Origin of the sequence: Borrelia puertoricensis, from assembly GCF_023035875.1 — a bacterium.
Lineage (GTDB): Bacteria > Spirochaetota > Spirochaetia > Borreliales > Borreliaceae > Borrelia > Borrelia puertoricensis.
The window spans coordinates 57,672-109,607 of the sequence record NZ_CP075391.1; the positions used below are offsets into that span (position 1 = coordinate 57,672).

General features: G+C 29.0%; 57 protein-coding genes and 1 pseudogene (1 of these 58 cut by a window edge). 11 read left to right on the forward strand and 47 right to left on the reverse strand.

The window, feature by feature from the left end; translation table 11 throughout:
• The 3 genes in view from nrdE to thyX are tightly spaced (at most 57 nt apart) and all read right to left on the reverse strand, a layout consistent with a single transcriptional unit that may run on beyond the window.
• On the reverse strand, positions 1 to 155 hold the 5' portion of the coding sequence (gene nrdE, locus bpuSUM_RS07575) for a class 1b ribonucleoside-diphosphate reductase subunit alpha (RefSeq protein ID WP_247067518.1). It extends 1,921 nt beyond the left edge of the window; 155 of the gene's 2,076 nt are visible here — the first part of the coding sequence; it begins with the start codon at positions 153 to 155; its stop codon lies beyond the left edge, outside the window.
• Positions 133 to 471, reverse strand: coding sequence for a class Ib ribonucleoside-diphosphate reductase assembly flavoprotein NrdI (gene nrdI, locus bpuSUM_RS07580; protein ID WP_247067530.1), 339 nt, complete (start codon positions 469 to 471; stop codon positions 133 to 135). Before nrdI ends, nrdE begins: the two co-directional genes overlap by 23 nt.
• Before the next feature lie 57 nt (positions 472 to 528).
• Positions 529 to 1,347, reverse strand: a complete 819-nt coding sequence (thyX, locus tag bpuSUM_RS07585) for an FAD-dependent thymidylate synthase (protein WP_247067532.1) — start codon at positions 1,345 to 1,347, stop codon at positions 529 to 531.
• 422 nt (positions 1,348 to 1,769) lie between these two features.
• Between thyX and bpuSUM_RS07590 the strand changes: the two genes are divergently transcribed.
• The 3 genes from bpuSUM_RS07590 to bpuSUM_RS10130 all read left to right on the forward strand — a co-directional run bounded on the left by bpuSUM_RS07590 (position 1,770) and on the right by bpuSUM_RS10130 (position 4,293).
• Complete coding sequence (locus bpuSUM_RS07590) at positions 1,770 to 2,591, forward strand: S2/P23 family protein (RefSeq protein WP_247067534.1); 822 nt, start codon at positions 1,770 to 1,772, stop codon at positions 2,589 to 2,591.
• A 249-nt stretch (positions 2,592 to 2,840) separates the two neighbouring features.
• Positions 2,841 to 3,644 carry a BB0158 famile outer surface lipoprotein gene (locus tag bpuSUM_RS07595; RefSeq protein ID WP_247067536.1) on the forward strand — a complete coding sequence of 268 codons (804 nt, stop codon included), beginning with the start codon at positions 2,841 to 2,843 and terminating at the stop codon, positions 3,642 to 3,644.
• 538 nt (positions 3,645 to 4,182) lie between these two features.
• Positions 4,183 to 4,293 (forward strand): BB0158 famile outer surface lipoprotein, encoded by a 111-nt coding sequence (locus bpuSUM_RS10130; protein ID WP_434757076.1) that lies wholly within the window; start codon positions 4,183 to 4,185, stop codon positions 4,291 to 4,293.
• A gap of 372 nt (positions 4,294 to 4,665) precedes the next feature.
• Here bpuSUM_RS10130 and bpuSUM_RS07600 read toward each other — a convergent pair whose 3' ends face one another.
• From bpuSUM_RS07600 to bpuSUM_RS07725, 26 genes are all read right to left on the reverse strand, one after another.
• On the reverse strand, positions 4,666 to 5,256 hold the full coding sequence (locus bpuSUM_RS07600; protein ID WP_247067538.1) for a BTA121 domain-containing protein surface lipoprotein: 591 nt from the start codon (positions 5,254 to 5,256) through the stop codon (positions 4,666 to 4,668).
• Positions 5,257 to 5,460: 204 nt separating this feature from the next.
• Positions 5,461 to 6,078, reverse strand: a complete 618-nt coding sequence (locus tag bpuSUM_RS07605; protein ID WP_247067539.1) for a DUF777 family protein — start codon at positions 6,076 to 6,078, stop codon at positions 5,461 to 5,463.
• A 13-nt stretch (positions 6,079 to 6,091) separates the two neighbouring features.
• Positions 6,092 to 7,003: a DUF693 family protein gene (locus bpuSUM_RS07610; protein WP_247067542.1), complete on the reverse strand. Its 912-nt coding sequence runs from the start codon at positions 7,001 to 7,003 to the stop codon at positions 6,092 to 6,094.
• 72 nt (positions 7,004 to 7,075) lie between these two features.
• Entirely contained in the window at positions 7,076 to 8,251 is a 1,176-nt protein-coding gene (locus tag bpuSUM_RS07615) for a hypothetical protein (RefSeq protein ID WP_247067544.1), read from the reverse strand.
• Between the two features lie 39 nt (positions 8,252 to 8,290).
• Positions 8,291 to 8,851, reverse strand: coding sequence for a DUF792 family protein (locus tag bpuSUM_RS07620; protein ID WP_247067546.1), 561 nt, complete (start codon positions 8,849 to 8,851; stop codon positions 8,291 to 8,293).
• A 32-nt stretch (positions 8,852 to 8,883) separates the two neighbouring features.
• The gene (locus tag bpuSUM_RS07625) at positions 8,884 to 10,200 is read right to left on the reverse strand and encodes a hypothetical protein (RefSeq protein ID WP_247067553.1); all 1,317 of its coding nucleotides are present in this window, start codon (positions 10,198 to 10,200) and stop codon (positions 8,884 to 8,886) included.
• Between the two features lie 12 nt (positions 10,201 to 10,212).
• On the reverse strand, positions 10,213 to 10,425 hold the full coding sequence (locus bpuSUM_RS07630) for a DUF1322 family protein (protein ID WP_247067555.1): 213 nt from the start codon (positions 10,423 to 10,425) through the stop codon (positions 10,213 to 10,215).
• Positions 10,426 to 10,476: 51 nt separating this feature from the next.
• A complete protein-coding gene (locus bpuSUM_RS07635; protein WP_247067563.1) occupies positions 10,477 to 10,896 on the reverse strand; it encodes a DUF1473 family protein in 420 nt (139 codons plus the stop codon).
• 3 nt (positions 10,897 to 10,899) lie between these two features.
• Positions 10,900 to 11,319, reverse strand: a complete 420-nt coding sequence (locus bpuSUM_RS07640; RefSeq protein ID WP_247067565.1) for a DUF1463 family protein — start codon at positions 11,317 to 11,319, stop codon at positions 10,900 to 10,902.
• Positions 11,319 to 12,395 carry a DUF787 family protein gene (locus bpuSUM_RS07645; RefSeq protein ID WP_247067567.1) on the reverse strand — a complete coding sequence of 359 codons (1,077 nt, stop codon included), beginning with the start codon at positions 12,393 to 12,395 and terminating at the stop codon, positions 11,319 to 11,321. Before bpuSUM_RS07645 ends, bpuSUM_RS07640 begins: the two co-directional genes overlap by 1 nt.
• 70 nt (positions 12,396 to 12,465) lie before the next feature.
• Positions 12,466 to 13,005 carry a DUF764 family protein gene (locus tag bpuSUM_RS07650; RefSeq protein ID WP_247067569.1) on the reverse strand — a complete coding sequence of 180 codons (540 nt, stop codon included), beginning with the start codon at positions 13,003 to 13,005 and terminating at the stop codon, positions 12,466 to 12,468.
• A 22-nt stretch (positions 13,006 to 13,027) separates the two neighbouring features.
• The gene (locus tag bpuSUM_RS07655; protein WP_247067571.1) at positions 13,028 to 13,390 is read right to left on the reverse strand and encodes a hypothetical protein; all 363 of its coding nucleotides are present in this window, start codon (positions 13,388 to 13,390) and stop codon (positions 13,028 to 13,030) included.
• A complete protein-coding gene (locus bpuSUM_RS07660) occupies positions 13,390 to 13,779 on the reverse strand; it encodes a DUF3890 domain-containing protein (RefSeq protein WP_247067573.1) in 390 nt (129 codons plus the stop codon). The genes bpuSUM_RS07655 and bpuSUM_RS07660 overlap by 1 nt, the downstream gene beginning before the upstream one ends.
• A 2-nt stretch (positions 13,780 to 13,781) precedes the next feature.
• Entirely contained in the window at positions 13,782 to 14,711 is a 930-nt protein-coding gene (locus bpuSUM_RS07665; RefSeq protein WP_247067575.1) for a hypothetical protein, read from the reverse strand.
• A 74-nt stretch (positions 14,712 to 14,785) separates the two neighbouring features.
• Positions 14,786 to 15,376: a DUF228 domain-containing protein gene (locus bpuSUM_RS07670; protein ID WP_247067577.1), complete on the reverse strand. Its 591-nt coding sequence runs from the start codon at positions 15,374 to 15,376 to the stop codon at positions 14,786 to 14,788.
• 72 nt (positions 15,377 to 15,448) lie between these two features.
• The gene (locus tag bpuSUM_RS07675; protein WP_247067578.1) at positions 15,449 to 16,060 is read right to left on the reverse strand and encodes a DUF1357 family protein; all 612 of its coding nucleotides are present in this window, start codon (positions 16,058 to 16,060) and stop codon (positions 15,449 to 15,451) included.
• A gap of 23 nt (positions 16,061 to 16,083) precedes the next feature.
• Complete coding sequence (locus bpuSUM_RS07680) at positions 16,084 to 17,289, reverse strand: anti-CBASS protein Acb1 family protein (protein WP_247067580.1); 1,206 nt, start codon at positions 17,287 to 17,289, stop codon at positions 16,084 to 16,086.
• Between the two features lie 75 nt (positions 17,290 to 17,364).
• Positions 17,365 to 18,000 (reverse strand): hypothetical protein, encoded by a 636-nt coding sequence (locus bpuSUM_RS07685; RefSeq protein ID WP_247067582.1) that lies wholly within the window; start codon positions 17,998 to 18,000, stop codon positions 17,365 to 17,367.
• A 68-nt stretch (positions 18,001 to 18,068) separates the two neighbouring features.
• Positions 18,069 to 19,235, reverse strand: coding sequence for a hypothetical protein (locus tag bpuSUM_RS07690; RefSeq protein ID WP_247067584.1), 1,167 nt, complete (start codon positions 19,233 to 19,235; stop codon positions 18,069 to 18,071).
• A gap of 57 nt (positions 19,236 to 19,292) precedes the next feature.
• A complete protein-coding gene (locus tag bpuSUM_RS07695) occupies positions 19,293 to 19,856 on the reverse strand; it encodes a hypothetical protein (protein ID WP_247067586.1) in 564 nt (187 codons plus the stop codon).
• Positions 19,857 to 20,122: 266 nt separating this feature from the next.
• On the reverse strand, positions 20,123 to 21,319 hold the full coding sequence (locus tag bpuSUM_RS07700; protein WP_247067588.1) for a hypothetical protein: 1,197 nt from the start codon (positions 21,317 to 21,319) through the stop codon (positions 20,123 to 20,125).
• A 233-nt stretch (positions 21,320 to 21,552) separates the two neighbouring features.
• Positions 21,553 to 23,151 (reverse strand): hypothetical protein, encoded by a 1,599-nt coding sequence (locus bpuSUM_RS07705; RefSeq protein WP_247067590.1) that lies wholly within the window; start codon positions 23,149 to 23,151, stop codon positions 21,553 to 21,555.
• Between the two features lie 202 nt (positions 23,152 to 23,353).
• Positions 23,354 to 24,295 (reverse strand): hypothetical protein, encoded by a 942-nt coding sequence (locus bpuSUM_RS07710; protein ID WP_247067592.1) that lies wholly within the window; start codon positions 24,293 to 24,295, stop codon positions 23,354 to 23,356.
• 337 nt (positions 24,296 to 24,632) lie between these two features.
• Positions 24,633 to 25,343, reverse strand: a complete 711-nt coding sequence (locus bpuSUM_RS07715) for a hypothetical protein (protein ID WP_247067594.1) — start codon at positions 25,341 to 25,343, stop codon at positions 24,633 to 24,635.
• A gap of 164 nt (positions 25,344 to 25,507) precedes the next feature.
• A complete protein-coding gene (locus bpuSUM_RS07720) occupies positions 25,508 to 26,167 on the reverse strand; it encodes a hypothetical protein (RefSeq protein ID WP_247067596.1) in 660 nt (219 codons plus the stop codon).
• A 48-nt stretch (positions 26,168 to 26,215) separates the two neighbouring features.
• A complete protein-coding gene (locus bpuSUM_RS07725; RefSeq protein WP_247067598.1) occupies positions 26,216 to 26,761 on the reverse strand; it encodes a hypothetical protein in 546 nt (181 codons plus the stop codon).
• 453 nt (positions 26,762 to 27,214) lie between these two features.
• On the opposite strand from bpuSUM_RS07725, the gene bpuSUM_RS07730 reads away from it, so the two are divergent.
• Together bpuSUM_RS07730 and bpuSUM_RS07735 are read left to right on the forward strand one after the other, a co-directional pair.
• On the forward strand, positions 27,215 to 27,883 hold the full coding sequence (locus tag bpuSUM_RS07730; RefSeq protein ID WP_247067600.1) for a BB0158 famile outer surface lipoprotein: 669 nt from the start codon (positions 27,215 to 27,217) through the stop codon (positions 27,881 to 27,883).
• A gap of 963 nt (positions 27,884 to 28,846) precedes the next feature.
• Positions 28,847 to 29,299 (forward strand): hypothetical protein, encoded by a 453-nt coding sequence (locus bpuSUM_RS07735; protein ID WP_247067602.1) that lies wholly within the window; start codon positions 28,847 to 28,849, stop codon positions 29,297 to 29,299.
• A 374-nt stretch (positions 29,300 to 29,673) separates the two neighbouring features.
• On the opposite strand, the gene bpuSUM_RS07740 is transcribed toward bpuSUM_RS07735, so the two are convergent.
• The 17 genes from bpuSUM_RS07740 to bpuSUM_RS07820 all read right to left on the reverse strand — a co-directional run bounded on the left by bpuSUM_RS07740 (position 29,674) and on the right by bpuSUM_RS07820 (position 43,520).
• Positions 29,674 to 30,597 carry a hypothetical protein gene (locus tag bpuSUM_RS07740; protein ID WP_247067605.1) on the reverse strand — a complete coding sequence of 308 codons (924 nt, stop codon included), beginning with the start codon at positions 30,595 to 30,597 and terminating at the stop codon, positions 29,674 to 29,676.
• A gap of 460 nt (positions 30,598 to 31,057) precedes the next feature.
• Entirely contained in the window at positions 31,058 to 32,410 is a 1,353-nt protein-coding gene (locus tag bpuSUM_RS07745; protein ID WP_247067612.1) for a PBSX family phage terminase large subunit, read from the reverse strand.
• A gap of 2 nt (positions 32,411 to 32,412) precedes the next feature.
• Positions 32,413 to 32,970 carry a hypothetical protein gene (locus bpuSUM_RS07750; RefSeq protein WP_247067614.1) on the reverse strand — a complete coding sequence of 186 codons (558 nt, stop codon included), beginning with the start codon at positions 32,968 to 32,970 and terminating at the stop codon, positions 32,413 to 32,415.
• An 889-nt stretch (positions 32,971 to 33,859) separates the two neighbouring features.
• Complete coding sequence (locus bpuSUM_RS07755) at positions 33,860 to 34,405, reverse strand: chromosome replication/partitioning protein (RefSeq protein WP_247067616.1); 546 nt, start codon at positions 34,403 to 34,405, stop codon at positions 33,860 to 33,862.
• A 57-nt stretch (positions 34,406 to 34,462) separates the two neighbouring features.
• Positions 34,463 to 35,215 (reverse strand): ParA family protein, encoded by a 753-nt coding sequence (locus bpuSUM_RS07760; RefSeq protein WP_247067618.1) that lies wholly within the window; start codon positions 35,213 to 35,215, stop codon positions 34,463 to 34,465.
• Positions 35,191 to 35,757, reverse strand: coding sequence for a DUF226 domain-containing protein (locus tag bpuSUM_RS07765; protein WP_247067620.1), 567 nt, complete (start codon positions 35,755 to 35,757; stop codon positions 35,191 to 35,193). Before bpuSUM_RS07765 ends, bpuSUM_RS07760 begins: the two co-directional genes overlap by 25 nt.
• A gap of 29 nt (positions 35,758 to 35,786) precedes the next feature.
• The gene (locus tag bpuSUM_RS07770) at positions 35,787 to 36,896 is read right to left on the reverse strand and encodes a plasmid maintenance protein (protein WP_247067622.1); all 1,110 of its coding nucleotides are present in this window, start codon (positions 36,894 to 36,896) and stop codon (positions 35,787 to 35,789) included.
• A gap of 472 nt (positions 36,897 to 37,368) precedes the next feature.
• Positions 37,369 to 37,746 (reverse strand): BBA14 family lipoprotein, encoded by a 378-nt coding sequence (locus tag bpuSUM_RS07775; protein ID WP_247067624.1) that lies wholly within the window; start codon positions 37,744 to 37,746, stop codon positions 37,369 to 37,371.
• Complete coding sequence (locus tag bpuSUM_RS07780) at positions 37,743 to 38,138, reverse strand: BlyB family putative holin accessory protein (RefSeq protein WP_247067626.1); 396 nt, start codon at positions 38,136 to 38,138, stop codon at positions 37,743 to 37,745. The genes bpuSUM_RS07775 and bpuSUM_RS07780 overlap by 4 nt, the downstream gene beginning before the upstream one ends.
• A gap of 24 nt (positions 38,139 to 38,162) precedes the next feature.
• A complete protein-coding gene (locus bpuSUM_RS07785; RefSeq protein WP_247067628.1) occupies positions 38,163 to 38,324 on the reverse strand; it encodes a BlyA family holin in 162 nt (53 codons plus the stop codon).
• A gap of 117 nt (positions 38,325 to 38,441) precedes the next feature.
• A complete protein-coding gene (locus tag bpuSUM_RS07790) occupies positions 38,442 to 39,548 on the reverse strand; it encodes a DUF685 domain-containing protein (protein WP_247067630.1) in 1,107 nt (368 codons plus the stop codon).
• 40 nt (positions 39,549 to 39,588) lie between these two features.
• Entirely contained in the window at positions 39,589 to 40,170 is a 582-nt protein-coding gene (locus tag bpuSUM_RS07795; RefSeq protein ID WP_247067632.1) for a DUF735 family protein, read from the reverse strand.
• A gap of 4 nt (positions 40,171 to 40,174) precedes the next feature.
• A complete protein-coding gene (locus bpuSUM_RS07800; RefSeq protein ID WP_247067634.1) occupies positions 40,175 to 41,035 on the reverse strand; it encodes a DUF276 domain-containing protein in 861 nt (286 codons plus the stop codon).
• On the reverse strand, positions 41,032 to 41,361 hold the full coding sequence (locus bpuSUM_RS07805; protein WP_247067636.1) for a contractile injection system sheath initiator: 330 nt from the start codon (positions 41,359 to 41,361) through the stop codon (positions 41,032 to 41,034). The genes bpuSUM_RS07800 and bpuSUM_RS07805 overlap by 4 nt, the downstream gene beginning before the upstream one ends.
• 915 nt (positions 41,362 to 42,276) lie before the next feature.
• A complete protein-coding gene (locus bpuSUM_RS07810) occupies positions 42,277 to 42,414 on the reverse strand; it encodes a hypothetical protein (RefSeq protein ID WP_247067638.1) in 138 nt (45 codons plus the stop codon).
• A 255-nt stretch (positions 42,415 to 42,669) separates the two neighbouring features.
• On the reverse strand, positions 42,670 to 42,972 hold the full coding sequence (locus tag bpuSUM_RS07815) for a hypothetical protein (RefSeq protein WP_247067640.1): 303 nt from the start codon (positions 42,970 to 42,972) through the stop codon (positions 42,670 to 42,672).
• A gap of 83 nt (positions 42,973 to 43,055) precedes the next feature.
• Positions 43,056 to 43,520, reverse strand: a complete 465-nt coding sequence (locus bpuSUM_RS07820; protein WP_247067642.1) for a hypothetical protein — start codon at positions 43,518 to 43,520, stop codon at positions 43,056 to 43,058.
• Between the two features lie 243 nt (positions 43,521 to 43,763).
• Between bpuSUM_RS07820 and bpuSUM_RS07825 the strand changes: the two genes are divergently transcribed.
• The 6 genes and pseudogenes from bpuSUM_RS07825 to bpuSUM_RS07855 all read left to right on the forward strand — a co-directional run bounded on the left by bpuSUM_RS07825 (position 43,764) and on the right by bpuSUM_RS07855 (position 51,221).
• The gene (locus bpuSUM_RS07825; RefSeq protein WP_430644667.1) at positions 43,764 to 44,066 is read left to right on the forward strand and encodes a BTA121 domain-containing protein surface lipoprotein; all 303 of its coding nucleotides are present in this window, start codon (positions 43,764 to 43,766) and stop codon (positions 44,064 to 44,066) included.
• A gap of 238 nt (positions 44,067 to 44,304) precedes the next feature.
• On the forward strand, positions 44,305 to 45,864 hold the full coding sequence (locus bpuSUM_RS07830) for a BTA121 domain-containing protein surface lipoprotein (protein ID WP_247067652.1): 1,560 nt from the start codon (positions 44,305 to 44,307) through the stop codon (positions 45,862 to 45,864).
• 148 nt (positions 45,865 to 46,012) lie between these two features.
• A complete protein-coding gene (locus bpuSUM_RS07835) occupies positions 46,013 to 47,080 on the forward strand; it encodes a BTA121 domain-containing protein surface lipoprotein (protein WP_247067654.1) in 1,068 nt (355 codons plus the stop codon).
• 418 nt (positions 47,081 to 47,498) lie between these two features.
• Positions 47,499 to 48,509 (forward strand): BTA121 domain-containing protein surface lipoprotein, encoded by a 1,011-nt coding sequence (locus tag bpuSUM_RS07840; protein ID WP_247067656.1) that lies wholly within the window; start codon positions 47,499 to 47,501, stop codon positions 48,507 to 48,509.
• Positions 48,510 to 48,737: 228 nt separating this feature from the next.
• Positions 48,738 to 50,191 (forward strand): annotated as a pseudogene (locus bpuSUM_RS10095) (UTP--glucose-1-phosphate uridylyltransferase).
• Positions 50,154 to 51,221: a glycoside hydrolase family 3 N-terminal domain-containing protein gene (locus bpuSUM_RS07855; RefSeq protein WP_430644666.1), complete on the forward strand. Its 1,068-nt coding sequence runs from the start codon at positions 50,154 to 50,156 to the stop codon at positions 51,219 to 51,221. Before bpuSUM_RS10095 ends, bpuSUM_RS07855 begins: the two are co-directional and overlap by 38 nt.
• A 57-nt stretch (positions 51,222 to 51,278) precedes the next feature.
• Here bpuSUM_RS07855 and bpuSUM_RS07860 read toward each other — a convergent pair whose 3' ends face one another.
• Positions 51,279 to 51,812, reverse strand: coding sequence for a hypothetical protein (locus bpuSUM_RS07860; RefSeq protein ID WP_247067671.1), 534 nt, complete (start codon positions 51,810 to 51,812; stop codon positions 51,279 to 51,281).
• Between the last annotated feature and the right edge of the window lie 124 nt (positions 51,813 to 51,936).

The following is a 51,936-nucleotide window of genomic DNA, read 5'->3' on the forward strand; positions in this document are numbered from 1 at the left end:
ATTAAATAATGCATTCTCTCATTTGGATTTTTAAATTTTAAAGACTTAGAATTGACTTCACTTAAAAAAACACTCAAAGCCTCAAGATCTTTTTCTAATCTGTAAAATCCATCCTTTAAAACCATAATCTCATTATTTAACTCTAAGTGCCTCATTTTTAATCCTCTTTACAAAATTCTCAACATCATGTGATGTTCCTGAAAGCTCAAATTTTAATATTTCGCAAACATTATATTTATTTTTTATTAAATTAACAGCATTGCAAAATGAACCACCCCAATTTCTATTTCCAGAACCAGCAACCCCAACCATAAGCTTGAAATTATGCTTTAAAAATTTCTCTACCTCAGGTGGAACTTTACCAAAAGCAAATGTATATGTAAGTAACACATAAGGCCTACTTACAATCTCATCACCTGTAACTACATGAAAAATATCTTCAAGTCCTGTTTTTGCAATAAAACGCGACACATTTCCTGTCTTTGAAGCATAAACTACTAAAATACACTTAACTCCTTTAATTACAAATCACAAATTAAGTTTTTCTCTTAACCTAGTTAAACTCTTATCTTGTAAATTAAGCTTGGTTAAATCTAATACTCTGCGAATCTCATCTACCTCTTCACTTGAGAACATAACTCCTCCCAAAATATGTTTTTTAAAGCTATCAGTTGCTAAGGGCACTACTAACTTAACAATATCTAATAGGACATTAGCATAAGCCCTTATCTCTTTTTGTGCATGACTTGATGATCTAAGCTTAATAAAATGAAATAAATTATTAAGATCGATTTGCCAGTACCACTCGGTATACAAACTTAAAGGCAGAGTTATTCTTGCAAGCTCCCTAGATACATCATTATTAATCATATCATTATAAATCTTGTAAGAAGTCTTATAACTCTCATCTAGACCACCTAAAGAGGATAAAACAATAGATTCATCAACAGACTCATCTGAGCGTCCCTGCTTATTAGTAATACTTTGTTTCTTAACATCTTCCCTGCAAGGAACATAAAACTCTTCTCTCATCAAACTATAACGGCCTGAGACTTCATTAATTCTTGATGTTCTATGTCTCATCCACTGTCTTGCTACAAAGATTGGCGCTTTAACATGAAAAGTAAAAACCACTTGCTCAAGTGGACTTGTATGCTCATTTCTGACTAAATAGTCAATAAGACCAGCATTATCCCTTTTTGCCTTAGAATCTCTATAAGAAACTCTAGCAGAATTTACTATTCGATCATCACTACCCATATAGTCAACAAGTCTTAAAAAACCTTTATCTAAAACTTTGTATTCCTTATCCAAAATCTCTTCAGCAGCCTCTACATGATCATGCATATACCCACCCTAATTAAAATTTCTATTTTTTTATAAGTTGTCACCAGAAATTACGGGTGACTAGATTTTATACAAAACTTAAAAATAACATTACAATTACTTTGCAATAATTCATGTTATTCTATAAATATCTTAACTACTAAACAACTCATCTCATTATACAAAATTAACTTCCCCTTAATCCCCTTAATAAAAATTAAAACAACAACTAAAACCAAAGTTAGTAAAACAAATGTTAACATAAAACTATCTAATATTAAATAAGCATTTTTTACGATATAAAGGTACTTAACCACAAATACATCCTATAATAAGCTAAATAATAAATAAATATGCTAAATATTAAATATTAAATATTGAATATTGAATTTAAATGAAAAATGAAATTTTAGCTATATACTCCTATGTTTGAGGGGGCAAAATTGCAAAAAACAGTTTTTTTACTACCGTTATTTATAATATCTTGTTTCTTAAGTGATAGCATTATAAAAAATATTAAACCTAAGCTTGAGCAAGAAATAATGCATAATGACAAATCAAAAAAACACTTAAGAGAAAATGAGGATGAATATGCAAAATTAACAAAAGAAGATGCCACTTTTGAAATACTTGAAGGTACTACTGAAAAATGCATGTGTCCAATCTGCTGGTTGTGGTGTGGATGCCGTCCACGAAAATGTCAAATCACTTGGATGAAAATTAAAGCCAAAGAAATCATCGGGAATAATCAAAAAGCACTGGAAGCTTTAAAAGGTAGACTTAAATATTCATACTCAGTATCACCTATCAAATATAATGATCAGTACAGTACCTACGTCATGCCTTTAATATTATTTGAAAGCATGGACGAGAACATTGAAGTAACCTCATTTAAGTTAATAAATCACACCAACCTAGACTTCAACAACAAAAACGTTTTGGGTGGAATTATTCAAGGTATACCTAAGGTAGAGAAATCATCTGAAGAGGGATACAAAAACGTATATCCTTATGGAATATTAAATGCAACAAATCCAACTGGTGGGGATGAGTTAATATCTGCTTTTGCTGCTCTTTACCAAAATGGAAAATGGAACCTTATGGAAGGAGAGATAAAAGTTAAAGACACAAAAACAAACAACGAGACAACCTACAAAATACTCTTAAGTGGTAAATTATTTAATGAATTTCTAAAATCAGTTGTATCTAAACATCAAGGTACCACAACTGCAAATACCAAATTTAGAGTTCCAATTAACAATTAGATTAAAAAAATAAAGGTTAATTAAATTAAAGAGACATTACTTAAAGATAACTTTAAGTAATGTCTCTTTAATATCCCTGTAATAACTTTTAATGACCTTTAAGCATTTTTTAATACCTTTTTAGAAATTAATTTAATTAAAAAAAGTTAAATAAATTTGTTTTATGAATCAAAATAATTTATTATATAAGTCGATAAAATAAAAAACATATTTAAAATAATGTACTCTAAAAAATAAAAGGGGGTAAATATGAAGAGAATAATTATTTTCTTACCAATCTTCATAACATGTCATGTATCGCAAGATCAATATGACAAACCAAATTTTAAATACGCCATTAAATCGGGCTCTACACGCTCTATCAGGTCAAACACTGACACAGAAGAAGTATATGAGTACCAAAGAGAACCACTTCAAATATCTGAAGGGCTCTTAGATGTATGTCTCTCTGGTCATATAATAACACCTACTAATCACACCTGCCATCTCACTTGGATGAAAAGCAATGTACAAGATATAATTGGACCAGACGGGAAACCATCACCTGTATTTCAAGGTAAATTTAAATACTCATATGCAGTAGCTCCTATTAAGAATAATGAAAACTACAGTAAGTACGTAATGCCTTTAATACTATTTGAAAGCTTAGTTGACTATGTTAAAATAGTGTCATTTAAACTCACAAACCACAAAGAACTAAATCTAGATTTTCGCAATGGACATCAGCAAGCCACAAGAGATAAAATAGCTAATGAACTTGAGGTCTCAACTAAAAAATTAGGATATAAAGGTATAAGTATTTATGGAGAACTATATGCATACTTTCCAAATGGAGGCGATGGTCTTATAACTGCTTTTTCAAAGCTCTACCAAAATGGTGATTGGTACTTCATGTCAGGTGAGATAACTATTGAAGACACATTAAGTAGAGAAACAACCACCCACACAATCTTGCTAGATGCTCAATTATTCAATGAATTCCTAAAAATAGTTATAGCAAAGCATCCAGAAACCAAAACTGCAAATAACAGATTCAGAGTGCCTGTCAGTTAGCGGTACTCATCCACAATAATTAATATTTAAGTCTAATTAATTTTAATTTTTATTAATCATGGTAAGCACAAAAATTAAAAATTACTTGTGTTTAAAATTATTTAAATAATATTATTTACATGTGTTAATTATGACTTAATAACTATGTGTATTTACTAAAAGAGTAGGCTTAAGCACTTAGATAAAAAATTAATGTAAAAATACTTAAAGATAATAATTAAGGGAAATAATAAATACTAATAAGTTATAAAAATTTAATTTGAAAAGATGTATAAATGAAAAAGATGATTATATTATTAACCCTACTTATAAACTGTTAAAGTATACCAAGCTAATAAACCATCCATTGCAGAAGACAACAACACGGATGAGTATGAGACCAATCTAGACCATGATTACAAAGAATTTATTCATCCCAAAAGAGCACATATCTACAACATATACCGAGCATTCAAGATATTTGAAGACTACCCTAACTAATATTTGTCTAAACACCTCACATGACATCAAAATGTAGAGTACGAGTCTGCGGTTTTAGTTGGATAAAAATAAAAGCAAACATGTCGTAGGCACAGATAAAAACATAATACCAGAATTAAAGAATAAAATTAAATACTCACATGCAGTAGCACCTATGGTGATAGATTAATATCCATTTTTGAAAATCTTTTTAAAAATTCAACGATGATAAAATTTGCAAGCAGAAATTACTATTAAAAACAAAACAAACAATCAAGAACAAACCTAACAAATACTTATAAATAGTAAAATATTTAATGAATTTATAAAAATAATTTTATAAAGACACAAAAGTATAAGAAATGTAAAGCCCAAATTCAAAGTTCTTAGTGAAGATAAATAATAAAACTTTAAGTAGTAATACTACTTAAGAAATATTACTGAAGATAAAATTTTATCTTCAGTAATGAAATAATGAAATTTATAGATTTCAAGATTTATTTTAAAGAGAAAGAGTACAAATAAAACTCAAGTTACAATGCAACAATTTAATTAAACAAATCTAATATTCATGCAAAACATCATATATTTGCCTTTTTAATGATGTAAACACTTTTGAACAATTAGCCATCTTAAGTGATAGATATGCACCTCTGTAACCATTATCACCACCACAAAAAACTTTCAAAATTTTTAAATATTCCCTCTGCTTAGTAGCAAGTTGAACTTCAAAACCATCCCTTTTAGGATGTCCATCTGCAAGCTCATATATAGCATCCAGTATGTCATCTCGTACTCTTAATGTTACAACTATATCAGCAACTGCCTCTTTAATCTTAGCAGAACTTAGAACAACTAAAAACTCATAAAATTCATCATCACTGTAAGTACGTACATTTGGAATACCTTCTGCAATTGTAGGATCTGTTAATGCACTTCTTAAAAATCTAACTGCTATTTTTTCTTCCCCTGAGAGATTAAAACCTGTCATTAAGTTTTCTAATGAAGGATGATCAAAGGCAAGACCAATGTCAAGCTCACTGCTGGCAATATCATCAAAATTGTAACCTAGCCCCAAATTATTGACATATTCTTCATCCTCACAGCAACAAAATAAAACCATCAATAAAATTAAAATGTTGAAAGCTTTCATATTTCAATATCTCCCTTCTATATGAAAACATATCTCATTAATGATTGATTAAAAATTAAAATAATACTTTATTTTTAAAATCAAATAAAATAAATGTCTAATTTATAAAATAAAGAGACACCTACATGATATCAAAAATCCAGATGAGACTTGGAATAAAGATCGAAATAAATATTTAAAAATCAAATTTTAAATATTTTAAATTTATACAACACCTGAGGTATTACCAGTTGCAAGAGTGGGAGCTCCACTGGCATTAACATAAGTTATGCTACCAACCCCATGTGTATGACTTTCAAACAATTTACCATTAATATACACATTGCCTTTAAACTCAATACTAGTAGCCTCAATAACTAAAGAGTTAAGAGAAATCCTAGTATGTTCACCATCATATATCACATTTTTAGAATTAAAAGAAGCATCCTCACATAACACATCCAATTTTTTTGCACTGATGCTCAATTTCTCTACATCAATACCTGCATACTCAAGACTTACTGCATTTAAGATATAAAAATAATGTTTATCGAAATAATTATTATCTCTCTCATTAAAGATATTTATGCCACTTTGAAGCAAGATTACCCTATCATCTTCCCTAAGTTCAAGTTTTAAATTTGAGATATTGCGACTCTTAATCCTTAAGTCCTCATATTCTTCAATTACAACAATTCCTTCCTGGGAATTAAAATCAAATTCCTTAATAATTCCAATGCGACAAATAAATACATTATCACGTAAATATTTCTTAGCAGCCTCAAGTGCCAAATCATTACTTAAACTTCCTAGTCTTCTAGAAATTTCATAAGTTTTGTTCATAAATTTATCCTACCTATAAAATATTAGATTCATCATAAAGCTTCAATTTTAATGTGCAATCACCCACATTGCTTAAATGAGCACTAGTCTCTTGAACAAAAGCCCTAACAACGCTCCCATATCTATCTATAAATTCAACCCCATCTCCAACTTTAATCTTATCTGTAAAGAGAAGTTTAGTATTCCAAAAATTAATGGCAGATTGGCCTACAAATCTCACTTCCCTTTGAGGAATGAATAAAAGTGCAAAATCTTCAAGCTTCTTATAAACTATTTGGCCACCTAGTTTATCAAAATTAATAAAAACAAATTTAGTATCAACCTTAAAGTCCAACTCACCAACATCAACAAAAATCAAATGCACATAGTTTTCAATAAGTTTTTCTATAAATTCCTTCAAAGTAAGGGCATAAAAACTCTCACTTATTATGCGACTTCGAGCATCAGGCCCCATGCTAATAATGGCTTGACCTGGAAATACCAAATTTATTGCCTCTTCTAAAGATTTACCCTTATAATTTTTAGTATCAAGCTTTTTATTAAAAAACGTATCTTGAGACAGGAGATAAACTTCATATTGACAAATAAAATCACCATTTTCAAAATCAAAATCAATAGGAGCACCCAGATATCCAGCCATAACAAATCTGTAAGCAAACTCATCCTCATGCGCAAATTTTTTATAGTATATTTTAACAATATCTCCATGCCTTAAAGACTTATTAAAATTTAAAGGCATATTAAACAATTGCAATTGTGCTTTTTTACATTGCAAAGCACTCATAAGGGAATATTCATTACTAATTACAATATTAATAATAGGTGCCCCATGTTTTGTCTCTATAACAAACTTTGGTTTCCGATTTTTAATCTCACCCCCAGAACTATAAAACTCTAGTTTAAAATCATATTGAAATAATAACATAACTCCCTTAATCAACTCCTAAAGGTCAATATTAGTAAACCTAACTACTAACCTTACACATAAATAGTAATATTAATTCTCATCTTCCATGTACTCAGATCTAAAACTAACTGGCTTCTCACCAAGTGGCCTAACAATAGGTCTTACAAAATTTGGTCTTATATCACTTCCTGGTCTCTTAAGATCTGGTCTGGTACTACTTGGTCTAATATTACTTTTCTTAACACCACTAGGTCTTACATTTCTTGCTCTCTGGCTGTCTGGGCTTGAACCTGTCTGCCTTGGGTTTACAGATCTTGCACTTGGACCTCTTGTACTTGACTGTCTTTGACTTGGCTCTCTTGTACTTGACCCTCTTGCACCTGGCTGTCTTTGATTTGACTGTCTTTGATTTGACTGTCTTTGATTTGACTGTCTTTGATTTGACTGTCTTTGACGTCCTAAACTCTCATCATTACTCCTAGGAATGGATCTTCTCTCTGCACTCTCACTACTATCTCTAATAACTAGTTCTTCATCATCATAAGCCTCTTTAACCATATCACTTGGTCTGGGTTGTCTTAAACCTACTTGTCTCTCATACTCACTTCTAGTAATGGACCTTTGAGAACCATACCTTTGACCTGTTTGACTTGGCTGTCTTGCACTTGACTGTCTTTGATTTGACCCTCTTGCACCTGGCTGTCTTTGACCATTCAAACTACCATTTGCAACACCGAATTTTATACCAAGTTTTTGCGTAACATAATTTTCCACAAAATCAATCTCTCTAAGCTGCAGTTTAATGAATAACTTGGTATAATCTGGATTTTTAATCCAAGTCTTATTACTAAAACTCAAAACTCTATGCCTATATTTGTCAAACGCATTTTCCATAGGGATTTCTATTGCCCGTTTAAACCTATTATCAGTCTCAGTAAAAACATCATCATCAAAATACTGACCATACTCTCTTAAAAATTCATCTTCTACCTGCAGGAAAATATCATCCCTTATCATATTTACAAGACATCTGTAATATCCCTCAAGCTCTGATATTCTTTGTAAAATTTTTTTAGATTTCACATTTTTATTAACGTCATCAACATTCACTAAAATACCATCTACAACCTCATAACTTGCCTCATAAGCTTCCTCAATTTCCCTATCAAAATTCCAATTCGTAAAATCAAAAGGCCTTAAAGGTGCCCCATAAAGGTTAAAAAATAAAAATAATAAAAATAATACAATATATCTGAATTTAACCATAAACATTCTCCTAAATATAAATTACTATATAATTATATTTTAACCTTTATATGTTAAAAAATTAAAAGTTTTCACTATTTTAATTTGTAAACTAACATTAAGCTCATCTACAAATGGTGTACCTTTAATGCTTAAAGAATTAATAATAGTAGTCTCATGAAATCCTATTGATGCACCATAAATGCTATAATAAATACCTGCTTTAAATCTTTCCCTAAACTGTATCTTTATAAAATTAGAATCAAACTCTAAAGCACTATTTGCAAAAGGCGTTCTCTCTAGACTATCAACTAAAACTTTATCATAAACAGAAGACAAAACCGCATTGGAAATAGTAATTACCCCCGGGTTTGACGTAACATTATAACTTACAAATTCACTACGCCTGGTATTCAGATTAATAATGGGATGCTGGCTACTAACACTACTTAAACTTTCCTCAATAGCTCCTGATTTTGGAAATATAAAAAATAATTGCGGAACATATTCAAATCCCTTAAAATCAGGCCTAGGAAAGAGTGCTATAAAATTAGATGAACTTGCACGACTTAAAATATGATTTACAACTTCCCAAATAAGTAATTTTACATCCGTTACCATATTAAATATCCCCTAAATACCTTGAAGATCCTTTAAGGCATGCGTGAAATTTCACTGCCCATCTTATAGTCATGCATATTATCCCTCACAGAAACACCTTGCATGTTAAACATTATAGCGTCTCTTAAATCATTAATGGCCCTCTCCATATTAGTAAAATATATACTCAAAGGGTCTATAATACTCCTCTCTAAATCTATGCCACAAGCCCAACTTAAAAATTCCCTTACCTCTTCTACAAGCATATGCATATCATCACCACGCACATCATTAATTAGCCCAAAACTCTCCGGTCTTAAATCACCTGTAACTCGCCTTTGAGAATCAATTAAGTTTGAATCTATACCTACATTCATACCTGAATCTAAATTTGAACTCATATCTGAATTTACACCTGCATTTACACCCTGATCTAAGTTTAAGCATGCATCACAAAAACGCTGTTTTACTCGATCATCAAAAGTAACTCCCGTACCCAAAAACTGAGAAAAATTCTCTCTATTCCCTACATCATTCTTAAGAGAAGATAAAACACCTTCCTTAAATAAATCATAAACAACAGATACAGCTTCAGAATTAGAATCAAACTGCCCATTAGTTCCCTTTAGAGAACTTGCAAGTTTAACTGTATCAAAAAGAGCATCAGGTGTACTCTCAACCTTAGATAATAACGATTTAAAACCACAGGTCTTACGAATAAAATCATTAATGTCCACTTGATTATCAAACTTACCCGTGCTTGCAAGCATGTCCTCAATCCTATTCCTCTCAAAATCACTATAAGTTATATCATTAATTGTGCCCTTGTTTGCAATATTATTCCCTTTTAACTTAAAATTATTAGAAACTACCATAGAATCTTCATCAAAATCGCTTAAAGATTTAAAAAAATTTAAGTCTAGCATATTTGTATCTAAATTCAAAAGTGAACCTGATTTTGAACCTGCATCCAAACCACCAAATAAAGGCAAACTTAAATCAGCATCAGGCTTAAGCTTAGACGGCAACTTTAAATCTGAAAACATAACCCCAATTGCATTATTATCTCTCCCCGCACTCTTAACATCTTCTTTAAAATCTGAAATTTGATTTGAAGCTTTACGGGTCTTAAGTTCTTGCAAACCAATATCAATTCTTGGTAACTCAACTAATAACTCACTTATCAACCTATCATCTAAAATATCTTCAGATTTAAAACCACTAACTATCGGCTCAATTAATACAGATGCCAGCTGTTCCTCTAAAAACTTATCACTTCCTGCAAATTTTAAATGTTCTTCTAAATCGCTACTTAAATCAAAATCATAAAATAAATCTTGGCTAATATCATCAAGTTTATCTAAATTCATAAACAACATCTCCTATAAATTTGCAATTAAAAAGTTTTCATATATTTCCTTCTTAAGCTTAAAATTAGCAATCTTATTAATTTCTAAAAGTTCAGCATATCTAAATCGCTTAATCTCAGCAAAAGTGCAAACTCCCATTAAAACGGGAAAATAATATTTAAAATCCTCACTCCTTAAATACCTTAAATAACTAAAATAATCACTTAAAATTGCACTACGATTCATAAACCGTCCTTCAAATTTAATGTCTTTAATTTTAAAATAACCTTTAAAATGCTATTTACCACCAGATACCAAATCATTATAATTCCACCTATCATCAATATGTGGATACTTAACAAAAGTCCCACCAAGATCCTGAAAACTCTCAACATACACCAAACTGGGTTCTCTAAATCCTTCTATCTTTTCTACCAAAGAATACTGAACAGCAAAAAAAATGGTAGGAAGCTGATATTTATATAAAAATGAATGCTCCCTATTAATACTAATAATTTCGTAAAATTCATCAAAAAAAGATTGTGATATCATTAATGTACTTATTCGCTTAAGAATAGGTAAACTATTAAGTTCCCGTCTTAAAGTCTCTTGACTTGCATCAAATCCTAAAATAGAATCCCAATCATACATAGGAATATCCCTTAAAACATATTCATAAGTTTTAAGATTAGTCAAAATCTTCAATTTATATCTCACAAATTACCCCCTCTCAATTTCGCAATTAATTGCATGAATTATAAAATTTACAGTATCATTATTATTTGCATAAGTCCTACTAGGCACTTCAGAAAAAAATGCACTATTAGAAATAATTTTAAGCCCCATCTGGTCATTAAACACCAATGACCTAAGCTTATCCTTTTTGGAAGTCGAATAGTAAAACTGCTCATTACTAAGTTTAGTTAAAATTTTATAATCAAATGAACCTTTGGTAAGCTCTAAACTAAATATATGAATAATAGTTCTAGGATCTCTAAAGCTTGGAATTGGTACATTCTTCTCTTCAGTGCTGGCAATAGCCATAACATTAGGAGAGGTTGAATATTGTAACTTTCCCCTATCTATGAGCATTCCTGCAAAACTAAAAAATACTAAATCCAATGAATAATAATCTTTCATTAGAAAGCCTCCTTTCTTAAATAATCATTAATATCATCACTACTTATGTTTAAAACCACACTCTTAAAACTATCATTATATTTAATACGAATAGATAAATTTAAGCCTAAAGCATTATCTGCCTTAAGTCCAAACTTAATATCACCAAAAGATACAATAAGTTCACGTTCTTTAAACTCTTTAAATAAACATTCAAGACCTGCTGTGTAAGCATTGGGTCTCCCATCAGCAAATTTTAACTGACTAAGCTTACTATTTTGCCTATTATTACGATTCCAAATACGAATAAGCTCACGTGTTGATTCATTCTTTAAAAAATAATATGTAAATGACTCATCAATTGGCCTACCTGAACAGTCTACCCCTTCTTTGAAAGCCAAAACCCCATCTCTACCAGTCTCATTAAGAAGAGAATAAAAATTAATATTACTGCGTCTCAAATGACCAATTAAAGTAGCATCATAAATTGGTTTAGCTCTTAATGTAATTCCATAAGGATTAGTTGCATGAAAAATACTAGCCTCATGCAAATATTTAGCCATGAACTTAAGATGCAAATTATCCTCACCACTATCATAAATAAAGATGGATCTATCCCTCTGGCTTACAGGCAGGACCTCCATAAACTCAGGCAGATGCTCACTATTAGTTGAGAATACCACAAACTTAGTAAGCTTCCCAATCTCATGAAAATCCTCTTTAAAGGAATCTTTCACCATATCTACAAAGACTACAAATGGATATATATTTTTCTTTAAGAATTTAACTATCGTATCTTTATCTTTATAAAGATAAAAATTAAAAGACCTAAGCCCTTCTGCATTAAAAAAATCACTAAAACTTTTTGCCAAGAACTCACGCTGAAGACTAGCTAAATTAACTTGATCTTCTAAAGCCTTAAACTCCTCTTTAATCTCAATAGATTCTAAAGTCTCTTTAAAGCTTGAAACACTTAAAACAAAATGTCCCTCATTTAAAACCTCACTCTTATAAATAAGCAAAGGATTATAATAACCAATGCTATGCAATCTAACAGTATCTTCTATCAAATTAACACTAATTGTATCTTGTGGCATATAATCTCCTTTTTTTTAAATTCAATTTTTTCATTTTAATCTTTATTAATCTTTTTTATTAATCCTTATTTTAACTTTTAATCTCAATAACTTGTATGTCTGCTCTGTAAGACTGAGTTAAGCCCAAAATTGCCCTTCCGATATTACAAGTAACACTACTAACACTCCCATTTAACAAATCACCTGTAGATTTGAGGTAATAATTTAAAGACAAATCATATTCATCCTCTAATGATTTTACAAATTCAAATTTGCAAGAATTTTCATACAAAAAATCCAAGAAACATTCATAAATTTTATGCAAATTAACATAAATTTTAAGATCACCAATATCCCCTACAAACCCCATAAAACAAAGAGTAAAATTTAATCCAAATTCATTAACACTAGAATAAAAATTGCCACTTCTTAAAGATCGCGGATCTAAGCAATCAAAACCTTTAGGATTTATGATTAACAGATAAGAATAATCATCTCTTAAGTCAGTTAAATACAAACGATTATAAGAATTGATAACCTCTATTTTGAGAGAATGATGATTTAAGTAATCCTTAAACGCAATTAGTATTTTTGTTAAAAAAGTTTGTGATTCATATAGATTAAGTAACACAAATATTCTCCTTAAAGGATAATTAAAGTTTCTTAAGAATTACAACGGTATAACTAGCCTTTAAATATACATAATACTTATTCACACTTATAATCTCCATCAAATCTTCATTAACTAGTACTTGATCCTCCAAATTAAAATCAATAGCATCTAAGGTATAGACCTTAGCACACATTTCTTTTATAAAGATATTTGAACCAAAAAGCTCAACTGTATCTTCATCCTTAAATAAAAACACACCATCAAAATTAATAGGGGTATCTCTTAAAATCTTTTTCTCATAAGAAGCATTAGTTCTATTCTTAATTAATTGCCTCTTAAATAAAAACATAGGTATTGAATATCTTATAATACTACTAGTCATAGCTAGACTAAGACCACTCATCATACAAGGCCTATTAATGTTCTCTTGCAAGTCTTAATATCTTCTACAAGATTACTAAAAGCAACGCAAAAATCCTTATTTAAAGATTCATTATGCAAAACATAATCAGAATATTCCACAGATATTTCACCCAGTCGCTCAGACTTAACTTTATTACAATCAAAATGCAAAAGTTTGCCTCTCTTTTTAAGTTCACATCCAAGAAAATAATATATAAGCAAAAATATCTTACTCATATTTAAATCCCCAAGTCCTAAACCTTTGCTAATCAAAATATTCTCAAGCAAATTCACATAGACATTAAATTCGCTAAATTCCAGATCTTCAGACTTAAGCATCAGTAAATCTAATACTTTGGTATAAATCTTACCCAAATCCTCATTATCCATGATCAAGTCCAGCTTATCTTAAGTCTAAGTATTGTCTCTTGACTTGCAATGATGCTTCCAATAGAAAAATCTAGAAAACTAGTCCTAAAATTACTACTCGACATCTGTGTATATGCATTTAAAACCGGAGGATGACCATCTTTTAATACCAAAAGCTTGGAACTTCTTGGATAAATTAACATCTCATCATCTAATAAATTAGTAGTCTCAAGCTCAATATCAGCATCATTATTTATTGAACTTAAAGAGTCATATAACATGTCCCTGTATGAATAATTATTATTATGTAGTCTCTCAAGTAAGAGAGCTTTAACTTTAGGTGTCGTTAATACTTTAAAAGGAACTCTTCTCTCATCTTCCAAATTGATCTTACCCAATTCAAAATTGCAAGCCTTTATTAGATCTAAAGCTTGTGTTACTTTAACAGCTCTGTCTATTTGACCTGGAATATTAAGTAACCCATACATGGTCTCCCTATTAGCATCATCAACAAGAAGAGTGCGACGATTCTTCTTACCACCTGATAAGCACAAACCACCTCTTAAGTAATGTGCACTTAAAAGTTTATGTATCTCAGATAATGAATACTTAAGTCCGTCTCTCATATTAATGTTATTAATTGCCTGCACATCTAATTTCCCATCAGGTGCATAATATGTAAAGGCATACTGAAATGGTAAATAGTTAACAAGAACCACTTGCTTCTTAAACTTGATAGTAGCTACAGTACTAAAATCATTTACCCTAAGCGTCGGTTGATCTACTATATTTGAATTCCACTTTATAACCTTTTCGCTTGCAAGCGATATATCACCACTCTCTATTTGCTCATTATCAAAAAAATGATAATATTCAGGAATTGGTTTATCAAGGGACATAGAATCCCTAATAGTATTTATAAATTCTAAATTATTAAATAGACTTTCACTCAATGTTTAGTTTCTCCTATGAATTTTTAACTAATTTTTTTAACTCAACTTTAATTTAATTACTAACCATCCACAATCTATACAGCGGGCATACTTATAAACATAATCTTTGTACCATAAAATCCAGGCTTATCTTTAAACTCATAAGCATCACTTAAAGCTATTGCCTGCACGGGAGTAGAGTCAACAATCTTCCCAAGTAATCCAAGCTCATCAAAAGATAACTTATCCCCAGCTTTAATACCAGAATTTGAGAGTAAAATACACTCAAAACTACTAGCTGTTGATATTACTGTTGCTGTTTTTGTAGTTTCATCGTAATCTATGCAAATCCCATAAAGATCGCTAAGACCACCATATTCTACGCGAGGTGCCATACCATTCTCAATAACTAGTTTAACTCCTCGTTTATAACAAAAATTAATAGCCTGATAATTTTCTAACTTATCCGATACACAATATTGTAGTCCTCCCCTATGAGTAAAATAAAAATCAGATGCTCCAAACTGACTGGTTTTATCAAAAACAGCTGGATATGTGCTATAGTTTTTAAGTTGTTCCAAAACCGATGTTTGTCTTTTTGTCCTAAAAGATGCTACTTCGCTTTTAATCTTAACCTTCTCAGCAGTAGGGGTAGCTTCCGCCTTAGGTTCACTCTTGTCTGGCATAAATACTCTCCTTAAATTTTTTAAATTTAAATAAATTTTAAATAATTACCAAAATAACTTAAGATATAAAACTTAAGATTTAACATTATAAAACTCTTGCTTAATTTGCATCCACTCATTCAACATTGCTTGTCTTAAATCTTTATAATCATTTATTGTACTATTTGGATTTCGTAAATTTAATACCTCCTTTACATTACCCTTACTAAAAGTCATTAAACTATATGAATTATTACTGTTCTTAGATAAGTCAATACTTGCATTTGCAAGCCTTAAGAGTATATCCTTAACCCCATCACTTAAATTAAAAATATCAAGATTACCTGCAACTGCCATTATTTGCCTCTCATCAACATACTTCCTTATAAGCTCGCATACTTGAATATCTAAAACTTTATCTAATGAATTCCCAGCACCTAAGAGCTCTTGTGTATTATAACTAAAACTTAAATTATCATCAGCAAGTCTAGTAATCCACACAGCTCTAGCTAGTAATTCATTATTATTAACACTATCAATCTTACTGGAATTATTAACTTTAGTAACACCCATATTATTATAAGTAGTATTATGAGTACCATTAATACTATTATGACCAGTATCATCTAAAGTATCATTTAAACTCTCACTAAGAGAAATATCTCCTTTAAGTTCATCTTTAACATTAATACCAGCATTATCCATTACTAAACCTCCTAAAATAAAATTTAAAATCTAAAATCAAAATGTAATTTATTCCTTAATATCAAAACCTCATCATCACTTAAAGAATGCGACTTTATAATTTCTAGATATTTAGCATACATATCCAGTAATCTCATATCTCGCTCTAATTTTTGCTCATCACTTAATATAACTAGATCATTAAAACGCATGCTAAGTCTGTAATACTTACTTAACTTAAGATTAACTGAAATGACTGCTGCTTCTTGCACGGTATGCAAAAAATCAATATAATTAGCCCTATCTCCCTTCCCATCACTTCCCAAACCCTTAACCTGTTCATTAAAACTTCTTGTTAAGGGTTCTTTACTATCAGCACCTATCTTTGCTTTTACAAGTTCAAACGCATCCTTTAAAAATGCAAGATCGTACTTTATAACCTGTAAACTTGCACCCTCATCAGCACTATAAAAAATTCCCTCATTACTCAAACCACCCTTTAGCCTCTCAAACACAAGATCAATCTCAGACCCAAACTTGCCTAAACCTTCACTTACACCATCATTACTTTTAAAAAATGTAGAAAACAATCCCTTACCCTTAGTCTTAAGACTAATCTGATTCTTAGCATCTTGCAATGCCTCCATAAGCTCAACTAACTGCTCATCTTTATAAAACAAAAAATTATATTGCCCAATGCGCTTCTCAATCTCTGAATATATCTGCTCTAAGAGACAAATACTTAAAAGTAAGCTCTGGGTATAAACGGGAATATGCTCTCCTAGTATATAATCAAAATTCTCATGGATTATAACTCTACTCTTGTGTAAAATAATAGATGTACCATCATCTTGCAGATATTCTAAATAATTACTACTGTGATCATCTATTATCCGATTATAGTCTAAATATTTAAATCCAACTGGCAATTCATCTTTCACACTCTTACTTAAATCTTCATCTAACACCTTAGGTTTAATTAAAATATATCCTGCTCCATTAAACCTATAACTTATCATTGCCTCAAGAAGTGCCTCGCTAAGTTCTAAGCTTAAAGGTTGCAAATCAAGAAAATCAAGTGTGGAGGAATTTAAAAAATCTAATCTAATCCCAGGTCTTAATGCATCTTCTGCTGAATTTTCTATGTAATTCCTAAAAAATAAAGAATACCTATAAAGCTTCAATGGATCTATTGTATATTTATTAAATAATAAATTTTCAAAATCATTCTTACATTTCTTAAATATCATAAATTAATTATACCAATAATATTTAATTATGTAAACTAAATATAATTAAATAATAACTATTAATAATAATTAAATTTAAAAATCATATTTTTTAATAAAATTATCAGTTTCCATAATAAATTCATCACCATAAACAGAAATTAGAGTAATTTTAATTTTAGGCTTCTCTTTAAGTTTTTCAACAAGCCTTTTCTTTAGATGAATAGTAAACGTATTACTTACTGGAACTGGAAATATAACTCCTAAAAATCGTTTATTAACACTAGATGGTCCAATCTGAAAATCTTTAACCCCTAAAAGTTGCCAAGTGGGATCAACAAGATTAAAAATTGATGGTTCTGCTTCTACTCCATCAAAAATAACCTGCTTAATATTAACTGCCCTATGCTCACCAACTATATTAAAATCTAAAGAATAATATAGAAAATAAAATGGTGAATCTGGTCCACCACCACCTGGTTCACCATCCTCCTCATCGGTGTTCATAATCATTTCCCATGTGTATGTATTAGTCTCCTGCACAATCCTATTTTTAATAAAAAGAATACGACTTATACTTCCAGATTCAAACTCCTCTAAATACTTTTTATAACAATAAATATAAGCAGCCTCCCTATTACAATAGCTCTTAAAATCTGCTGAGAGTAAAAATACACCTAACACGCAAAATAAAAATATACGAGAAATTATCAAAGTAAACCTGATAAACATTATATGTCTCCTTAAGAACAACTCATTTAAAACAAATGACTACAAATAAATATCAATAAACACTAAAATTAAAAATTATATTTTTTAATAAAATTATCAGTTTCCATAATAAATTCATCACCATAAACAGAAATTAGAGTAATTTTAATTCTAGGCTTCTCTTTAAGTTTTTCAACAAGCCTTTTCTTTAGATGAATAGTAAACGTATTACTTACTAGAACTGGAAATATAACTCCTAAAAATTGTTTACAAAGATCAGCAGGCCCCATCTGAAAATCTTTAACCCCTGCAAGTTGCTTATCAGGTTCATCAAGCCTAAAAATCGATGGTTTTGCTTCGACTCCATCAAAAATAACCTGCTTAATATTAATTATCCTATACTCACCAACTATACTAAATTTTAAAGAATACCTTGGATAATTCTCTTGAATTTTTCTCTCCGTCATCTCCCTCTCTCCATCGTTAATAGCCCTGTTCCTCAAACTCTCCTTACCATCTTCAGTCATTTCAATTTTAATAAAAGAAATACTTTTTATACTTCCAGATTTAAACTCTTCTGCATACTCTACTTCACAATAATTATTGTACCAATAACAACGTTGCTTCAAATCTTCTGAGTAACCCTTTAAGATTGGCACTTCTACAACATGTACTTGTTCTACTAGTTCCACAAATTTACTAAAATTTGCCGCACTAACCCTAAATTCATACTTTCGCTTAAGCCCACTCTCTACATCAACACAAAGAACACTAAATTTTAAGTATCCGCCCTTAGCATCTGCTATTAATTTTTTCCATTCAGCCCTGCATTTATCAAAATTCAAATAAAACCCAATACGCCACATTGTACTTTTATTATGAAAATCAAGAAAAGGAATATAGTAATGACTATTTCTGAAGCTGTAAAAACCGAGATATTTCCTGTCGTACAAATCGATATCTTTTCCATTTAATTTAATATCCTTCAATTCAATATTAATATCAGTACCAAGATCAAGATATATTCTTACACTTGCCTCTAAATCTGAATAAGAGTTATAACTGATTATAAACTTAGTACCATCACTATTAACCAAATTCAATGCAAAACGACCCATGTGACTCTTATTGCCTAAATAAGATACTGTAAAATCTTCAGATATTGTAAGATTCTCGGATTCTTTAGTACAAGCATTCAAAAATACAAATAAACTTACTACAAATAATAATTTCAAAAATAGTTTTTTAATTACCATAAATCAAATACTCCACTAAATTAAAACTTTACCACTCAACTATTAACATGAATACATCTATCTAAAAACGTAATTATTGTTTATATCTATAAATTTAATAAATTTACTCAAATTTGCTGCACTAACTCTAAATTCATACTTTTTCTCTAACTTGCTCTTTTCTTCAACACAAATAATACTAAATGTTAAGTATCCATCCTTAGCATCTGCTATTAATTTTTTCCATTCATCATTGCAACGCTTAAAGTTAAACTCAATACTAACTAACCTTATATCTTTTGAAAACATATTAATCGGGTATTTTCCAAGGTCATGCCCGTAAAAATGAATAAAACTTCCATCAAGTTTAACGGCCTTTATGTAAATTGAATGCTCATTCTTAAGCTTAAAATGTATATGACAAATATCAAAATAATAATCACACATTATTGAAAATGAATTGTCACGATTAACTAAACTCAATTCAACTCCTAATGAGCTAAAGTTACTATCATTACTCACATAAGATACTCTAAAATCTTCAGATATTGTAAGATTCCCGGATTCTTTGGTACAAGCATTAAAAAATACAAGTAAACCAACTACAAATAATAATTTTAAAAAGAGTCTTCTTACTACCATAAACTAAATATTCTCCAAAATTAAATTTTCATAGGTTAGTATTAATCACACATTTAAATGTGTGTCAAAGTCTACACTTAAAACTAATCTTAATCAACACTTACAATACAAACTTCTAACAAAATAACTAATCTAAACTTGAAAACACATACTTAAAAATTTACTTGACAAAAAAAATTAAACCTATTAAATAACTTGTAAAAATAAATTTACCCTAAAGCTTAAAAGCCCTAGGGTAAGGTAAAGCATAAATTGGTATTTAAATTTTATTCCTTAATCTTTCTCTTCAATGTGGCAAAACCACCACTTTGATAAGAAGTACCATTAAGCACCGATTCCATCTGCTTAAATACATAATCAAAAGAATCATCACTGCAATCATAACAATATTCAAAGCTATCTGCTAATCTTTGGAAAAATAAACTTAAATAATTTCCACTATACATTCTATCACTAACAGAAAGTCTCATTAAAGCTTCTACTTCAGCATCACTCTTAATGTCACTAGCAGAATGAATTCCAGCTGATCTTAAAATCTCTTTATCTCCACCTCCAACAATCAAATTCTGAATCTCTTTTGAACCACTAGCATTTGATTTTATAAAATCATACACCTTCTTCATATCTCGTCCCAGTTTTAATCTTCTAAAAGCAGAAGAGGAATCCTCTTTTTTTAACCACTTAAAGAATTTTTGGTACATATTCTCAAGCTTATCTTGATCAGATTTTGATCTACCATTAATCTTAATAGCCTCACCAACATACTTCTCTAAACTCTCAAATTTACTCTTCTCATCATCACTGATATATACGATCATGCCACCTGTTGAATTAATATTTCTTGACCGACAATAAATACTACGGGAACCATAAGAATGAGCAACTCTTGTTCCTAAGAAAGGAGAGATAAACTCTTGTGGTTTTTGGTAAGTCGAACTAGAAGTTTTGGATCTATTTTTTCTCAACTCTCTCACTTTTGGTACTACACCTTTATTAGATCCTGTTACTTTAACGGTAACAGATTCTTGGGTCGCATCTTTTTTAACTTCTGTTGCTTGAGAAATAGCGGTTTCTTCTCCTAAATCTTTATTAACTCCTGTTGCTTGAGAAGTTACAGCTTTTTGGTCATCACTAACAGTAACTACTCCACCAGCAGATACATTAATTTTATCTCTACCCTCTACAATATCAACTTTTAGACGATAACCATCACCATCATAATCTACATCAACAATGTTACCTTGCTCATCAACATAAAAATATTCATACTCATCTTCTACATCTTCAAGAGAATCTATTAAATAACCTGCACCGTCAATAACAGTCTTAAAGCCTTTTTGAAGAAAATCTCCCATTCTCTCAACCTGATGTTCATCAAGGTTATCCTTCCCAAGTAAGTCAGCTAAATTACAACTAAATGCCAAAATACTTAAAAACACAACAAAAATTTTAGCAATTTTCATACTCTTCCTCCTCATTAATTGCTAAAAAAAATTTATAAATAATTTTTAAATATCAAAATAATACAAATCAACATTTTTAAATTTAAAGTAACAGACAATATAAATGTATATACACGTTAATTTGCATATAATAATTTCAAAAAGATTTACCACCCTGCATAAATTAAACGAAAATAAATAAGAACTTACTCTAAGGCCTTTATAAACTTAAAGTAAACTTTTAAATCATTACATTAATTTATAGCTTCAATTCTGGACTTAAACTCCCCCTCACTTTTATCAGAAAATACTTTCCTTAGATCTTGAAATATCTGCTCTTCAGATTTATCACGCCTATTTTCCATATCATAAAGAGTATCTGCTAATGATTGGAACAATAAACTCACAGCAAATCCACTATAATCCCTAGAACCAAGAGTAGTCTCTATTAAAAAGTCTACCTCGTCATCACTATCTAACTTATCATCACTATTAATATCAACAATAGTACTTTTATTCTCAATCTTATCTACAATAATTTCCACCCAATTTTTAAGTTCTGTTGAATCTGAACTTTTCTCTTTTATTAGATCAAACACCTTCTGTAGATCCTGTACTAGTTCTTTTCTCTTAGAAGCATCAATATCACTTGTTTTTAACCATTCAAAGAATTTTTTGTGTCCGGATTCTAATTTACTTTGATCAAAATCTGACATACCATTAATCTTAATGGCACTTTGAAGATATTTCTCTAAACGCTCAATTACTTGAGTCTCATTAGAACTCAAGACCACTGTTGTATCTTTAGCTTTACTTGTAACATCAGAACTCAAACTCATTACTGACTCGCTGTCTTCACTTGTAACACTAGAACTCTCCCCCGCACCAAAAAGCATATGAGCTCCCATCTTTTGAATATCACTTATAACAAAAGTCCCTACATCTTTAATTACATCGATAACGGTACCTACTCCTTGCACAGCATCTGTAGCAAAAGTTCCTGTACCCTCAATAACATTATCAATTCCACTCATCACACCCTCTACAACATCCTCTACAACGCCACTAACAACACTTCCCAAAATTTTATCTCTTACATCTTGATTAGAAAAATCAGAACGTTGGGTTTTAGACTCCTGCGTTCCGGTCTCAACAAAAGTGCTATCTTGAGTATTAGTAGTAACTTCTCCTTCATAACCAGATGCTCCTGTAGATGTTTCTGCTATTTGTAAAGCAGTATTCAGCCCTGAACTAGTACTAATAATTGAATTTATATTTTCTGTTACATATTCTGTTACATGGTTAGTAGACATACCACCCTTGCTTACAACACCTAAATTGGAATCTAAACGAGAAGTATTCACTACGCTTTGAGCACCAGTATCTACTAAGCTTTGGGAAACCTTTCCTGCTTCTTGACCACTATTATCTTCATTATTAGCAATACCTACAGCTACTTGACCATCAACACCTTCTGAATTTTTAGTAACATCATTTTTTATTCCCTCACCACTACTATCCACGTCTCCTTCAATGGCATTTCCTGCTTCTTGAAGCACACTCCCCGATTCCCGGGCAACAGCAACTCCATTCTTAGCATCAGCTGTGTCTTTTTTTTGCCCAACAGCATCTCCTAAATTTCGACTAACAACCTTTTCTATTTCTTTACCACCAGCTAAGACCTCTTGGCCAACACGATCCAGTCTGCGGAGAGGAGAATCAACAAAATTTTTTGTTCCTTGAACAAATCCATCATCAGTTGTAAACCAATAACTTGTACTTCCCGTATCATAGACTTTGCAGCTCAATGTCAAGGTACTTAAAAACAAAACAATAATACCAAAATTTCTCATATCCACCCTCCTTATAAACCACACAAAATATTAACATAATATATAGCAATAAAATTGAATTCCAATTAAATTTTCAAATTTTTACTTGAAAAATACTCCAACTAAAAGGAAATGGGGGAATTTGAACCAATTTAAATAATAACTTAAATAAAAAAATATACCCTAAAATTTGTAAAAACTCTAGGGTATATCAATTAACACATTAATTTATAGAAGAAACTTTAAGCTCCTCCAAATCTTTAAGATACATATCAAAACGCTCTTTTATCTTTTGGAAGATTTGCTCACTAACTTCATCATTATCTTCAAAATCTTGATCCTTAATCTCATCAACATACTCATCATCAATATACTCCTCGATTTCAGATAACAATCTTTTCAACAATAATTTTACAGCATATCTATTATTATCAGAGTCTTTATCATATTCTAATAAAAAGTATAGGCCCTCATCATAAGCATCCTCATTATTACTATCACCACTAACATCAAGAAAAACTGTTATCTGATTTTGCATCTCCAAATCAAGATCTTCTGTCCACCTTTGAACACCCTCTAATTTCTTTTGCATACCCTCTTTTATCTCCCCATCTACCTTCTTCATTAAATTTACCAATTCTTGTCTTTTAGTTTCATTTTTTTTAAGCCACTTAAAGAATGCTTGAAGTATAGTATTAAACAATTCACTCTCTTCATCTTCTTCATTATTGTCACTTGAATCTATAGTAATGGTACCAGTTGATCCAACCTCAGTAACAGTTTGCTCCTCTCTAGAAACTACTGCTTGAATAACTTCAGAAATCTTAACTCCTTGATTAGAAACCACGCCTTTAGATCCAGCAGATCCAAAATCAGCATTCAAATTAGCAGACATTGCTATTCCTTCCTTAGCAATATCAATTTTTGCGTCATTATTATCATCACTAGCAACCTTTAAAACGTCATCCTCCTTTAAGTGTTCGTAACTACCTCCCTTAAGAATAGTCATAATGCCACCAACAAATAAATTACCTACTCCTTGGACAACATTCATAAAAACACCACTAGAATCAGCTGATAGATCATCTATCATTGCATCTTTATAAGGGTTACAACTAAATATTAATATAATTAAAAATACAATAACAATATGAATTTTTTTCATAATTTTCTCTTATCCTTATCTTCTTATAATTTCTTAAAATCAATTTTCAAATAATAAAGAAACAATTTATAGCAATAAATTTAACTTTTCAAATAAAACCTTGAAAAAACTATCAAAAAAACATAATCACAGACCTTTATATAACTAACATAAACTTTGGGGCTTATTGAAAGTGAAAAATAATGGAAAATTAAATAAACTTAAATTAAATAAAAATGCCCTAAAGTTTACATACTTTAGGGCACACCGATCAAATTAGAACACATCAATCAATATGTCTATTTTCATCATAACTTAAGTTCTAATTTCACACTAACTTGGAATTCCTTTTATTTTTTTACCACCCGTAATCCCAACGTACGCAAAGGAAACTCCACCAGCTCTTTGATGGTTGTTGTTGGGTATTTTTATTCTTAGGTGCAGGAGCTTTAGGTGTAACTACTTTTTTACTACTATTAGTTGCATTATTTGATGCCCCAACAGCAGGTTTAGAAGGAGTTTTCACCTCTTCTTTAGCTACAGCTACACTAACAGTTTTTGGTGCTACTTGTGGTGCTACTTCTTGAGGAACTTGAGCAACCACTGGAGTCTCTAATACTACTTGGCTAGAAGCTACGGTTTCAGTTTCAGTTTCTGTTTTAGCTTTTTCTGTTTTAACTTCAGCAGTTTCAGTAGCCTTAGCATCTACAGAATTAACACCATCTGAACCTTGACTATCACCTAAAACTTTCTCTTCATTGGAATCTTTTTGTCCTTGCTCTCCTTCTTCAGAATCATCTTCTTCAGAATCTTCTTCATCTTCTAGAGCATCTTCTCCAATAACTTTACCTCCTGATACTCGAACACCTGAAATTTGTTTTTCATTAAGAACAGCAAGTGTATCAGCAAGTGTACCAACAAATGATTTCCCTACTTCTTTAAGCATACTCATCCCATCTTGTTGGGACTCCTCTGGATTTACCAAAGCACCTGACAATAAACCTTCAGCAAGGTTACAGCCAAATATTAACATAGCTAAAAATAAAACAATAATATGAATTTTTTTCATAATTTTCTCTTATCCTTATCTCCTTAAGAAATATTTAAAAATATTTTTAAATCATAGAATAATATATAGCAAAAATTTAAATTTTCATTAAAAAATGAAGATAAATGCACCAAAAACTAAATAAAATGGAGATAAAACTTTAATTTTATTAATGTAATTATTAATTAATGTGTAATATCGAATCTACTCTCAGATAAAAAGTTATGAGTCTCAATACTATACTCAACATCATCATGAGAGATTAAAGTAATTTTTAATTTTGGTTGCTCACGTAAAACCCGAAATAGGGCCTCATTAAATAAAATAGTAAAACTATTAACCACCTTAACTGGATATTTACCCAAATATTTTTGATCTATACCATTATTATTAATAATACGAAAAGATGGCTCATCTGATGAATTAAACTCTGGACTAGTCATTTTATCATCATATATGGCATCAACTCCATCAAAAATTACATTTTTAAATTTCATTAAGCGTCCTTTATCAACTACTTCAAAACGTAGATTAAGCAATGGATAAAAAGCAACCATTCTTTCTTTCTCTGCATCTGGCAAAGACTTAAAATCAGAAGAGTCCTTATTAAGATACGACTCTTTAAGAAAGATACTCTTGATACTATGAGAACCAAACTCTTTAAAATAAGAATTCTCCCTTACCATACTAGTATATGGATTTGAAAAATAATGCTCTCTTGTTGAAAACAATCTATTTGAAAATAAATCTCTTAAGTATATGATAAAAAAGAACATGAAAAACATACAAAAACATATAAGCAAGAAAATATATATTTTAAATAAAAATGATTTAATCTTATCCATTCTATTCTCCTCCAAACATATCTTACTCAAAAATGCCGAATAAAAACTTTAAGGACCTTCAAACTTATCAACAAGCTCAAAAAACTTCCAAGCACCACTTACACTGCTGTTAAAAGAAATATTATGCTTAACACCACTCTCGCGCTCAATACACTCAACATCAAATTTAAGACCTTCAGCCTTTGCAAATTCTAAGAGTTTTAAACGTTCTATAACCTTAGGACTTAAGCAAATAAAAAAACCCGTTAGTTCCATTGAATCATCAAAAGGTAAAATATACTCTTCTCCATCCAATTTCCCCGTCTTATCATAAGGCAACAATACCTCTTTAAAATCAAGTTCAATACCATTAAAAGAAACCTTTAAAAGACTAAGGGGGGCTTTATTATCTTTAATATTAAAATCCAAGAAAAAATTATCCTTTTTAACCTTATTAGGATATTCTATGTTAACAAACCCTGAATCATTTTTTAAAGTCATCTTAATATAGAGTATACCTTCACTGACATCATGAAAAATCTCAACCGTTTCTGAAGATGAAGATGAACAGCCAAAAATTAAAAATATTAAAATAAAAACAACATTTAACAACATAATTCCTTAACCTTAAGCATCAATTATAAAGCATTAATAAACTTATCGACAACATTTGTATGCCACATTGTATACTAATTAGCACAAAATAACAATAAATTAACAATTTTCATAAATCAACACTCAAACATTAAATCATACCTTTAATATTAAATTGTACTTAATTTAATATTAAACTAATAATCAAGATGATAAAATTCCAAACTTATGAGATAATAATAACCTATGTGAGAATGCAACAAAAATTATAACCTAAGTCTATTTAAGAATAGACTGTATGAATTAACTTAGAGATAAATTAAGGAGAAATATTTTATGTACAAAAAAATATTACTATTAATGCCCACATTGATACTTTGCTTACAATGCAATAATGAAAAGATAACAAGCTTTAAACAAAATCAAGAACAAACTAGACAACGCATCACTAAACGTGACTCTTATTTAAGCCAATTGAATAAAAATGGAGACACTCAACCTGGGTCTCTTATAAATCGGTCTTCAAGACAAAAATTCAAAGAACCATATGAAATGCTAGAAGGAATAACACCCACTACAATACCTACAACTATGGGAATGCAGCACCAAACAGTATTATGGACAAAAAACAAAGCTATAAGCATTAAAGGACTAGATCAAAAACCCATAAGCTCACTTGAAAACAAGCTTAGGTATTCCTACTCAATATCACCTATTAAAAGTGACGGAGAATTTAGTGTGTACATTAGGCCTATTATACTATTTGAAACAATCCAGTATAATGGTGATGATCTTGAAGTTACAAATTTCTATCTAGACGATGATCCTCAATTGGATTTCAATACAAGAACACAAAGAGTGAAATTAGTAATAACTGTCAAACCATACAAAACAGAACTCTCAAAAGAAGCTGGATATGATAAAGCAAATCCTTTCTGGATAGCAAATAAAAATAGAGAAGTAATAATGGCTCTAACGCAATCTCAATACATAAAAGCTACAATAACAGTCAATAATAAGACAAAAAATACTATTACTGATTATAAAATACTACTTGATAGCACATACTTTGTTCGGTTAATTCAAGAAACACTTAACAAATATCCACAAATTAAAACCGTTGAGCCTGATTTCAGGTTATAATAGGTTTCCTAATGGGTTTTAGTTAAGAATTTAAGATTAAAAATACAAAAATTCTACACTATAGATTAATAGACTATAGTGTAGGATCTTGTATCATAACTACGCTCGCCCATCAATTAAGCAAAGCTGCCACTCAAATATCTTATGATATAGCTAACGACCTAAACAAATTAAGTCTATAAGCATTAAAGCATTAACAAAATACGCATATAGTTACGTATATACATTAAAGTATATACATTAAATATTAAAAATAAAAACAACACTTAAGAAAAAAAGACTCCTTAAAAGAACTTGGCAAATAATTTAAAAATTGACATACTCTACCACCCACTACCATCAAAACTTAAGACAAAAAAATTACAGATAACAAATAAAAACTTCCAAATAAGGCACATGCATTTAAATTGATACAATTTAAGCAAAATTAATGTTTAAACTGACAATGTTGTAACTTAAGACTATTTTCTATGCTTTAAGTACTTAGGTTTTTTGGTTCACAAAATGTGAAAGAAAGATAATAATAACAAAGCCATAAAATTAACGCAACAACATTATCCTTAAATATGCATTGCCTTATTTGTTGTTAATAATAAACATATATCAATATCTAAATAGAGCAAGTATTATTTTAAAAAATTGCAAAATATAAATTAAACTTCAATCAAAATTAATACTAACTTTTAATAAATCTATTATCTATTAAATAAATTCCAAATTAATACATAATAAAATATACTTAAATAAAGGTAAACATAGGCTTAAAAAGCAAAAAATAACTCTTAAAAAGCTTATTACAACTACAAATAAAACATCTTAAATTATTTAAGCAAACCTATTTATCAATCAATATGCTTTATTAATATGGAATACACTTGTGCTTTTCAATCAAAAATGATAACATGACTATAAATCAATTACATTATCGTGTTAAATACAACTCGATAAGAAGGAGAATGTTTAATGAAAAAAATTATTTCATGTGCTACAATAGCATTATTCACTTTATTAAGCTGTGGTCAAAATACATGTCCTACAGCAGACAAACTTGGAACAGGAACAGGTGATAAATACATAAAAGTTATTCAAGATCACTCAAAGATAACAGCTCTTGCTAAGAACTTTAACGATATTAAAGGTCTCTTGCCTGCAGCAGCAACAGCTAAACCTTATCAAGAAGCTAAGTTAGGCGCTGCATTTACAGCTATTGGTAGTGATAATGAAGAAAAATTCTTAAAAGCATTGGCTGCAAAAAAATCAATCAAAGATGCTAAAAAGAATACAGGTGCAAATATAGCCGAGATTGACAACGAATGGAAAGCAATACTTAAAAGCATAGGTTTTGCAGAAGGTGATGCTACTAAAGACGGTAGTTTTGCAAATATTCTTAAGAAATTCCAAGATGCCTTGTCATAAAAACTTTTAAGGTTCTTAAGAACTAGTCCCTTGTCAATTTCAAAATTTGAAATTGACAAGGCTGGCACAAAATTTCACATAGATTAAAATAAATGCGCATTTAATGCGCATTTATTTTTTATAACTCATTATTCTATGTAACTTAAAATTAGTAACGTCTCTTAAAAAAATCCCTTAATAAAGGGAGGTATAAACTTCAATATCTAACAACCATGCTAATTACAATTAGATAACAGCAAGACTCACAAATATTAATAACTCTACAGCATGCTTTAATTTAAAAGCACTAAGTTAAAACATTTAAAGCCTTAATATTTCCATTTAGTGCTTTAACTTAATTCCTTAACTACTGAATAAAAAAACTAATTATCACTCTACAGATCTCTCAAAATAGCATCCTTATTCTCATCAAGAAAATCCTTTAACTGATTTACAGTAAGCAAATTCTTTAACACATTAACATAACCTACAGACATCTTAATAACTTCAATCTTCTGTATTACAGTTGAATCATTTTGACTGTAATCCTGATCACCTTCATCTCTAAATATAACCTTATCATCAGAACTATCATATTTAACTTCACCTGGCAAAAACAATTTATCATAGTTATCAGACTTAGTTGCAAAATTTAATTTCAATGCATAAGAATTTTTATCACCAATGTGAATCATCTTATCTTTTTGATCCAAAGCCTGCTCTAAAATACTTAAATGATCAAAATTAATCTCTACATTAATCTCTTCTCCAACCTTGGTTTTAAATCTTAAAAGTATAATCAATAAATGTTTGGGTTGAAATCCCCTTTTTTTCATTTCATTTAAAATCTCAGGAAAATAGTCTGTGCCTAAAATTTTCTTAACAGGCTCTGTAACTAAAAGACTTATACTCTTTAATTTAGCATCTTTTATCTTTCCCACAACCTGATTTTTTTGACCACCGGGCTTTATCTGCCCATCTTGAACACTGTGAGTAAAATTTACTTTAAAAAAACTAAAATCTATATCCAAATTGTCAAAAGGACTTGATAATTTTGCTACATCAAATGAAACAACAGGAAGTTTTAACTCATCAATTATACCTTCTGGAGTTTCATTTTTCATATTCTTAAAAATATCACTGTCTACTTTCTTTAAAAGTAGATATCCAAATTTATCTTTAAAAAGATCTGACCTTTCATCTTGATCATTTTGCAAATTTGAATTCCTATCTTGCCACATAGCCTTCAAGCTTGTAAAATAACCCTGAATACAAAAAAATAACATAACAACTAATAAAATAATAATTTTCCTCATCATCAAACTTCTCCCACCTCATATATTGTAATAATAACAATTATACTATTACAATACATAAGCACATAAATGCATGCAATATACTAAACTACATAAAATGCAATGTACTTCAAACCATCTGAGATCGTTTTATCCACAATGATAAAACCTTCACAAATTAATTAAAGACTTTCTTCTGTTCTGTTATTACGCATTACACTTGTTAAATATTTACTCTCAGGGTTTCATTATTCATTAATATGGAATACTAAAAGTTTAAAGAAATACATCTAAAAGAATCTAATCTTAATTTTAAGAAAAATATGTGTATATGAAACAAACTGAACTATAATTTTTAAAAAAAGTCACACTTTCAATGATTATTCCATTAAAGTGTACTTGAAAAATTACGTAAGCTGCAGTGTTATGGCTGTGGCTTTTAATTTACACTTTTCATACTAATTTATACTCAAATTCAATAATCTTAGATATATCTGCTCTTGGTAAAATGTTTAAGTCTATCTCTGTATTCAAGGCTTAAGAGTAAATAACAAGCACTCAAAGCATCAAGAGCATCGTCTCTGCCTTTAAAAGCACCACTATAGCTATAAATATCATTTATAACATTTTTATCCGTAATTTTTAAAAACTCTATCCTTCGAGCGTTAAATAAGGGTATTAGAGTACATATTCTCACAAACTTATTACTTAAAGGTTTAACTGCTGATATTTTAAAACAATGATTAATGTTCTGTCTAATAGATATTATAATTTTTGTTAAAAATCCATGACCATCAGTACTATCTCGATCTTCGATATAAAGTGTATTAATATTAAAGTTTTCTGCCAAAACACTAATTGCATTAATAATCGACCCGTCACTTATAGGTTTTCTATCCTGATAAACATAAGCATAATACTTATAACCCATCCTCTCAAGCACACAAATAGCAGTATTGTCCATACCAACAGAAAATGCGGGATCAATATACATGATTGGACTTTTAAATGTATAATCTTCATTTAAAAGAACTTCATTAAAACACGCGTCAACACTAGCAGTCCATTCTCCTAAGAGTACTCGAGCCTTGTAAGCAGATAAATTTTTATAAATCATTTCCTGTGTTTCAATAAAATCTTTCGAATTTAAAGGATTATCATAAATACTAAAATTATATGTCCTATATACATCGCATCTATCAATATAATCGGTCTTAAAATAATGAGCCGGATTATCAGGATTAGTATCAAAAATAATGATGGCCGGTTTTTGCCTAAGCCTTTTCATTATCTCAAGCAAAGTCTCTTTATGAATTAAGGTCGCCTCATTGACATATACCAAAGAAGAATTACTACCCCTAATCTTAAAGAAAGAATCACTATTTTTTCCACCGTAAATATTCAGTGTCAAACCCGAAATGGTGCATGAAACATTGCGAGAAATCTTTAAATCATACTTCACATCTAAAAGATTACATATTTTTTCTATCTGTTTAAGCGTATTGGTAATCAATGCACCAATTGAACTTCCCATAATAAAATTATTAGTATCTTTATGATAATAATGTTTATTTTGAATCAAAAACTTAACCAACAAATACGATGCTAAAAATGTTTTGCCACTAGATATACCACCATTAAATATTAATTTAGAGCAAAAATTATTATTTATATCCTCCACTATACTTTTCTGTTTAAGAGTTAAATACTTCTCTTCAAACGAGTTAAAATCAATTTCTCGTTTTTTATTTTGTGAAAATTTGGCAATGTTAATATTAAATTTTTGTTTAAATTTTTTTTGTAATTTAATAAAAACTGATAAATTATTTAACTCCAAAATTACCCCAACTTCAAATTTTTATCAAAAATTTCTTTTAACTTAACTAAACACTCATAATCTTCCCTCATATCATTTAAAATAAGCTCTCTAGATATGCGATTCCTCTTATAAATCTTTTGTCTTAAATCCAATTTAAGTTTTTTACATAAATTCCTATCATCACTATTACTGATTTCCCTCTCTAAATTTAAAATTTCTTCATTAACATCAATTAATTTTTCTAAAGCAGATCTCAGAGTAAGTTTTTTGTATTTAAAATGAGAACTTATATAAGAATTTGCAATGCCATAAAACGATTTATAAAAACTGTCACGTTCTCCTTCAAGTCTATAAGCTTCACATGTTGCATCTTTGGCAAGAGTATCTACATCAACATCACTAGAAGACACAGAAGGACTCTCAGTATTACCTAGACCACTTGCAATCTCACCTAAAATATTAAGTTTAACTTTTAAAACAGTAGATTCACTAACATCCAAAACCTTTGCAATATCAGCAGTACTTAAATTTGATTTGAATAAAATATTATATTTTACTTCTCTATTTTTAAATGACATTTAAATAAATTGTAAACAAGTTTTTACAAAAAGACAAGATTGAACATGATTCAAATTAAATAAAAAAAATTCATTATTAAGTGAATTATTGTTACACGAATTATGATATACACAAAATAGATATTGGTTATAACCAATATCTACAAAAAGGAGAAAAGTACAATTAAAAAATTAATTCAAATTAAGCTTCATTTCCAAAACCATAAACTTTAATATTAGTTATAATCTTAACATAAAATACGGGTTTAAAATAGAGAAATTAACAATAAAATTTATATAAGCTACATCTTAAAATGTGTCACATTTCTGATTCAAAATCAAACATAAAAAATCAACAAAACACTTCAAAAATTCCATAATAAATTTCTCTTCTCAACCAGGAGCTTTAAGCCCCCTTAAGAGAATCTATGAAAAAATATTATTATTGGTATACAAAAAAAACAAAGGGTTTATTAGAAACTCTGGCCTCAAAGTCCCTAATAAACCCTTTAAGGTAACAGGTCCTTATATTAAGAGTGACACATTGCATGTCAATCTGTACTAACTATAATATATAACAATTTTAAACATTTTGCAAATATTTTTTAAAGTTTTTTTTGAAAAAAACAAAAACAAAAAAAATTGGTTATACAAAAATTCCTATTTACCTAATTTACTTCAAAAAAATCAATTATATATCATAACTAAACACTTAATCATTCTTCAATAAACTTTAAAAAATTATGCCTTAAAATATATCTTAAAATAAGAGTTCTAAAATAAATGTTTTAACATAAAAACTTTTGTTATTATATGCTAGGTTCATTCCTAAAACCTTCAACCTCCCCATATCATTAAATTATTTGCAAAAAAACCTTTAGAAATAAATCCAACGTCATAAATCTATTGTCTATTTTTTCCCCTTTTTTGAAGACTCAAACTGATTTATTATTTTTGCTAAAAATTCTTTTTCATCCGAGAAAACTCTCTCTAAGAGAAAACTTGTAAGCTTGGCATTACCTTTATAAAAGGCATAGGCATCTGGACATTTAAGCTGAAACCTTAAAGGTCTTAACGGATTTTGTTTAGATTTTTTTATATTAACACCTTCTTTATTTCTCAACAAAAAGATAGTCCCATTAATTCCATTATTAATAACATACTTTTCCTCCACAATTCCCTCTTCAATCGCAGTAGCTATCTTTAAATATTTATAAGTTTGAGTTCTAGCAAGTCTGTAATCTTTGGCAAAATCATCAAAATTGGCATAATTATCAAGTTTGTAATACTCATTATCCTTAATCTCTTTTAAAACTTTCATTGCCTCAATTTTACAAAAAATCTCTTTTTGAAAATTAATTTTTAATCTTTCTTTAAGCCTATTATAGTGAATAGATATCTGTTCTTCAGGTGTAATCTCTTTAGCTAAATTCCTCTTATTAACCTCTATGCCCATTTCTAACCCTCCTTTGCTTTGTACGTACACTAAGTGTACGTAAGTTATAACTTTAGCTTAAGCCATAATGCCTATCTTATTCATTAAAGTTAAAAGCGTATCTTGGTACTCCCTTATGTAATCTTTACTTAGATCAAAAACATCATTCCTAGCAATTTTCCTATTTAAATCCTCCCTCTCAGATATTGTACCTAAAAAATTATCATTTTCTTTCAAAATATTTAACAATTCCTTGTGTGTATTATTCTTTTTAAATTTGGTATTAAGTAAATAAATAGGAGCTTTTATAGATAATTTCTCTATGAAAAAATTAAACAGATCTAAACTCTCGACTGCCCATTTCTCTGCCGTAATTGGTACAATTATATAATTGCTACATACTAAAGCATTAGTTAAAGTAAAATCTAAGCTAGGATTAGTATCAAGTATTATGTAATCATACTCAAAACCCAATAACTTTAACTGTTCCTTTAATCTGAATTCCTTGTATGGAATCGATTCTGAATTAAATTTGTGCAAAGTTAAATAACTTGGTATTAAATCTAAATTACTACTAATATTTATAATAGCATTATCAATATGAAGATTAGATATTAAAACTTCGTATATGTTCCGATTAAATAAATCTACCCCACATTCTTTTATTATTTTAAAATAATAACTGGTCGTTGATGCTTGTGTGTCTATGTCTATAATTAACACCTTAGAAGACTGCGATAAAAGTGTTGCAAATATCAGACTCGTAGTACTCTTACCCACCCCACCTTTAATTGATGCTACTGTAATTACTTTTGTCTCTTTTGTATCCATCTTGGAATGATACCCCCTTCTGGCAATTTTTTCCCATAAAATGCATAAAGTTCCCGCTCTAATTCTAGGAGTATGCTTAGTAAAGTCTGATAGTAGGAACTCTCAATCTTATCTTTTTTTAATAAATTATGCAGCCCACTTAAATAACAAAAAACCCCACCTTTTTTAAACCTAAATTCTATGTACTCACATTTCCTTAAAGTATAAGTCTCTCTTTTATTAAAATTCTTTACCAAAAAGGCCTTGTCTAATTTCTTAATTCCATAATAAATACCAAAAAAATTATCATCGTCTCTGATAGAAAATAAATGAAACATGCTTATATCCTCTATGTTAAAAATTCCTCTAAGAGAGATGAAAAACTTAGTTGGTTCATTCTTACTTATTCCAAATGTATAAAAATCGTTGAAAATCTTAGTATGATATATCCTACGGTTGTTAATCTCTTCAACTTTAGAGAAAATATTATGTTTTCCCTTTTGCCTATTGTTGGGATCTATCTCCTTTTTTTTCTGCTTCAATAACTCTAGTAAAGCCACCATCTTTCCTTTTCCTCGGTATCATTAATTTTTTACTTTATTATTTTAAGCAATTCGTAATAATATGTATTATCAACTACTTTGCTATACTTTAACTCATCTTTGGCGTTAATAAATTTCTTTAATGCAGGTATTAATACGCCAATATCTACCTTATACCTCAACTGTTCTAATAATATACTAAAAATATTGTTTTTTATATCATCCGCTTTGATTTCTTGCTTCTCACAAATCTTGGCATTGATTTTGATTTTCCTTATTAGACGATTTAAATCTTCATATTTGTCTTTTTCTATGATAAAGTGGGGCTTTTCTTTATAAGCTTCGTATATTTTACTGATTTCTTCTCTTAATATTGCTTCATCGTAATTTTGTCCCTTAAGTTCTCTTTCCCTCACATTCAGTATTTCTTCAAGTTCTCTTGCCTTGAGCTCTTTTTTATTACTCTTGTTTTGAAAACTTCTATTTAGGTATCCCCTTTCCTCTAAAAAGGCTCTAATACACCCTTCTTGACCCTTCTTAATTTCATCTTTTATTAGAGATAAATCCTCTCTATTGAGTGCTCTTAAACCCTTCTCATGCCTTTTTATTTCCCTTATAAGTTCTATTTTTCTTGTCCTATCTATTTTTAAGTTTAATAAAAAGAAGGGAAGATCAATCTTGAAATTGCATTTACTTATGTATTTAATCAGTATGTCTCTTTCCCTCTTATTATTATTATTACTATTAATACACTCCCATTTTAGACTCCCATTTTCTTTTTCGTATTTAGCCACCCTTTCTTTAAACCGGTCTATCTTTTCTTTTCTTATATTCCTGAAATGTGAGTTTATCTTAGCATGACACTCTTTCTTTGAGTATTGTAGAGTATAATAAACTTCACTTCCGCATTTTTTGCCTAAGTGTTTGCAGTAGTTGCGTGTGATTTTAAACTTTTTCTCAAGTGCGTATAGATAATTCTGTAATGTTTTAATCTTGACTGTTTTTTGATCGTTTCTCTTTAAGTTGCCATTGAAAAAATATAAAATGTTTTTTTGTGTGTATTGATTAAGTTTTAAGTTAATGAAATTAAGTGTGGATATGAGTACAATCAAATTGTATTGATATCTATTGGTTTTACCCTTTATGCTTTTGATTTTCACTGTTTACTCCTAATATAAGTATTTATAAATCTTAATTTAATTAATAATACAATTTATCTTAAAAGTAAATACTTGTTTTAGCAAATATGAAAATAAATTAATATTTATTTTTTATAGAGTTAAATATTAGTTTTCTTTTTTTATTTGTTTGATTTATTTGTAAAATACTTTACAAACTTATGTTTTTGCTATATCATAAGATAAACGACTTATATTAAGAACAAAAAGTACTAATAATATTTATTTAAAATTAATTAGAAATGGACGAGCCTTGTTAAGGGCAAGTCATGTTGATTCTATTTAACTTTATAATGTTTTTTATTTTTTGTTGAAGTTTTACTAAGCATATGTACATATGTTTTCTTATCCTTATATACTTAAAAATTTAGACTTAAAAAAAAGCCCCTATTTGGGACTTTTTTTTAAAAGAGTAAAGATGTTAGTTGTTTTTTAAATTTACTTACTTTTAAATTCACTTTTTTAATTTACTATATTTTTTGTATACCGCAGAAGCTATGGGTTTTGTATTGTTTATGTAATGTTGTAAGTGTTTTATGTTTTCTTGAATGGCTTCTAATGTGTGTTCTGCTCTTAAAACAGTGGCATCTAATAGATTAAATGTTGGAAAATTTTGATCCCTAAATTTTTGCTTAGTGCGAGTTAAAAATGTTTCTAGATACAGTGCATAACTTGCAAGTTTTGCTTCATATATGCTTAAGTTTTTAAGTGTAAGTTCGGTAGGTGTTTTAGGCTCTTCTGGTAGTGTGGCTATTGAAGTGCAACTAAATATCATACTAAATATAATGAATTGCAATAAAATTATTAGGTTTAGAATTAGTTTTTTGTTCACTTTTTACCTCCTTTTTTGTCTACTCTCTTATATCCTTTCATATCCTGTTCTAGTTCTTCTTTGAGTAATTGGGCCTTAGTTGACATAAGTTTATTGCGTTCAAGTCGTAATTCTTCAATTAAAGAAGGATTGGCGTCATTATTAATTGCATCAGTAAGCCTCATAATCTTATTAAGTATGGTTTCAAGTTCAAGAATGATTTGTTTGTGTTCTTGAACTTCCATTTTTTGCAGTGAATTTAAGTAAATGGTGTTCATGTATTTGTAAATATCAATGGCCTTTTTTATGCCTATCTCAAAAATTTGTTCATTTGGGGTATCACTATATCCAAGAAATTCCATTAGATTTTGAAGAAAAATTATTCCTAAATTGGTGTTGTTTTTGTTTAACATAAGTTATTCCTTAAATTTTTAATTTTATTTTTTTTTGTCAAAGAAATGCTTAATTATCTTAACTATTTCGTTCATGACAGGTCTTAATAGTAGCGTTAAAGGTATTAGTATAAGTAATACAAATCCTCCAATGATTATAAGTTTTGTCTCGGCAATATTTGATAAGAAGTCAAATACCGTATTCATATTGTCCTCCATTTTAAATGTGTGTTAGATGTATTATTCTGTATTTGAAAGATAAACCACTCAATTTTGTTATATTGATATATTAACATAAATTTAACAAAAATTAAATGTCCAAAACTATACTTTATTAAGATATGGAATATCTTGATTTAAATCATTGTTTAATAAGGCATAGTCTAATTTATACCATCCTGTAAGAATTGGTTGTGTTATATTGTGTTGTTTTCCACTGTAAAAATAGAAAGTTGTATGTTGTGATGTATTATTTTCTGAAAATTTAAGGTTGATCCTTTTTGTCATATTAACATTAGTATCTGTAGAACTTTTGATATCAAGGTTTATGTTAAGGTAGATGTATTGATCTTTCAAGTTTCTTGGGAATCTTAATTCTACTTGGTCACCTTTAATGTCTATATTTAGTGACTGTTCAGCAAATTCGTTATAAGAATAAAAAGTATCACTTGTGGATAATATTCCCCAATATTTAAAATTTGCAGGAACTCCTTGTAAATAATAGTGTGTTGTTAATCTTTTTAAGGCACCTCTGCTTCTACTGAATGCAATAAATTCTAGTTCTTTATCTTCGAAATTACTAGATCCTAGTAATTGTGCTGCAATGTTTAATTCTTTGTAAAGATTGTTCTTCTTTATGTAAAGCTCACCTATTGCATTATTTACTCTTTGGAAATCATCTATTCTGGCAAAAGTCTTTGTTGCATATTCTTTAAGTTTTTCTAAATTAGTGATTTCTGTAAAAATTTCTTTTAAATTCTCAATTAAGGTTTGAAATTCAACTAACTCAAATTCTCGTTTATTTGGATTGTAGGTTGATATTTGGCTTGATTTTACATTATTTCCAGATATCTTTAAATCTTCAATTAATGTTTCCTTAAGTTTGTTAAGGAGATCATTAAATTCAATACTATTTGGTTCTGTTTTGAGTCCTATTAGCTTAGAGATGATTTTTAAATACATTTTCTCTATGTGAGATTCGTATTCAATCAGCTCTTTAGATATTATCTCTCTTATGACCTTTTTGAAATATTCAAATCCTCCGTAGAATGTATCTTGTTTTATTTGTTCAAGTAAATTTTTGTATGTAATTGCATAAGTTTCTTCAACAATATCGTCAATGGGAATTAGGTCGTTTTCATTGACTTTGGTTTTTCTGTTAAAATCTTTTATTTGTATTATTTCTTCTGTTTCTTTATTTTCATAGTCCATATAATCTCCTTATTTTTTTAAACAATATAATATTTGAATTTTATTTTATTTCTTTATCATAAGTGTCAAAAATTTTAATAGTTCTTCCAGCAGGAATTAGGGATTTTATAAATTCATATATTGAGTTTTTAAAGTCCTTTGGAATATAGTTAGATGCAAGTTTTTTAAATTTTCCTTTGTGTTTAACTATAATAATTTTTAATTTTCCATTAATTTTGCCAGCTATTTTAAATTTAATAGGTGACCTAATATTATCAATTAATTTGATAATAATCTCTCCAGGTGTATTTGGATTTATGGTTACCTCAACTCTTGCATGCAAAAATGCCTTGAAGAGTAAATGAAAACTCTCATCTGTGCCTATTGATTTTATTGCAAATATTAATGCTTTAAGAGAATTGATTAGGTCTTTTTTAAGTCCTTTTTTTAAGTGAAATGCATTAAATAGTGATAGCATCATCAATGCAATGTATCTTGAATTGATGCTTTCTTGTAAATTAATTGTGTTAAAATTTTTAAGTAGTTCTTTAAGCTCTGCTAATAGCTGTTTTTTGAAGTTAAGTTCGCTTTGTATGATTTTTGCAATCTGTGTATTTTGTAAAAATTGTGGTATTGTTTTCATTACCTTATTCTTTGTCAATTATGAGTCTTAAATTTTCATCAAAAGATATCAGTTCATTTTCTTTAATTTCAACATCAGTATTGAAATTAAACCCAGATTCTTCAATTTCTGTTATTTTAGTCTCTAAGTTTTTTTTTATGCAAACACCGATGCGCATGCTTTTAATTCCTTTAATTGTGCTTACAGGACTTAAAAAATCTTGGTGCCTTAATGCAATGCCCATATCTTTATATTTATCTTTTATAATTTTTTTGTAAATTTCTTTTATTTGTCCAGCTACTTCCTTATACATTGCCTTTGTTTCGGTTTTGTATAGTACTTTTAAATATGCGTATTTAATTATTCCTAAGCTAAACTTATATGTCTTTTTTTGCCCATTTTTGTTTAAAAACTCAAGTTCTATTTGTCCCTGAAATGCTGTTCCGCTTGGGGCAGTATAATATATTGCTTTCCAAATATTCATCTGTGTTTGATTATCAATGATTTGGTTTTCTCTGTACTCAGTTTTAAATATTATGTGAATTGCAATCGTTCCTGATGAACTTATGATATTTGCATATTCTATATGTGGAACTGCTAGTAGTGCTTGTTTGATTGCTTCGTAAGTTGAACTTTTAGGTATGCTTAGGGATTCTTGTAAACTTTTAAAGTATTCCCCTCCTTCTTTAAGTGTTGCAAATAGTTCATTTAAAACTTTAATTATCTCTATATCAATTGCAGAACTTGGGTAGTTTATTATGTCAAATATTGAGTTGTCTTTTATCGAAATATTATATTCTTGTTTAAGTATTTCTTTTTTTATATTTTGTATCTCTTCTATTGATTTTGTAATAACCCCAATTTCTTCGTCAAATATTATTTTCATATATTGTATTCCATACTTAGCGTGTCCCCTGCTAGGAAAAATTGTAATGTTATTTTTTGATTTTCTTTTTTTATTCGGATATTTAATATGTCAATATTGAGACTTCTTAAAGTGTTTGCAAAAAAAGTTTTGATATCTTCTTCTTTTTGTGTCTTTAAGAGTTTTAAAAAAAAAGTAAAGTTAAGACCGTAGTTTTTATTATAAAGACTACCAATGGGTGTTTTTAGGTATAATAATAATTTTTGCTTTTGTTCATCAAGCCCATCTACTATTTTTAAATCATTGTCAAAAATTATATTAAATTCATCATCTATTTTAATATCCATTTTTAATTGCCTTAAGAATTAAATTATAGCATATTTAGCAAAATTAATACATAATTTATATTTTTTTGTCAAATATTTAAAAAAATTTAAAATTCAATATTTTTTTGTTATATTTATAATATTATTTTTTTGTAATTCAATTAGTTTAAATTTTACTGAGTAATTCTTAAGTAAATTTATGAGTTGGTACTGCTTAAGGAACCGCTTAAATATTTACTGTATGGCTATATATTTTGGGGAAGTGTAATGTTTACAGTATGAATTTTTGTGAGGATTTGTGAACAATTAGATTGGTTTCTGTTACGAGAGAATTGATTTCTCTTAAAAAAGAGACCCTTTAAACCTAAAGGGTCTCCAAGGTGAGAAGAATACAAAAATGAGATTCGTTTATATTTTTAAATAAAATTTCATTTTCATTGCTTTAAATTTTAAGTTAGAACAGATTATTTTTGGATGTGAAGCTATCCTTTTCTTTTGATATAGATTTATCTTTGGCTTTTTCTGTATTTTTAAATTCAGATTCTCCTAGGTACTTATCTTTTAAAAAAGTACCACATGAGAATCTTAAGAGAATAAATGAAGATAATATTGTTTTATACACTTTATGACACTTTAACCTTATAATCGCATTCTTATTACGTGTTTATATTATACATGTTTAATTAATGATCTGCAATAATAAAAGTATAAAAAATTTAATTTTTTTTAAGAATTTAATTTTTAAAAGTACTATTAGCATTAAGTGTTTTAAGATTTTATCTTAGAAATAAGAATAAAATTTGCCACCAGAATATGGTGGCAATATTAACGTGTAAAGCTTTTAAGAGCAATACCTGTTTTAAGAAAGATATTAAATCTTTCTTTTGGAGTTATTAAAGCTTGTAAATTTTTATTTTTGCTTTCTTGTGCAAATTTTTACCATTTGTTTTCTTTATTGTATTCGTCTTTATATCCGTCTTTATAATAACTAGATTTGTCTTCAGTATCTTCATCTAAAGACTCACATGAAAGCATTCCAATTAATATTAGAAATATGAATATGTATTTTTTCATCTTTTATCCTTTATCTTGAAATTATACCAAATATATTTTGATACTTAGTATAATTTAAATATTATCAAAATGTATTTTGAAAGTCTAGAGTTTTGATTCTAAAATTTTTGTTCTTTTATTTTAAATTTTAGATGAATTTTTTCTAAAGTCTTTAGTTTGGGGGCTTAATTATTGTTTTATGAATTTTAACAGACAAATACCTAAATGGTGTTTGTTTGTTAAATTAACTTATAGAACCTATGTTTTTTAATTTGTTTAAATCTCACTTTTGTTAAATCTTTCACTTGTAATGAATTTTTTCAGTTCGGTTAAGGGTGAAAATTGATCAGCAATTTGTTTAAGTTTATTTATTCCTTCTCTGTTTATAAGCTTAAAGATTTCATTTTCGCGTTGACGAGTGCTATTATCATTTATAAATTCTTGTGAGTTTTTACCCATTTTTGTTTTGTAGAAGTAATAACCAGTATCTGCTTCAGATTTATTATCTATGAAAAATCTGAATGAGAAACTTTGTGGTACTTTATCCGCGTCTTTCTTTAGTGCTTTTGAAAATTTCATTATGTCATCTCTAATTCCTGAAAAGACTATATCTATAGTTTTACCCCCTGGACTTTCAAAACTTAAGCATAGATCAATAGAATTTAGCTTGTAGTCTTCAACTTCAGAAAAATCTTTGAGATCATTTTGAAATAAGTAATTAGGAAATAATAGTTTGATTTTTTTAGTTGTCCAGATTGTTCATTTTCTGGGTTAATCGCGTTGTGTTTTGTTATACGATAAAATTTATGATTCATAAAGAGATCGAAATTAACATCATATTCTTTAATATAAGACTTGAAATAATAATTGTCTGGCTTGCTCGCATCGCCTTTAAAAGTTACTAAATCATCGAATAATCCATGTTTTGATGTAGGTTTGTTAAACTCTTTTTTTTTCCTAAAATTTGGGTTGTTTGGATTTAATTTTGGATTTAAGTTATTAGATATCCTTCTTTGAAAAACTAAACCTGAATTATCTTGATTTTTTTTTGGATTTAGGGTACAAGCATTTAAGCTTAAGCCTATCCATATAATTAATATAGTTTTGTTAAGCGCGTTTTTTTGCAAAATATTCTCCTCCCTAACTTTAAAGTTAGTTATTGATTTCATTATACACATAAATGCATATTATACATATAACATATATTAGACATATATCAGTTAAATTATGTGTATAGAAAAAATGTGTATCAATCATAATTTTGTTATAAATTACAAGTATATGAAATGACATTGTATCAATAAGATTATTCGAATTTTATAACCATTAAAAATGATGTTTTAGCTGTTATGCAAAAGAAGTAATTAGTTATTTATGACAAAGATAAGTTTAATAGTATGTTAAATAGTTTAGATAATTATTGTGTTGTTAGAATTATAGATATTTATCGAGATATTAAAATTAATCAGGATGAAGCTTTGAATGCTATAGATATTATTTTTGATGTTGCAGTAAAACAAGACTTTCAAGTTAGTTTTAATAACCTAAAAAGTGATTATGATTCTCATATAAGAGAGGCTTTTAATAAATCTTCAGGTGAATTGTTTTTTCAGCTTACAAATGATATTAATAAATATCTAGGGTCTTTGATGTTATTACAAGCAATGCCTTAGCTGTCAATGTAAGTGGTGCTCGGCAGGTAGTGGTAGTTAATCCTTGAATTAGTTTAAATTAAGATTATTAAAAGATTATTAAGATTGAAAATAGTAGGTGAAGAAAGTAAAGCCTTAAATGTATATAATATTTGATATTAATAAATAAAATCTTTGCAGATCACAAATATAAGCTGTTATTATATATTATATTTATTATAATAATATAATAATTTAATTTGAAAAAGGGGGGGATTTAATGTTAAAAATTAGGCATATCATTTTGTTTTTAGTATTAATATTGCTATTTATAAGTTGTGATTTAAAATCTCAAAGAAAAGATCTTGGTCAAGAAGATTCTGATTTTAGCGAAATTTTTACTGGAGAGAGAACTTTAAGAAAGTTTGGTAAAGGAGTGAATTTAACGGGTGTAAATTCTGTTGTAGAGCAAAGGCAGTTTAGTGAAGTAGTAGATTTAACGGATCTAGAAGAGAATGTTCCTAAATTAACCGAAGAAGAAAAAAGTTTGCATGTTAAGCTTAACAATCTGTTAGATACATTTGGAGTATCTCTTAAGGAAAGGGAAGCAGTTGGTTATATACTCAGTGTAGTAACTGATGCTAATATTGGTATTAATAAGGGTTATAAGACATATACTAGTCTTGAGTTTTGTAATCTGTTAAATGAGTTAGGAGCTGTTAAATTAAAGAAAATTATCGAATGTCACTTAAAAGTCCTTGAAGAACAAGAAAAAGCCAGAAATGCTATTTTAAATGCACCTTTATCCTTTAACAAACAGGAATTGAGAGATAGCTTTAATAAGCATAAGGATAATTACAAATTTTATTTAAAAGGGTTATTTAATAGGGCTATTGCTGATGACATTTATAATAACATTATAATTGATGATTATGATGTTGAGTTTAATAAGATTAAACAAAGAGCAGAAGGCCTTATAGAGGTTGGATATGTATATGCACAGCTTTCTGATGAGGAGAAGTCAGTAATTGATGGGATGCAAATTATAGTAACTGATGATAGTATTGCTAGGGGTAAAGGTTATAAGAGTTATGATAATTTTTTATTTGACTTTTTTTTAGATAATATGGGTATTCTTAAGGTCAGGGAAATGATAATTGCTCATTTAAACAATCTTAAAGCACAAGATGAAGCATCATCACAAGCTAAAGTAGTTATTGAGAGTGTTGGGACACCTCAAATAAGGAAAGGATTTAAGAGCCTTTTTGATAGTTATAAGAGAGGCTATCAAGAGCATTTAAAATCTTTATTTAATAGCGATGATCCTGATGAGGTGTATAAAAGGGTTGTAAAGGATTTGTATGCGGGTAATTTTACTACGCTTAATAGCCGTGCTAACTTCATTATACGGTATGAAAAGTTTTACGAAGAATTCTCAGATAGTAGAAAGAATGCAATTAATGATATACGAAAAATATTAACTGATTCTAAGATTCATAGTGATAAGCAGGTTTATAAATTGTATCGTGGGTTTGATTTTGAACTTTTGTTAGGTAGGTTAGGTGCTGCTAAGGTTGGGGAGATAATGGATCTTCATTTAAGAATTAAGGAAGCAGAAGAAGGAATTAAAAATGCTTTAGAAAATGCCAAAGAGAGTCCAGTGAAAGAGTGGATACGAGGTTTGTTTAATAGTGAAGTAAATCGTTACCTATTATTTGTAAAATATGCATTCGATAACCCCTTTTTTGATCCTGATAGAGTATGTTCTAAATTTGCTAATAATAATTTTGTGGATAGATATTCTGGTATTCAAAACTTAGCAATGCAACGCCTTAAGTAAAGAAGTTTAAGCCTTAAATTTATACGGATATTTATCCGTATAAATATCCGTATAAACTTGCAAGTTATGATATGATGTTAATATAACGTATGTATCATCATCTAATGATAATAGGTCAAATTTAGCTTAAAAAAGGAGATATTGGTTGATGAAGTTAAGCCATTTCAGTTCGTTTTTAGTATTAATATTTCTATTATTGTTAGTGATAAATTGTGATTTAAAATTTCAAGGAAGTACTGGGTTTGAAGAAAATTTGACTATTAAAAAACATATAAGGAAATTAGACAAGTTTGGTGGGGAATATGCTTTGAGAATGATTGCAACAGGTGAGGATTTAGATATTAAGCTCAATAATCTTCTAGACAAATTTGGGGTATTCGGTAAGGAAAGGGAATCAATTGCATATATAAGGCTTGCGATAACTGATGATAATGTTGGCAAAGTTAAAGGCTACAGGACTTATACTGATTCTGAGTTTTATAATTTACTTGAAAGCTTAGGTGCAGATAGGACCAAAGAAATTATAACATTTTATTTAGAGGTTGTTAACATTCAGGAATCATTTGAAAGGGCTATTAAAAATGTTAAGGACGCTACGTCAAGAGGCAAATTACAAAATAACCTTAATCAACGCAAGAATCAGTATCAGTTGCATTTAAAAGGGTTATTTGATAGTGATAATTTTGATGATATATATAATAATATTATAGGTGATAATTATTTTTCTGAATTGATTAAATTTAAAGACGAGATTACAAAAGTTGAAGGTGGTTTGGATGTATACGCATGGCTGTCTGATGATGAGCGGGTTGTAATTGATAAGATACGAGACATAGTAACTAATCCTTTGATTGGTAAACATGAAGGTTATAGGACGTATACTGAGATTGAGTTTAATGATTTATTAAATAAGTTAGGTGATAATAGAATTCTTGCAATGATATTGGTTTATCTAGAGGATCAAAGAAACCAAGATGCGGCATTGGTAAAAGCTTTAGCAGCGATTGATAATGTTGATGATGCTGACTTGAGAGAGCAATTACGAGGGAAAATTAATGATGAGAGAAATAACTATGAATTACATTTGAAAAAATTATTTGATGAATTTTTTCCCGATTTTTTGTATTTAAGCTTTATGCAGAATGTTCATTATTATGGTAAGTTTGTTTTAATTAAAAACGCAGCTGAACGTATTATAGCGTTTAAAAAGCTATAATGCTGTTGATTTTGAGAGCTTACTTGGGAGTTTAGGTGCTACTAGGATTGAAAGGATTATAGACTTTCCATGCAAAAATATTTAAGTACTAAATTATGCTTGAATTACTGTAGAAAAGATTTCAGAAAGGCAATTTCAAATATTGAGAGATAGATTGACGGTGCAAGAAGATGCTAAGATCCTTTTATCAGATTAAGTAAACTAATACTTAAGAAGAGTAATTAAGCCTTAGATGTTAATTCTAGGGCTTCTTGTTTTAATTTATGTAGGTAAAAAATGTTAAAAATTAATATTTAAGAATTAATCTTTAAGGTAAGTTTGTGGTGAACGTTTGGAGATTAGATAGTATTAATATAATATAATTATATTAGGTTTTATATGGTAATAATTTCATTTAAGCTTAAAAAGGAGATATTTAATGATTAAGGAAGTATGTCATAATGTTTTATTAATTTTATTGCTAGTTGTAAGTTGTGGTTTGAAATCTTTAGACAAACCCCAGGGGGATTTACATGGAACTATCCATGGTAATGGTTTTGGAATAAAACCAAGGCATAGTCTTGATGAATTGCTAAATCCATCTGGAATATTGAGTAAAGAACAAGCAGCAGTGCGGACTATACGAAGTATAGTCACTAATCCTAATATTGGTAGTGGTAAAAATTACAGGACGTATACTGATTCTGAGTTTTCTAGTTTGTTAAATAATTTAGGTATTGCTAAGGTTGAGGAAATGATAACAGTTTATTTAGAGATTCAAAAAAAGCAAGAAGAGGCTGTGGTATCTGTCAAGGATATTCATGTGGATCCATTTTCAGGGAATCTTCTAGTGAGGTTAGATAATTACAAAAAAGACTATCAGGTGCATTTAAAAGGGTTATTTAATGAGTTAATTCATAATGATGTGTATGTTAATGTTATAGGTGATGATTATGTTACTAAGTTTATTGAGGTTATAGATGATGCTAAATCCCTTAAAGAGATTGCAAAGTTTTTAGCAGATAAAGAAGGTGTTCCTATGGATGAATCGTCAGTAATGCGGTATATATCAGCTGCAGTGACGAATCCTGTGATTGGTAAGAGAGAAGGTTACAAGACTTATGAGAGTCCTGAGGAAATTTTTCTCTTGTTAGGTAAGTTAGGTTTTGATAAGCTTAAACAAATTGCAGGAGTTCATTTAAATTCTGTTAAGGCACAATCAGAAGCTTTAGATGCTATAGATGCTATAGATGTTATTAGATATAAACATTTAAAACAGCAGGTACAAAAAAAATTCGATACTTTTAATGCTGCTTACTCATTGCATATTAAAGAGGCGTTTAGTAAGTCTTCTCTTGATAATATTTATAGAGCAGCTATTGTAAATGTTAATTACGATGCTGAGTTTAATCTTATTAAAAATGAGGCAACTGTTCCTGCAAATCCTTAATAATAGATAAGCCTTAGGTTAAAATCTAAGGCTTTGGTTTTTAATTTATTTAATTTTAATTTAGACATGTAAAATATTAATCATTTTCATTAGTATATTTTATTTAATATTTGTCTTTATTTGTAGTACTATGATTATAGTAACATATTCTATTACAATAGACATTATTTATTGCTCTTCTTATAATATGTTAATTGTTGTTTACCTTGTCTTAAATGAGGTTTTGTTATGTGTGAAGTAATCGATGAAGTTTTTTCTAAAAAAATGCTTGATATGCTTAATATGGGCAAACTTAAAACTTTAAGCATATCTGTTAATAATTTTCCCGATGAGAGTCATGGTAGTATTTTAAGTATTTCTAATAATTCTGTTAAATTAAAGTTTAAGAAGGAACTTGTTGAACATAATTTGAAAAAATATATTGATGATTTTACAAAATTTTCAGGATCATCAGAAAATAATTTTTATGTTTTTACTGGTGATGATCTGGAGAGACTAGGATTATTGCTTTATCCTTATCTCTCATTTGGTATTTTAAATGGTGGTTCTGCGACTAGTTATTTTGATATACTGAAAAATAACGATTTTAATGAGGAATTGTATTCTTTATATGCAGATAAAATATTTGAAGCTAGGAGGTTGTTTGGGCATTTGCCAAAGGGAATAACACCTGCATATGTTAATAGTGATGGTAGTTATGGATTTTCATTTTTAGCATTAAAAATGCGACATCTTTTAGTTCTTTCTAAGAGATATTGTGAGCTTTATGGTGAGAGTATTAAGCCTTCGATTTTTCAGATGACAAGTTTTAGGACTTATAAACCGATTTTTAATTTTTTAGATAATATTTTTGATGATAATTTGATTAAAGATTTAAATTCTTGTGGTTTGCAAAGTTCAGATATTTTGACAGCGATTCAGCCTTTGGTGTATTGTTATAATAAATTAGATGATGGTCAATATGAATATTTTAGCTATTGTACTAATGGCAAGAGAACTTTTTTGGCTTTACCCGCTGGTCATGGACAAAATTTTAAAGTTTTAAGAGATATTTATTTTAAACTTTATAATTTTGGAAAAAAATTGTGTATATTGGTAATGTTGATAATATTGGTTTTACTGTTAATTTATGTACTCTTGCAATAATGGCTATCACTAATAGTTCTTCTGGTTTTGAATTTAGTGTTAAAACACCACTAGATACAAAAGGTGGGGTTTTAGTCTTGGATGATGATAATCATTTAACTTGTGTTGATATTGGTAGTGTTATTTCTAAAGAAGCTGTCTTTGAAGCTGAATGTAGAGGTGATAGGATTTTGTTTAATTGTGCTACAGGTCTTTTTAATTTAGAATATTTGATAGAAAATATAGATAGAATAATATCAGATATGCCTATGAGAATTATTGAACAGGATAAAGAGTTTGGTAGATATACTGCAATTGAGCAAATAACTTGGGAAGCTATAAGAATAGTAAATAACCCATTAATTTTTGAGGTCAATAGAGAAGAGAGGTTTTTGCCCGCAAAATTATTTATTGATACTCTTATTATGAGTAATTACATGAATGATAAATTTATGGGCAATATTTCTGATATTGCTAGATATTTAAATAATGCTCTTAATAATTCATTGAAGAATAAATATGATTTGGTATTTAGGAGAGGTAAGTGGGATGTTTAAATTTGTGTTATTTGGCCTTTTATTGTCTAGTTTGATTTTACTAGGGTCCATTCCTGATATAGATTATGATTATTTTGAAAATGATAAATTTGATCTTGTAGATATTGATGAATTTTTAGGAAGAGTTAATGTTAAGAACTTTTTGAGGGAACGTTGTTTTTTTATTGGCATTAGGAATGTTGCTAATCCTAGTGCTGTGCAAGCACTAAGTAAAGAAGAACTTGATAAAATAAGAGAGATAAATCCAGTAGGAATTATTTTATTTAGAGAGAATTTTAAGGATGCACAACAAACCAAAGAGTTGATTAAAGAGATACAGAGACATCTTGGTTCTGATATATTGATTGCTGTTGATGAAGAAGGAGGACTGGTTAGTAGAGCTAGTGAGAATAAAAAATTGGGAGTTTATAATTTTCCTGCTATGGAATCTGTTGGGAAGACTGGAGATTCTCAGCTTGCATATAAGATTGGAGAAATTCTTGGTAAACAGCTTAGACGACTTGGTATCAATGTAAATATGGCACCTGTAGCAGATGCTAAATTTGCTCCAAATAGCCCCTTAGGTAGCAGAACTTTTGGGTATTTATCTTATAATATTGGTCTTATGGTAGAGGCATTTATTGATGGGATACAAAGGGAAGGTGTTTTTGCTGTAGTTAAACACTTTCCTGGACTTGGAGGCACAAAAGTAGATACCCATAAAGATTTGGCCTTATTACCTTATAGTAAAAATTTTTTAATGGTAAATAATTTTATACCATTTCTTTTTGGAAAGGAAGCAAAATTTATTATGCTTGGGCATGTACTTGTTCCTAAGATTTCTGGAGATGTAAGTAGTATGTCAAAAGATATTGTAGATATTATAAGACATAATCTGAATATCTTTAGTATTATCATGACAGATGCGTATGATATGGGGGCAATTGTAAATAATTTTAGTTTGAGGCATGCGATTAAGAAATCATTAAATTCAGGTATTGATGTTGTGCTTATTCCAGAAGGGTTTAAGAAACTTAATTTAGAAGAATGAATATTCTTAGTTTTGTTAAAAGGAAATGCTTATTAAAAATGGTCAGTATTGTTATAATTAGATAGGAAATGTAATAGCTATATCGACTAAAAAATACTCACGTAGAGAAGAAGAAAATATAGAGAGGATAGAGAATAAATTAGTAATTGGAATGCTAAGTTTAATAGAGACAAAAGGCAATGCAGGGAAAAGGAAAGCAGAAATATTGTTACCAGTAATAATGGAAGCTCTAAGAGCTATAGGTAATTGAGTACCTACTAAGATATTGATAATAAAAGAATATATGTGTATTTGATATTTCAGTATATAAAGAGAAATAGATAGAGTAAAATAGACACTTGAGAATAAAGTTGGATCGTGGGGATAAAAGTGAATGGGGATGATATTGAAATCAATCCATTCATTGTAAGTCATGGTTATTCCAATGAAAGCGTAATATTTGTGATGTTGATTATAAGGAGTTAAATTTATATAATTGTGTTGAACGATACCTATTTGTAGTGGTTTTATATTTTCATTATTAAATTTTTCACTCCATGCATGGGTATATATTATTAATAAGTGTAGTGATATAAGAATTGAATTTTTCATTGTGTGTGTAAGAAATTGTAACATGTTCTTAAGGAATAAAAAATGGTTTTTACTTGTTTGTATTGTATGAGATGGGGGAAGGAGGTAATAATAACAATATATGTTATACTAATAAAAATTAAAT

What these genes read in the sequence shown, in the direction of transcription:
- thyX (WP_247067532.1), bottom strand. Translation starts at nt 1,347, where the DNA reads ATGCATGATCATGTAGAGGCTGCTGAAGAGATTTTGGATAAGGAATAC.
- bpuSUM_RS07595 (WP_247067536.1), top strand. Translation starts at nt 2,841, where the DNA reads ATGAAGAGAATAATTATTTTCTTACCAATCTTCATAACATGTCATGTA.
- bpuSUM_RS07600 (WP_247067538.1), bottom strand. Translation starts at nt 5,256, where the DNA reads ATGAAAGCTTTCAACATTTTAATTTTATTGATGGTTTTATTTTGTTGC.
- bpuSUM_RS07605 (WP_247067539.1), bottom strand. Translation starts at nt 6,078, where the DNA reads ATGAACAAAACTTATGAAATTTCTAGAAGACTAGGAAGTTTAAGTAAT.
- bpuSUM_RS07610 (WP_247067542.1), bottom strand. Translation starts at nt 7,003, where the DNA reads ATGTTATTATTTCAATATGATTTTAAACTAGAGTTTTATAGTTCTGGG.
- bpuSUM_RS07615 (WP_247067544.1), bottom strand. Translation starts at nt 8,251, where the DNA reads ATGGTTAAATTCAGATATATTGTATTATTTTTATTATTTTTATTTTTT.
- bpuSUM_RS07620 (WP_247067546.1), bottom strand. Translation starts at nt 8,851, where the DNA reads ATGGTAACGGATGTAAAATTACTTATTTGGGAAGTTGTAAATCATATT.
- bpuSUM_RS07625 (WP_247067553.1), bottom strand. Translation starts at nt 10,200, where the DNA reads ATGAATTTAGATAAACTTGATGATATTAGCCAAGATTTATTTTATGAT.
- bpuSUM_RS07630 (WP_247067555.1), bottom strand. Translation starts at nt 10,425, where the DNA reads ATGAATCGTAGTGCAATTTTAAGTGATTATTTTAGTTATTTAAGGTAT.
- bpuSUM_RS07640 (WP_247067565.1), bottom strand. Translation starts at nt 11,319, where the DNA reads ATGAAAGATTATTATTCATTGGATTTAGTATTTTTTAGTTTTGCAGGA.
- bpuSUM_RS07645 (WP_247067567.1), bottom strand. Translation starts at nt 12,395, where the DNA reads ATGCCACAAGATACAATTAGTGTTAATTTGATAGAAGATACTGTTAGA.
- bpuSUM_RS07655 (WP_247067571.1), bottom strand. Translation starts at nt 13,390, where the DNA reads ATGAGTGGTCTTAGTCTAGCTATGACTAGTAGTATTATAAGATATTCA.
- bpuSUM_RS07660 (WP_247067573.1), bottom strand. Translation starts at nt 13,779, where the DNA reads ATGGATAATGAGGATTTGGGTAAGATTTATACCAAAGTATTAGATTTA.
- bpuSUM_RS07670 (WP_247067577.1), bottom strand. Translation starts at nt 15,376, where the DNA reads ATGCCAGACAAGAGTGAACCTAAGGCGGAAGCTACCCCTACTGCTGAG.
- bpuSUM_RS07675 (WP_247067578.1), bottom strand. Translation starts at nt 16,060, where the DNA reads ATGGATAATGCTGGTATTAATGTTAAAGATGAACTTAAAGGAGATATT.
- bpuSUM_RS07680 (WP_247067580.1), bottom strand. Translation starts at nt 17,289, where the DNA reads ATGATATTTAAGAAATGTAAGAATGATTTTGAAAATTTATTATTTAAT.
- bpuSUM_RS07685 (WP_247067582.1), bottom strand. Translation starts at nt 18,000, where the DNA reads ATGTTTATCAGGTTTACTTTGATAATTTCTCGTATATTTTTATTTTGC.
- bpuSUM_RS07690 (WP_247067584.1), bottom strand. Translation starts at nt 19,235, where the DNA reads ATGGTAATTAAAAAACTATTTTTGAAATTATTATTTGTAGTAAGTTTA.
- bpuSUM_RS07695 (WP_247067586.1), bottom strand. Translation starts at nt 19,856, where the DNA reads ATGGTAGTAAGAAGACTCTTTTTAAAATTATTATTTGTAGTTGGTTTA.
- bpuSUM_RS07700 (WP_247067588.1), bottom strand. Translation starts at nt 21,319, where the DNA reads ATGAAAATTGCTAAAATTTTTGTTGTGTTTTTAAGTATTTTGGCATTT.
- bpuSUM_RS07705 (WP_247067590.1), bottom strand. Translation starts at nt 23,151, where the DNA reads ATGAGAAATTTTGGTATTATTGTTTTGTTTTTAAGTACCTTGACATTG.
- bpuSUM_RS07710 (WP_247067592.1), bottom strand. Translation starts at nt 24,295, where the DNA reads ATGAAAAAAATTCATATTGTTATTGTATTTTTAATTATATTAATATTT.
- bpuSUM_RS07715 (WP_247067594.1), bottom strand. Translation starts at nt 25,343, where the DNA reads ATGAAAAAAATTCATATTATTGTTTTATTTTTAGCTATGTTAATATTT.
- bpuSUM_RS07720 (WP_247067596.1), bottom strand. Translation starts at nt 26,167, where the DNA reads ATGGATAAGATTAAATCATTTTTATTTAAAATATATATTTTCTTGCTT.
- bpuSUM_RS07725 (WP_247067598.1), bottom strand. Translation starts at nt 26,761, where the DNA reads ATGTTGTTAAATGTTGTTTTTATTTTAATATTTTTAATTTTTGGCTGT.
- bpuSUM_RS07735 (WP_247067602.1), top strand. Translation starts at nt 28,847, where the DNA reads ATGAAAAAAATTATTTCATGTGCTACAATAGCATTATTCACTTTATTA.
- bpuSUM_RS07740 (WP_247067605.1), bottom strand. Translation starts at nt 30,597, where the DNA reads ATGATGAGGAAAATTATTATTTTATTAGTTGTTATGTTATTTTTTTGT.
- bpuSUM_RS07750 (WP_247067614.1), bottom strand. Translation starts at nt 32,970, where the DNA reads ATGTCATTTAAAAATAGAGAAGTAAAATATAATATTTTATTCAAATCA.
- bpuSUM_RS07755 (WP_247067616.1), bottom strand. Translation starts at nt 34,405, where the DNA reads ATGGGCATAGAGGTTAATAAGAGGAATTTAGCTAAAGAGATTACACCT.
- bpuSUM_RS07760 (WP_247067618.1), bottom strand. Translation starts at nt 35,215, where the DNA reads ATGGATACAAAAGAGACAAAAGTAATTACAGTAGCATCAATTAAAGGT.
- bpuSUM_RS07765 (WP_247067620.1), bottom strand. Translation starts at nt 35,757, where the DNA reads ATGGTGGCTTTACTAGAGTTATTGAAGCAGAAAAAAAAGGAGATAGAT.
- bpuSUM_RS07780 (WP_247067626.1), bottom strand. Translation starts at nt 38,138, where the DNA reads ATGTTAAACAAAAACAACACCAATTTAGGAATAATTTTTCTTCAAAAT.
- bpuSUM_RS07785 (WP_247067628.1), bottom strand. Translation starts at nt 38,324, where the DNA reads ATGAATACGGTATTTGACTTCTTATCAAATATTGCCGAGACAAAACTT.
- bpuSUM_RS07790 (WP_247067630.1), bottom strand. Translation starts at nt 39,548, where the DNA reads ATGGACTATGAAAATAAAGAAACAGAAGAAATAATACAAATAAAAGAT.
- bpuSUM_RS07795 (WP_247067632.1), bottom strand. Translation starts at nt 40,170, where the DNA reads ATGAAAACAATACCACAATTTTTACAAAATACACAGATTGCAAAAATC.
- bpuSUM_RS07800 (WP_247067634.1), bottom strand. Translation starts at nt 41,035, where the DNA reads ATGAAAATAATATTTGACGAAGAAATTGGGGTTATTACAAAATCAATA.
- bpuSUM_RS07805 (WP_247067636.1), bottom strand. Translation starts at nt 41,361, where the DNA reads ATGGATATTAAAATAGATGATGAATTTAATATAATTTTTGACAATGAT.
- bpuSUM_RS07810 (WP_247067638.1), bottom strand. Translation starts at nt 42,414, where the DNA reads ATGAAAAAATACATATTCATATTTCTAATATTAATTGGAATGCTTTCA.
- bpuSUM_RS07815 (WP_247067640.1), bottom strand. Translation starts at nt 42,972, where the DNA reads ATGAAATTTTCAAAAGCACTAAAGAAAGACGCGGATAAAGTACCACAA.
- bpuSUM_RS07830 (WP_247067652.1), top strand. Translation starts at nt 44,305, where the DNA reads ATGTTAAAAATTAGGCATATCATTTTGTTTTTAGTATTAATATTGCTA.
- bpuSUM_RS07835 (WP_247067654.1), top strand. Translation starts at nt 46,013, where the DNA reads ATGAAGTTAAGCCATTTCAGTTCGTTTTTAGTATTAATATTTCTATTA.
- bpuSUM_RS07840 (WP_247067656.1), top strand. Translation starts at nt 47,499, where the DNA reads ATGATTAAGGAAGTATGTCATAATGTTTTATTAATTTTATTGCTAGTT.
- bpuSUM_RS07855 (WP_430644666.1), top strand. Translation starts at nt 50,154, where the DNA reads ATGATTTGGTATTTAGGAGAGGTAAGTGGGATGTTTAAATTTGTGTTA.
- bpuSUM_RS07860 (WP_247067671.1), bottom strand. Translation starts at nt 51,812, where the DNA reads ATGAAAAATTCAATTCTTATATCACTACACTTATTAATAATATATACC.